We start from the raw sequence: 57,671 nt of genomic DNA, 5'->3' as shown, positions 1-57,671 counted from the left end.
TATCTGGCGCAATATCCTCGTGCGCGTCATTTCGATATTGCCCGCATTGTTGTAGACCAGGCGGTGCGCCTGGGTGTCGCGCAAGCAGATTTCACCGGACTGCCGCCGAAATGGCAGCCGATTAACGATTACGGAGCCAAGGTACAGGCGCATGTCATTGACAAATATTGAACAAGTGATGCCACTTAAGCTGGCACAGGCGCTGGCGAATCCGTTATTTCCGGCGCTGGACAGCCAGCTGCGTGCCGGTCGTCACATTGGTCTTGACGAGCTGGATAATCACGCCTTTTTGATGGACTTCCAGGAGTACCTGGAAGAGTTTTACGCGCGCTATAACGTTGAACTTATCCGCGCACCGGAAGGGTTTTTCTACCTGCGCCCACGCTCCACGACGCTCATCCCGCGTTCCGTGCTCTCCGAGCTGGATATGATGGTCGGTAAAATTCTCTGCTACCTCTATCTCAGCCCTGAACGTCTGGCGAATGAAGGTATCTTCACCCAGCAGGAGCTTTACGATGAGCTGTTAGCGCTGGCGGATGAAGGCAAGCTGCTCAAGCTGGTGAATAACCGTTCTACGGGGTCGGATCTCGATCGTCAGAAACTCCAGGAAAAAGTTCGCTCTTCCCTGAACCGTCTGCGTCGTCTGGGTATGGTCTGGTTTATGGGCCACGACAGCAGCAAATTCCGCATTACGGAATCGGTCTTCCGCTTTGGTGCAGACGTGCGCGCAGGCGACGATGCGCGTGAAGCACAGCTGCGTATGATTCGCGACGGTGAAGCGATGCCGGTGGAAAACCATTTGCTGCTCAATGACGAGCATGAAGAGAATCAGCCGGATAGCGGGGAGGAAGAATAATGATTGAACGCGGTAAATTTCGCTCACTGACGCTGATTAACTGGAACGGCTTCTTTGCCCGAACCTTCGATCTGGATGAGCTGGTCACGACGCTCTCTGGCGGAAACGGTGCGGGTAAATCCACCACCATGGCGGCCTTTGTTACAGCGCTTATTCCCGATCTGACACTGCTGCACTTCCGTAACACCACCGAAGCGGGGGCGACAAGCGGCTCTCGTGATAAAGGTCTGCACGGCAAGTTAAAAGCCGGCGTCTGTTATTCGGTACTGGACGTTATCAACTCCCGTCACCAGCGTGTGGTGGTGGGCGTGCGCCTGCAGCAGATTGCGGGCCGTGACCGTAAAGTGGATATCAAACCTTTTGCGATCCAGGGCTTGCCAACCTCCATGCAGCCAACGGCATTGCTGACAGAAACGCTGAACGAGCGTCAGGCGCGTGTGCTAACGCTGCAGGAGCTGAAAGACAAGCTCGAAACCATCGAAGGCGTACAGTTCAAGCAGTTCAACTCGATTACCGATTACCACTCCCTGATGTTCGATCTGGGCGTGGTTGCCCGCCGTCTGCGTACCGCGTCCGACCGTAGCAAATACTACCGTCTGATTGAAGCGTCTCTGTACGGTGGTATCTCAAGCGCCATTACCCGCTCTCTGCGCGACTACCTGTTGCCGGAAAACAGCGGCGTGCGTAAGGCTTTCCAGGATATGGAAGCCGCGCTGCGTGAAAACCGCATGACGCTCGAAGCCATTCGCGTTACCCAGTCCGACCGTGACCTGTTTAAACATCTGATTAGCGAAGCCACCAACTATGTGGCGGCAGATTACATGCGTCACGCCAACGAGCGCCGCATTCACCTCGACCAGGCGTTAGAGTATCGTCGAGAGCTCTTTACCTCACGTAAACAGCTGGTGGCTGAGCAGTATAAGCACGTTGAAATGGCGCGCGAGCTGGGCGAACAGAACGGTGCCGAAGGTGACCTGGAAGCCGATTATCAGGCCGCCAGCGATCATCTGAACCTGGTGCAAACCGCGCTGCGTCAGCAGGAGAAAATCGAGCGCTACGAAGCGGATCTCGATGAGCTGCAAATTCGTCTTGAAGAACAAAACGAAGTGGTGGCAGAAGCCGCTGACAAGCAGGAAGAGAACGAAGCTCGTGCCGAAGCCGCCGAGCTGGAAGTGGATGAGCTGAAAAGCCAGCTAGCCGATTACCAGCAGGCGCTGGATGTGCAGCAGACGCGCGCGATTCAGTACAATCAGGCTTTGCAGGCATTACAGCGTGCAAAAGAACTGTGCCATCTCCCTGACTTAACAGCAGAAAGCGCTGAAGAATGGCTGGATACGTTCCAGGCCAAAGAGCAGGAAGCAACGGAGAAATTGCTGTCGCTTGAACAGAAAATGAGCGTGGCGCAAACCGCGCACAGTCAGTTTGAGCAAGCATACCAGCTGGTCGCGGCCATCAACGGCCCGCTTGCGCGTAACGAAGCCTGGGACGTTGCCCGCGAGCTGCTGCGCGACGGCGTGAACCAACGCCATCTGGCCGAACAGGTTCAGCCGCTGCGTATGCGCCTGAACGAGCTGGAACAGCGCCTGCGCGAGCAGCAGGAAGCCGAGCGTCTGCTGACCGAATTCTGCAAGCGCCAGGGCAAAAATTACGATTTCGACGAGCTCGAGGCCCTGCATCAGGAACTCGAAGCCCGTATTGCCGCACTTTCTGACTCCGTATCGAACGCAAGCGAACAGCGTATGACGCTGCGACAGGAAATGGAGCAGCTCCAGTCTCGTTCACAGACGCTGTTGCAGCGTGCGCCGATATGGCTTGCGGCGCAAACCAGTTTAAGCCAGCTCAGCGAACAGTGCGGTGAAGAGTTTACGTCCAGTCAGGACGTCACCGAATACCTGCAGCAGCTGCTGGAGCGCGAGCGTGAAGCGATTGTAGAGCGTGACGAAGTGGGCGCACGTAAGCGTGACGTCGACGAAGAAATTGAGCGCTTAAGCCAGCCGGGTGGTTCGGAAGATGCGCGCCTCAACACCTTGGCGGAGCGTTTCGGCGGCGTACTGCTGTCAGAAATCTATGACGATGTAGGTCTCGATGACGCGCCGTACTTCTCCGCGCTGTATGGCCCATCGCGTAACGCGATTGTGGTGCCGGATCTGTCGCTGATTTCCGAACAGCTTGCTGGCCTGGAAGATTGTCCGGAAGATCTCTACCTGATCGAAGGTGATCCGCAGTCATTCGATGACAGCGTGTTCAGCGTAGATGAGCTGGAAAAAGCGGTTGTGGTGAAAATCGCTGACCGTCAGTGGCGTTATTCACGCTTCCCGGAACTGCCTCTCTTTGGCCGCGCCGCGCGTGAAAATCGTATTGAAACCCTGCATGCCGAGCGTGAAACGCTCTCTGAACGTTTTGCGACGCTGTCGTTTGACGTGCAGAAAACCCAGCGTCTGCACCAGGCCTTTAGCCGCTTTATTGGCAGCCATCTGGCCGTAGCCTTTGACGCTGACCCGGAAGCCGAAATTCGTAAGCTCAACACCCGTCGTGGTGAACTTGAGCGTGCGCTGGCCAATCATGAAAATGACAACCAGCAGAGTCGCCTTCAGTTCGAGCAGGCGAAAGAGGGTGTTGCGGCGCTTAACCGCATTCTGCCGCGCCTGAATCTGCTGGCAGACGACACGCTGGCTGACCGTGTGGATGAGATCCAGGAACGTCTGGATGAAGCTCAGGAAGCCGCACGCTTCGTGCAGCAGCACGGCAATCAGTTAGCGAAGCTGGAGCCGGTTGTTTCGGTTCTGCAGAGCGATCCGGAGCAGTACGAGCAGTTAAAAGAAGATTATGCCTGGTCGCAGCAGGTTCAGCGTGAAGCGCGTCAGCAGGCGTTTGCCCTGACGGAAGTGGTACAGCGTCGGGCCCACTTCGGCTACTCCGATTCGGCTGAAATGCTAAGCGGGAATAGCGACCTTAACGAGAAGCTGCGCCAGCGTCTTGAGCAAGCTGAAGCAGAACGTACCCGCGCCCGTGAAGCGATGCGCAGTCATGCGGCTCAGCTGAGCCAGTACAGCCAGGTAATGGCCTCGCTGAAAAGCTCCTACGACACCAAAAAAGAGCTGCTAAACGATCTACATAAAGAACTGCAGGATATTGGCGTGCGTGCCGACAGCGGTGCCGAAGAGCGCGCGCGAATTCGTCGTGATGAGCTGCATAGCCAGCTTAGCAACAACCGCGCACGTCGCAATCAGTTAGAAAAAGCGCTGACCTTCTGTGAAGCGGAGATGGACAACCTGACCCGTCGCCTGCGTAAGCTGGAGCGTGACTATCACGAGATGCGTGAGCAGGTTGTCACCGCGAAGGCGGGCTGGTGTGCGGTCATGCGCATGGTGAAAGACAACAACGTTGAACGTCGTCTACACCGTCGTGAGCTGGCCTATCTCTCCGGCGACGAGCTGCGCTCCATGTCGGATAAGGCATTGGGTGCGTTGCGTCTGGCGGTGGCCGATAACGAACATCTGCGCGACGTGCTGCGTATGTCAGAGGATCCAAAACGTCCTGAACGTAAAATCCAGTTCTTCGTTGCCGTGTATCAACACCTGCGTGAGCGAATTCGTCAGGACATCATCCGCACCGACGATCCGGTTGAAGCTATAGAACAGATGGAAATCGAGCTGGGTCGTCTGACGGAAGAGCTGACCTCTCGCGAGCAGAAGCTGGCGATTAGCTCTCGCAGCGTGTCGAACATTATCCGCAAAACCATTCAGCGCGAGCAGAACCGTATTCGCCAACTGAACCAGGGGCTGCAGAATGTTTCGTTTGGTCAGGTAAACAGCGTACGACTGAACGTGAACGTGCGTGAAGCCCACTCCACGCTGCTGGATGTGTTGTCTGAACAACATGAACAGCATCAGGATCTGTTCAACAGCAATCGCCTGACCTTCTCGGAAGCGCTGGCGAAGCTGTACCAGCGCCTGAACCCACAGATTGATATGGGGCAGCGTACGCCGCAAACCATCGGTGAAGAGCTGCTGGATTACCGCAACTACCTGGAAATGGAAGTTGAAGTAAACCGTGGGTCCGACGGCTGGCTGCGTGCGGAGTCAGGCGCGCTGTCTACCGGTGAAGCTATCGGTACTGGTATGTCGATTCTGGTGATGGTGGTTCAAAGCTGGGAAGATGAAGCGCGTCGCCTGCGCGGCAAAGACATCTCTCCATGTCGCCTGCTGTTCCTGGATGAAGCGGCGCGTCTTGATGCCCGCTCCATCGCTACGCTGTTTGAGCTGTGCGATCGTCTTGATATGCAGCTCATCATTGCGGCGCCGGAAAACATCAGCCCGGAAAAAGGCACAACCTATAAGCTGGTGCGTAAAGTGTTCCAGAACAGCGAACACGTACACGTCGTCGGGCTGCGTGGCTTTGCCCCGCAGCCACCGGAGTCATTGCCTGGCGCTGAAGCTGACGCCTCCTGAGGCGTCTTGCCATAAAAAGCGGTGCTCATGCACCGCTTTTTTTTCACTTAACTTGTGCTTACGCCTGCGTTATCTTTAAACTTCTTTACATAAGGTAAGGCAGTAGTTTCTATGCCTTCCTATAATGAATATAAGCCCCAGCGTGATGGGCATGTCGTTAGAAAACAGGGGGCAAGGGATGTTGCTAAACAAAATACGTGGTCGTCAGCTGTCAGCGATGAGTTTGTGTCTGGCAGTGATGTTTGCTCCACTGTTTACCGCACAGGCCGATGAGCCCGAAGTCGTGCCATCGGACAGTTCCGCGACGACGGGCGCGCAGCCGACGTCGCTATCACAGCCGCTGGATCAATCTCCGGCGACGGCCATCATGGCGGGTATTAAGCCGCTGCCGGAAGGGATTGATATCGAGTCGCTCCGCCAGCAGCTGACGGCCGGGCTACCTGCCGGTTACACGCCTGCCTACATCAATCAGCTCACGCTGCTTTATGCCGCGCGCGACATGAAGCCGATGTGGGAGAACCGTGATGCAGTGCGCGCTTTCCAGCAACAGCTGGCAGAAGTCGCCATTGCAGGTTTCCAGCCGCAGTTCACAAAATGGGTTGAACTCTTGACCGATCCGTCGGTGACCGACCAGGCGCGCGATGTTGTCCTGTCGGATGCCATGATGGGCTACCTCCAGTTCGTGGCGGGGATCCCGGTGAACGGCAACCGCTGGCTGTATAGCGAAAAACCGTACAAGCTGGCGACGCCTGCGCTATCGGTCATTAACCAGTGGCAGCTGGCGCTGGATAATGGCAACCTGCCGCGCTTTATCGCGAGCCTTGCGCCTTCTCATCCGCAATATGCCACGATGCATCAGTCGCTGCTGGCGCTGGTAGGAGATTCCCGCCCATGGCCTCAGCTGCGAGCGACGGCAACGCTGCGCCCGGGGCAGTGGAGCAGCGATGTTCCGGCGCTTCGTGAAATCCTTACGCGCTCCGGTATTCTCGATGGCGGACCTAAAATTGCGCTTCCCGGCGATGACCCACAAAGCGTGGTCGTCAGCCCGTCTGCGCCGGTGAAAGAAAAGAAAGCGGTTGCTCTAAGTGATAAGCCTGCCGCTTACGATCGTGAACTGGTTGCGGGGGTTAAGCAGTTTCAGGCCCTTCAGGGGCTCGGTGCTGACGGCGTGATTGGTCAGTCGACGCGCGACTGGCTGAATGTATCGCCGGCGCAGCGGGCTGGGGTGTTGGCGTTGAATATCCAGCGTTTACGTCTGCTGCCCGGCACATTGTCTACGGGCATTATGGTCAATATTCCGGCTTATTCCCTGGTCTACTATCAGGACGGGAGCGAAGTGCTGGCATCCCGTGTGATTGTTGGCCGTCCTGACCGTAAAACGCCGATGATGAGCAGCGCGCTGAATAATGTGGTGGTTAACCCACCGTGGAACGTGCCGCCGACGCTGGCGCGTAAGGATATACTGCCTAAGCTGTGGAACGATCCGGGATATCTGGAACGGCATAACTACACGGTGATGCGCGGCTGGAACAGCAACGAGGCGATTGATCCCTGGATGGTTGACTGGTCGACGATCACGGCATCAAATCTGCCGTTCCGTTTCCAGCAGGCACCTGGCGCGCACAATTCGCTGGGACGCTACAAATTCAACATGCCGAGCTCAGACGCCATTTATCTGCACGATACGCCGAATCACAATCTGTTCCAGAAAGATACTCGCGCGCTCAGTTCCGGCTGTGTGCGCGTCAATAAAGCGTCTGAACTGGCCAATATGCTGTTGCAGGATGCTGGCTGGAACGATACGCGGATTTCTGATGCGCTGAAGCAGGGCGATACGCGTTACGTGAATATTCGCCACAATATCCCGGTCAATCTTTATTATCTGACGGCGTTTGTGGGGGAAGATGGACGTACCCAGTATCGTACAGATATTTACAATTATGATCTCACCGCGCGATCCGGCGCACAAATTTTGCCAAAAGCGGAACAATTAATCAGGTAAATGAAGTAGTTCTGGGAAAATGATTGTCGTAAGTTATGGTGAATGCGGGGCAATATGGCTGTAAGCCGCGTGTTTGCTGGGGTTGGGCGCCTTGACGTCGTCGGCTTTGCCAGTTAAGGTGCCCTTCGTGCGCTAAGCATATTACGATTTCTTTGACCTGTAGACCTGATTATCATGGACAAATTTGACGCTAATCGCCGCAAACTGCTGGCGTTAGGTGGTGTTGCGCTCGGCGCAGCGGCCATCTTGCCGACGCCAGCATTTGCCACCCTCTCGACACCACGTCCGCGCATTTTGACGCTCAACAACCTCCATACTGGTGAGTCGCTTAAAGCGGAATTCTTCGATGGCAGAGGCTATATTCAGGATGAATTAGCAAGACTTAACCATTTTTTCCGTGATTTCCGCGCGAATAAAATAAAAGCCATCGACCCAGGATTATTTGATCAGTTATTCCGCCTTCAGGGCATGCTGGGTACCAGCAAGCCGGTGCAGCTCATTTCGGGGTATCGCTCTCTGGATACCAATAACGAGCTGCGTGCCCACAGCCGTGGGGTAGCGAAAAAAAGCTATCACACGAAAGGGCAGGCAATGGATTTCCATATTGAAGGCGTTTCGTTAGCCAATATTCGCAAAGCAGCGTTATCTATGCGCGCAGGTGGTGTAGGATATTACCCACGTAGCAACTTTGTGCATATTGATACCGGGCCGGTACGGCACTGGTAATAACGAAACACAGGAGCAGTATGAACTATCGTATTATTCCGGTTACCGCGTTCTCCCAGAATTGTTCATTAATCTGGTGCGAGCAAACTAAACTGGCCGCGCTTGTCGATCCCGGCGGTGACGCTGAGAAAATCAAGCAGGAGGTTGCAGCCAGCGGCGTAACGCTGATGCAGATTTTGCTGACCCATGGTCATCTTGATCATGTGGGGGCTGCCGCTGAACTGGCTGAACACTACGGTGTGCCGGTGATCGGCCCGGAAAAAGAAGATGAGTTCTGGCTGCAGGGGTTACCCGCGCAAAGCCGCATGTTTGGCCTCGATGAGTGTCTGCCGTTGACGCCCGATCGCTGGTTGAACGAAGGAGAGAGTGTTACCGTAGGGAATGTGACTTTACAGGTGTTGCATTGTCCTGGCCATACGCCAGGCCATATTGTCTTCTTTGATGACCAGTCCCGTCTGCTGATTTCCGGCGATGTGATTTTCAAAGGTGGCGTAGGACGCAGCGATTTCCCGCGTGGCGATCATGGGCAGTTGATTCAGTCGATTAAACAGAGGTTATTGCCGTTAGGCGATGATGTGACGTTTATCGCGGGACATGGGCCGATGTCGACGCTGGGCTATGAGCGAGTGCATAACCCGTTCCTTCAAGATGAAATGCCTGTCTGGTAAACCGAATTAAATAAAAAAAGCCTGCGCGATGCAGGCTTTTTTGTGGGCGCAGATTACAGGACGGCGACAATGGCTTCGCACAGCGGCGCCATGTTGTCCGGCGTCATGCCTGCAACGTTCACGCGGCCAGAAGCCACGGCGTAAACGCCAAACTCTTCACGCAGGCGCAGAACCTGCTCTTTGGTCAGTCCGCTGAACGAGAACATACCATTCTGCTTGATAATAAAGCTGAAGTCGCGGTCTGCCCCTTTTTCCGCCAGCGTGCTCACGAACAGCAGGCGCATGCGCTGAATGCGTTGGCGCATATCGTTCAGCTCTTGTTCCCAGATTGCACGCAGCGCATCGTTGCTCAGGATCGTTGCAACAACAGAAGCCCCGTGCGCCGGTGGGTTAGAGTAGTTGGCACGGATCACGGATTTCATCTGGCTAAATGCACGATCAACGGTTTGCTCGTCAGCTGCCACCAGCGTACAAGCGCCCACGCGCTCATTGTACAGGCCAAAGTTCTTCGAGTAGGAACTGGCAACGATCAACTCCTGATGCACGGCTGCGAATGCGCGCAGGCCTTCGGCATCCTCTTCCAGACCACGAGCAAAGCCCTGGTAAGCGAAGTCAAACAGTGGCAGCCAGCCTTTTTCGACGGACAGTTTCGCCAGTTGTTCCCACTGCTCCAGCGTCGGATCGATACCGGTAGGGTTATGGCAGCAGCCGTGAAATAGCACGACATCACCAGCCTGTGCTTCGTTCAGGCTCGCCAGCAGGCCATCGAAATCAAGGGCGTGGTTTGCCGCGTCATAGTAAGCATATTCGCGCACTTCAAGCCCCGCAGAGTTAAAGACGCTCTTATGGTTCGGCCAGCTTGGGTTGCTTACCCAGACACGCTTAACAGACGTATTTTTTGCAAGGAAATCCGCCGCCACGCGCAACGCGCCGGTACCGCCTGGGGTTTGTGCCGTGCGAGCGCGTTTGCTGCTCACAATCGCACTGCCTTTTCCGAACAGCAGTTCCTGAGTGCAACGACCAAATTCAGGGATACCATCAATACCGAGGTAATTCTTGGTGGTTTCGTTTTCCAGCAGATACTGCTCAGCTTTCTTAACGCTGGTCAGTACCGGTGTTTTGCCGGTTTCATCTTTATATACACCAATACCCAGGTTGATTTTGCCAGGGCGGTCGTCGGCACGAAACAGATCGGCCAGGCCCAGAATAGGGTCGGCAGGAGCGGCGGTAATGTTCTCAAACATGACGAAGTTCCATTGTGATTACAGAAGTGAAATCCGCTATCAGGTTAACGGTAGATTTACAAAATGCCAACCGTTTGCGACGAAAAGCGTGCGGCTTTTCAAAAGTCGCCATTATTTACTCTCAGACATAAAAAAACAGGGCCGAAGCCCTGTTCATTAAGCATATAACAACGAGGTGTACTGATTAGAACTGGTAAACCAGACCCACAGCAACAGTGTCGTCGCTGCTGACGCCCAGCTTGTTGTCGTCTTTCAGCTGGTTGATCTGGTAGTCAACATAGGTGGACATGTTTTTGTTGAAGTAGTAAGTCGCGCCAACGTCGATATAGTTGATGAAGTCTTCGTCACCAATACCTTCTACGTCTTTCGCTTTAGATTTGTAGTAAGCGATGGATGGACGCAGACCGAAGTCGAACTGGTACTGTGCTACAACAGAGAAGTCCTGAGATTTGTTAGCGAAGCCACGGCTGCCCAGACGCGCTGCGTTGCGCATTTCACCATACAGTGCTGCCAGGTAAATGTTGTTCGCGTCGTATTTCAGGCCAGTTGCCCACTGCTCAGCTTTGTCGCCTTTGCCCCATGCCAGAGTCTGCTGGTTGTCGGTACGGTCAGCAGCACCGTAAGCACCCACAACGCCGAAGCCTTCGTAATCATAGCTCAGAGAAGTTGCCCAGCCGTCGCCGTTAGAACGAGTTGCATCGGTACGCTCGTTTTTACCCAGGTACTGAACGCCGAAGTTCAGACCGTCAACCAGACCGAAGAAACCGCTGTTACGGTAAGTCGCCAGACCACCAGTACGGCCAGAGAAGAAGTTATCGCTCACACCGGTGTCGCCGCCGAACTCTGGCAGCATATCGGTGATGCCGATTGCATCATAAACCAGGCCATAGTTACGACCGTAGTCGAAGGAGCCTGCATCACCGTATTTCAGGCCAGCGAACGCCAGACGGGTTTTGTTACCGGACTGAGCATCAGCGCCTTCGGAGTTGTTACCCTGGAAGTTGTATTCCCACTGGCCGTAACCGGTCAGTTGGTCATTGATCTTGGTTTCGCCTTTGAAGCCGAGACGCGCATAAGTCTTGTCGCCGTCATTACCAGAATCATCAGAGAAGTAATGCAGGCCAACTGCTTTCCCGTACAGATCTAATTTGTTGCCGTCTTTGTTATAGATTTCTGCAGCGTTTGCTGCACCGGCTACCAGCAGGGCAGGGACTACCACTGCCAGAATATTGCGCTTCATCATTATTTATTACCCTCATTGGTTTTTTTATGACACTCGCCACTGCCGTCAATAAATTCTGTCAATAAATATTTCCGGAACTATTGATGAGAGTTAGGTGTCTTTATGTATCTGATAGGCATCTTTCCATTCATAGAACCGTTTCGCTAGCCTGAAAGTGCTACAAATCTCAAGATTGAGTAACAAAAAGCAATCATGTGTAACTAAATATGTATTTTGAGGAACTTTGTGAACCACCTCAAATTTCAGAGCGATCTGGTGATTTAAACAACACACTCATTTCTATATATATGAATTCCTTATGATTAATTTGGATAAAGGCATTTCATATACACAGATGTTAAACGACTCATTTTTTCTTATGAGTCAAGTGAGACTTCTGGATGGCTGTATATTCGGTCAAAATTTGTGCTAATGCTTGAGGATGTAATAATCGCAATAAGACTGTGGTTTATTTTTTGTGCGTAGATATTTCGTGGAAACAAAACGTAACAGGTAGTGGTTATGACGGGGTTGTAGTTTAAAGATGCTGACTTTGTACTGACGAAAATTGACAATACAGAATAAAATAATGGCCAGCATAAGCTGGCCATTTGCATGTATGGCGGTTAGAAGCTGGCGTTACGTGGTGTACGAGGGAAAGGAATAACGTCACGAACGTTCTGAACACCGGTAACATAGGCAATCAGACGTTCAAAGCCCAGACCAAAGCCGGAGTGCGGTACGGTGCCGTAACGGCGCAGATCGCGATACCAGCTGTAATCAGCAGGATTCAGACCCATCTCTTCCATACGCGCATCCAGTATGTCCAGACGCTCTTCACGCTGGGAACCACCGATGATCTCACCAATACCCGGAGCCAGAACATCCATCGCCGCAACAGTTTTACCGTCTTCGTTAAGGCGCATGTAGAAGGCCTTAATGTCTTTCGGGTAGTTTTTCACCACAACTGGTGCTTTGAAGTGTTTCTCTGCCAGATAGCGTTCATGCTCGGAGGAGAGATCTACGCCCCAGTACACCGGGTTCTCGAACTTCTCACCGCATTTTTCGAGGATCGCGACAGCATCGGTGTAGTCCACCTGAGCGAAGTCCGCTGATACAAAGCGCTCAAGACGGGCAACGGCGTCGCTATCAACGCGTTCTGCGAAGAACTTCATGTCGTCAGCGCGTTCTTCGAGAACTGCTTTGAACACGTATTTCAGCATCGCTTCTGCCAGACCGGCAACATCATTCAGGTCTGCGAAGGCCACTTCAGGCTCCAGCATCCAGAATTCTGCCAGGTGACGGCTGGTGTTGGAGTTTTCAGCACGGAAAGTTGGGCCAAAGGTGTAGATCTTCGACAGTGCACAGGCGTAAGTCTCACCGTTGAGCTGGCCAGAAACCGTCAGGAAAGCTTCTTTACCAAAGAAGTCTTTGTCATAGTCGACTTTGCCTTCCGGTGTGCGCGGCAGGTTTTCCATATCCAGCGTTGAGACGCGGAACATTTCGCCAGCACCTTCAGTATCTGAAGCCGTGATCAGCGGAGTCGATACCCAGAAATAACCCTGCTCATCGAAGAAGCGATGCAGCGCTTGTGCCAGCGTGTGGCGCACACGGGCAACCGCACCAATCAGGTTGGTACGCGGACGCAGGTGAGCCACTTCACGAAGGTACTCAATGCTGTGGCGTTTTGCTGCCATCGGGTAGGTATCAGGATCTTCAACCCAGCCGGTCACTTCAATCGCAGAGGCCTGGATTTCGAAACTCTGACCCTGGCCAGGTGAAGCCACTACAACACCGGTCACAATAACGGAGCAACCCGTCGTCAGGTGCAGAACGTCATCATTGTAATTGGGCAGAGAATTATTAATGACGGCCTGTACAGGATCAAAGCAGGAACCGTCATAGACGGCGAGGAAGGAGATGCCAGCTTTAGAATCTCGGCGGGTACGCACCCATCCGCGCACGGTGACTTCCTGGTCAACGGCGACGCGGCCCTGGAGTACGTCGGCTACAGGCACAACGCTCATAATATTCTCTCTGTTAATAGTCGGAAAAAATAAACACTTGTCCACCCAAATGGGGGGATATCTATGTTACCTACCATCCGCTATCAGACAAGTAAATTTCGCAGTCAAAAGAGAAGAATTAAGAAATAAATAAGGAGAGGGGAGCCATGAAGGCTCCCTCAAGCGCTTAGCTGGCTTTTTTGATCTGGGGGAGATCAAACGCTTTTCGCAACGCGCGGACAAATGCCTTGTCATGACAGATGGTTTTACCGGGGCTGTCGGAGAGTTTTGCCACCGGCTTACCGTTACATTCCACCAGCTTTATGACGATGTTCAGAGGTTTTACCTGAGGAATATCGCATGTCAAACGCGTACCGATACCAAAACTGAGATTCACTCGGGTCGAGAAATGGCGATAAAGATCGACCGCTTTTGCTAAATCAAGGTTATCAGAGAAAACCAGCACCTTGCTCATGGGATCAATGCCGAGCTTTTCATAATGCGCAATAGCCTTCTCACCCCATTCGACCGGATCGCCGGAATCATGGCGCAGTCCCTGATAGCGTTCAGCAAATTCAGGGCCGAAGTCGCGCAGGAACGCATCCATTGTAATACAGTCGGTGAGGGCGATTCCCAGCTTATCCGGATACTCTTCCAGCCACGCGGCCAGCGCAACGCGCTGGCTGTTAGCCAGATCGGGACTGATTTGCTGATGTGCCTGGAACCACTCATGCGCCTGTGTACCCATTGGTGTCAGGTCCAGACGACGGGCGAGATCGTAGTTGCTGGTGCCAACAAACCACGATTCCTGCTGCAGGCGTTTGACGATAGCCTGCTGAACCTCGCGAGAGAAGCGGCGACGCGTGCCAAAATCCATCAGGCGGAAGCGGGACATATCCAGTCCTGCGGTCAGCGCGGAGAACTCAACAAGTTTGTTTTCAAGCGAGGCAACGGCTTGTTCAACACCGACTTCCGGCGAACGGTAGCGGTGAGCCAGTTCGCTTATCACGGCAAGCAGCGGGACCTCCCACATGATCACTTCACGCCACGGGCCTTCAAGGCGAATATTCAGCTTGCCGTTATCGTTGGTGATAGTGACTTGTTCCGGCTTATAGCGGAAATCGCGCAGCCAGTCCAGATAGTCAGCTTTAAAGAAGGGGAGGCCGGAAAGCCACTGGTATTCGTCGTCCTGCAGCGTCAGATGCTTCATAGCATCGACCTGTTCACGAATGGCGTCTGCGTAGATACCGAGCAAGTCGTCGCCACGACAGCGGAATTCCGCCGCAACGTGGACATCATAGTAATGATGGAATACGGCTTGCTGCATATGCAGTTTATACGCGTCGGTATCCAGCAATGTATGCAGAACAGGAGAAGCGAATCGAGTCATAGGTGCGCAGTAGCATCCTCTCACAGGAGCGTTTAGTACAATAAACAACTCCGGAGTATACCTTGTTTAGTGATTTATTGAACCCCGATCACAACATAAGCGCTCTTTATGGTCGAGGGCATTTTGTGCCCCATGTTATACAAATGTAGCGAAAAAGAGGTTTGTATCTGAAAAGATGAACATTCTGCATAGCGCGTTTTACACAACAGGAATATATTGAAACGTTACTCGACAAACGATGCATAAGGTTTTCTATGACACAACAGCCACAAGCCAAATACCGCCACGACTACCGTGCGCCGGATTACCTGATTAGCGATATCGATCTGACTTTTGACCTGGATGCCACTAAAACCGTTGTGACGGCGATAAGCCAGGTTGCGCGCCAGAACGCAACAGCAGTTCCGCTGCGTCTTGATGGTGAAGACCTGACGCTGCTCTCCCTGCATATTAATGATGAAGCCTGGACTGACTATAAAGAAGAAGACGGCCAGCTGGTGATTAACAACCTGCCAGAACGCTTTACGCTGCGCATCGTGAATGAAATCAGCCCTGCGGCCAATACCGCGCTGGAAGGGCTTTACCAGTCTGGCGTGGCGCTGTGCACGCAGTGTGAAGCGGAAGGGTTCCGCCACATTACATGGTACCTGGATCGCCCGGACGTGCTGGCGCGCTTTACCACCAAAATTATTGCCGATAAAACCCTCTATCCGTTCCTGCTTTCTAACGGCAACCGTGTGGATGAAGGCGAGCTGGAAAATGGACGTCACTGGGTGCAGTGGCAGGATCCGTTCCCAAAACCGTGCTATCTATTTGCGCTGGTGGCGGGTGACTTCGACGTGTTGCGTGATACCTTCAAAACCCGTTCAGGCCGCGATGTGGCGCTGGAGCTGTTTGTAGACCGTGGCAACCTCGATCGCGCGCCGTGGGCGATGACCTCGCTGATTAACTCAATGAAGTGGGACGAAGAGCGCTTTGGCCTCGAATACGACCTCGACATCTATATGATTGTTGCCGTCGACTTCTTCAATATGGGCGCGATGGAGAACAAAGGCCTCAACGTCTTTAACTCCAAGTACGTCCTGGCGCGCACTGACACCGCAACGGACAAAGATTACCTCGATATCGAGCGCGTTATCGGCCACGAGTATTTCCACAACTGGACCGGTAACCGCGTGACCTGCCGCGACTGGTTCCAGCTGAGCCTGAAAGAGGGCCTGACCGTCTTCCGTGACCAGGAGTTCAGTTCCGATCTGGGTTCACGTGCGGTTAACCGCATTAACAACGTGCGCACCATGCGTGGACTTCAGTTTGCGGAAGATGCCAGCCCAATGGCGCACCCGATCCGTCCGGATAAAGTGATCGAGATGAACAACTTCTACACCCTGACGGTGTATGAGAAAGGCGCTGAAATTATCCGTATGATCCACACCCTGCTGGGAGAAGAAAACTTCCAGAAAGGGATGCAGCTTTACTTCGAACGTCACGACGGCAGTGCGGCCACCTGTGATGATTTTGTGCAGGCGATGGAAGACGCGTCCAACGTAGACCTCTCCCATTTCCGCCGCTGGTATAGCCAGGCCGGGACACCGATTGTGACCGTCAAAGATGATTACAATCCGGAAACGGAGCAGTACACCCTGACCATCAGTCAGCGCACGCCGCCAACGGCCGAGCAGGAAGAAAAACATCCGCTGCACATTCCGTTCAGCATCGAACTGTACGATAACGAAGGGAACGTGATCCCGCTGCAGAAGGGGGGTCATCCGGTGCATCAGGTACTGAATGTCACCCAGGCAGAGCAGACCTTTATCTTCGATAACGTCTACTTCCAGCCGGTGCCCGCGCTGCTGTGTGAATTCTCTGCCCCGGTGAAGCTGGAGTATAAATGGAGCGATCAGCAGCTAACGTTCCTGATGCGTCACGCTCGCAATGACTTCTCCCGCTGGGATGCGGCGCAAAGTTTGCTGGCAACGTACATCAAGCTGAACGTGAACCGTCAGCAGCAGGGTCAGCCGCTGTCGCTGCCTGTCCATGTGGCTGATGCGTTCCGCGCCATTCTGCTGGATGAGAAGATTGACCCGGCACTGGCAGCAGAAATTCTGACGCTGCCGTCGGCCACAGAAATCGCCGAGCTGTTCGATATCATCGATCCGATTGCCATCGTGGCGGTGCGTGAAGCACTGACCCGTACGCTGGCAACCGAACTGGCGGACGAGTTCCTGGCTATCTATAACGTCAACAAGCTGGATGAGTATCGCGTAGAACATGCGGATATTGGCAAGCGTTCCCTGCGTAATACCTGCCTGCGCTATCTGGCGTTTGGTGACGTCGAACTGGCCAATACCCTGGTGAGCAAGCAGTACCACGACGCTGACAACATGACCGATGCGCTGGCAGCCCTGGCCGCAAGCGTTGCCGCCGAGCTGCCGTGCCGCGATGCATTAATGCAGGAATACGATGATAAATGGCATCAGGACGGTCTGGTGATGGACAAGTGGTTTATCCTGCAATCCACCAGCCCGTCAGCCGATGTGCTGAATACCGTGCGCGGCCTGCTGAAACATCGCTCCTTCACCATGAGCAATCCGAACCGCGTGCGTTCTCTGATTGGTGCATTTGCCAGCAGCAACCCGGCAGCGTTCCACGCAGAAGACGGCAGCGGCTATCAATTTATGGTTGAAATGCTGACCGAGCTGAACAGCCGTAACCCGCAGGTGGCATCGCGTCTGATTGAGCCGCTGATCCGCCTGAAACGCTACGATGCGAAGCGCCAGGCGAAAATGCGCGCCGCGCTTGAGCAGCTAAAAGGGCTGGAAAATCTGTCTGGCGATCTGTACGAGAAGATCGCGAAGGCGCTGGCCTGACGTTAAGGTTTACCCTCCCTCTCCCACTGGGAGAGGGCCGGGGTGAGGGCATCAGGCATTTGCCTTAATCAACGTTCTTTCAGAAACCCCACGCTTCATCACCCGCTCCAATACCTCTGCTTCCAGCTCCGCCAGTCTTGCCAGCCCCACGCGGCGAGGACGAGGAATATCTACCGTCAAATCCAGACCAATTTTCCCTTCCTCTATTAACAGCACGCGATCGGCCATCGCCACCGCTTCACTCACGTCATGGGTGACCAACAGCACCGTAAAGCCATGCTTTTGCCAGAGGGATTCAATCAAATCTTGCATTTCAATGCGCGTCAGGGCATCCAGAGCGCCCAGCGGTTCATCGAGCAACAGCAGGCCTGGTCGGTGTATCAATGCGCGTGCTAACGCAACGCGCTGCTTTTGCCCGCCTGACAGTGCAGCAGGCCATTCACCCGCGCGATTGTCCAAGCCCACCGCGGCCAGAGCCTGCCTTGCCTCATCCCGCCAGTCGCCCTTGAGACCCAGTCCCACATTGTCGATCACCGTTTTCCAAGGCAACAAGCGCGCGTCCTGAAACATCATGCGGGTATCATCCTGGATGTTCGCCAGCGGCGTATTACCGGCCAGAATTTCGCCACCGTTCGGTGCTTCAAGCCCGGCTAACAAACGTAGCAAGGTGCTCTTGCCGCCGCCGCTTCGGCCGACAACGGCCACAAACTGGCCGGCAGGAATGTGCAGATCAAGTGCATTCAGGATAGTGTTTTCGCCGTAGCGTTTGGTCACGCCGTTGAGTAACAGCGGCGTCCCCTGATTCAGTCGGGCAGTATTCATGCTTTTGCCTCCTGAGTGGTGGAATAAGCCGGATTCCAGCGCAGCCAGCTGCGTTCCAGCCACTGGGCGCTAACGTCAGCGAGCTTGCCGAGCAGGGCGTAAAGAATAATCGCGACCACCACCACGTCTGTTTGCAGGAATTCGCGGGCGTTCATCGCCAGATAGCCAATGCCGGAGTTCGCGGAGATGGTTTCTGCAACGATCAGCGTTAGCCACATCAGACCGAGCGCGAAGCGTATGCCCACCATGATGGAGGGCAGGGCGCCGGGTAAGATGACATGTGCGAAGAGCGCAAATCCCGATAATCCATAGCTCCGCGCCATCTCCACCAGCCCGCGGTCGATATTGCGGATCCCGTGCCAGGTATTAATGTAAATCGGGAACAGGGTCCCCAACGCCACGAGGAAAATCTTGGCGCTTTCATCAATGCCAAACCACAAAATCACCAGCGGGATCAGCGCCAGATGCGGCACGTTACGCAGCATCTGAATGGAGGTATCCAGCAGCCGCTCCCCCCAGCGAGAAAGGCCGCTGATCAGCCCCAGCGCCAGACCGATGCTTCCGCCGATGGAAAAACCAATCGCCGCGCGCCAGGAGCTGATGGCCAAATGTTGCCATAGCTCGCCGCTGACGCTCAGCGACCAGAAGGCCTCTACTACGCCCTCCGGAGAGGGCAGAATGCGGCTCGACAGCCAGCCTGCGGATGAGGCAAGCTGCCAGACAGCAATAATGCCGATGGGCAAGAACCACGGGGCGGCACGCAGCAGCCATTTTTGCGAAGTGGCGGACATAGCTACTCCTTAACTTTGCGCGACTTTTCGCGGAATAAATTCGTTAGCCACGGCTTCACCCTGAAGCTGAAGCGGTCGCGGTTGTGGAATTTCTGGAATGGCAACGTCCAGATGTGGGAACAACAGTTCTCCCACTTTGTAAGCCTCTTCCAGATGCGGATAGCCCGAGAGGATAAAGCTGTCGATCCCGAGTTCAGCATATTCATTAATCCGCGCGGCGACGGTTGGGCCATCGCCGACCAGCGCAGTGCCTGCCCCGCCGCGCACCAGCCCGACGCCCGCCCACAAGTTCGGGCTAATTTCTAAATTCTCGCGTTTGCCGTTATGCAATGACGCCATCCGGTGCTGCCCAACGGAGTCGGTTTTTGCAAACGCCGCCTGCGCCTTGGCGATGGTGTCATCATCCAGATGAGAAATCAGACGGTCAGCGGCCTGCCAGGCTTCTTCGTTGGTCTCGCGCACAATCACGTGCAGACGAATACCGAAGCGCACGTGGCGACCTTGCGCTGCGGCTTTGGCGCGCACCTGAGTAATTTTCTCTTTCACCAGTTCAGGCGGCTCGCCCCACGTGAGGTAGAGGTCGACCTGCTCTGCCGCCAGATCCTGTGCCACATCCGACGATCCGCCAAAATAGAGGGGCGGTCGCGGCTGTTGAACCGGCGGGAAGTAGAGCTTCGCGTCGCGAACGTGGATATGTTTACCGTCAAAGGTCACGGTTTCACCCTCAAGCAGACGGCGCCAGACGCGGGTAAACTCGGCAGACGCCTCATAGCGCTCGGTGTGGTCGAGGAACACCCCGTCACCCGCCAGCTCCTGCGGATCGCTGCCGGTGACCAGGTTAAACAGCGCGCGACCGTTAGAAAGGCGATCTAGCGTTGCGGCCTGACGCGCCGCAACGGTAGGGGAGACCACGCTTGGGCGCAGTGCAACCAGGAATTTCAGGCGCTGAGTCACCGGGATCATGGAGGCCGCCACCAGCCACGCGTCCTCGCACGAGCGTCCGGTGGGGATCAGTACGCCGGTAAAGCCGATACGGTCTGCGGCCTGCGCAATCTGCTGCAGATAGCCGTGGTCAACCGGGCGGGAACCCTCTTCTGTGCCAAGATACTGTCCATCACCGTGGGTGGGTAGAAACCAGAAAAGATTCAGACTCATGATTTTGTTCCTTCTTTGCCTGCGGGTTGCCAGATGCGTTCGCGAATATCCACCTGTTTTGGAACCAGGTGATTTTGATAGAAGAGGTCAGCGGTTTGCTGCTGAAGCGCAGCGACGCGTGCGTCCACCGGGCTAATGGTGGTTGGCGGACGATGGTCGAGATAGCTGGCAATCACTGGCTCAGGTAAGCCCATGGTTTTTGCCAGCAGGGCAATGCTTTCCTGACGCTGGCTCTGCGTCAGGGCATCGGCCTGCGTAAAGGTATCAAGCACGCCCTGAATGAATGTGCCGTTTTTTTCCGCATACGGACGGGCCGCGAGATAGAACGAGCCGGTCTGTTTCAGAGAGGTACCGTCTTTCAGCACCCGCACGCCTCCCTGCAGTAATGCGGCGGAGTAGTACGGATCCCAGATTGCCCAGGCATCCACGTTGCCCTGCTGGAATGCCGCGCGTGCGTCAGCAGGCGTCAGATAGACGGGCTGAATATCGGTGAACGTCAGTCCGGCCTCCTGCAAGGCGCGCAGCAGCAGGTTGTGTGAGCTGGAACCTTTCTGGAACGCCACTTTGTGACCCTTCAGCTCCGCAACGTTCTTGATGGCGCTATTTTCAGGCACCAGGATCACCTCTGCTTTTGGCTTTGGAGGCTCCACACCTACGTACACCAGATCCGCCCCGGCAGCCTGTGCGAATATCGGCGGAATATCGCCGGTACTGCCCAGGTCGATACTGCCCACATTAAGCGCCTCCAGCATCTGTGGCCCCGCGGGGAATTCCACCCAAGAGAATTTGGTTTGCGGAAAGCGCTTTTCCAGAAGCTGGTGGCTTTTGGCCAGCACCATGCTGACGCTGCCTTTCTGATAGCCAATACGCAGGCTTTCCGGCGCCGCGTCAGCCGCGTGGGCCAGCGCTGAGACGGCCATCAGACCAGCCAGCCCAATGCGTGTCAGTGTTTTAAACATGTGCAACTCCTTGCGGTTGACCCAGTGCGGGTGCCTGAATATCCCTGCGGTGCAGGGCATGCCAGAAGGTTTCCAGCGCGTTGTCGAGGCGGGTTTGCAGATTCGGCGTAAAGTGCGGTTTGTGTTGATAATCGATGACCTGCGAGTCATCCGCGAAGACGCCGTGAAGGATCTCCTGCGCTTTTAAAGCGTTAAGCACCGGCTTGAGGGCATAATCCACCGCCAGCAGATGGGCAACCGTGCCTCCCGTTGCCAGGGGTAACACCACTTTCCCGTCCAACGCGCGTTCTGGCAGCAAATCGAGCAAGGTTTTCAGCGCGCCCGAAAAGGAGGCTTTATAAATAGGCGTTGCTACAATCAGCCCGTCAGCCTCTTTGAGTTGTTCAGTAAGGGCGGTGAGCGCCGGGCTATCAAAACGGGCGTAAAGCAAATCTTCTGGTTCGAAGTTATGCAGATTCCAGTGGCACACTTCCACATCCAGGGCATTGAGCTTTTCGCGGGCATATTCCAGCAGCGAACTGGAACGTGAAGGGAATCGTGGACTTCCGGCCAGGGTAATGACGCGCATAGGTACTCCTTATAACTAATTGTTTGCTTTTATCTAACATTCATAACAATTTTCAGGAGTGTGACATCGCCGGGTAATTCCACTAAATGATTTATCTGCAATTTAAATGCGAAAAAGTGCATAAGAAGAGAAGGTCAAAGTAAACGATTGCGTTTAACGCTGATTTTTTTGCCACAGGTCAATTCCCTTTCCGGGCAGGATCGCACATAATCCCCTCCCGGTTTGCACACCGGGAATCCAGGAGAGTTCATGTACTACCCCTTCGTTCGTAAAGCCCTTTTCCAGCTCGATCCTGAGCGCGCTCATGAATTTACATTTCAGCAGTTACGTCGTATTACAGGCACGCCTTTGGCCGCGCTGGTACGTCAAAACGTGCCGGAAAAACCTGTCCAATGCATGGGCCTGACGTTTAAAAATCCACTGGGTCTCGCGGCCGGTCTGGATAAAAACGGCGAGTGTATTGATGCTCTGGGCGCGATGGGGTTTGGCTCCATTGAGATCGGAACCGTTACGCCGCGTCCGCAAGCGGGTAACGACAAGCCGCGTCTGTTCCGCCTGGTCGAAGCAGAAGGTCTGATCAACCGCATGGGCTTTAACAATCTTGGTGTTGATCACCTGGTCGAGAACGTTAAAAAAGCTCATTTTGATGGCATATTAGGCATTAATATAGGTAAAAATAAAGACACGCCGGTTGAGCAGGGCAAAGATGACTATCTGATTTGTATGGAAAAAGTCTATGCCTATGCCGGTTATATTGCGGTGAATATTTCATCACCGAATACCCCGGGTCTGCGTTCACTGCAATATGGCGAAGCGCTGGACGATCTTCTGAGCGCCATTAAAAATAAACAAAACGAGCTCCAGGCGATCCACCATAAATATGTTCCCGTCGCGGTTAAGATCGCGCCGGATCTTTCTGTTGAAGAATTGATCCAGGTGGCCGACAGTTTAGTTCGTCATAATATTGATGGTGTGATTGCGACCAATACGACGCTCGATCGCTCTCTTGTTCAGGGAATGAAAAACTGTGACGAAGCGGGTGGGTTAAGCGGCCGTCCAGTACAATTAAAAAGCACAGAAATTATTCGAGCGCTATCCGCTGAATTAAAAGGTCAGTTACCAATTATCGGCGTCGGCGGTATCGACTCTGTGATTGCTGCCCGCGAGAAGATGGCGGCAGGAGCATCACTGGTGCAAATTTATTCCGGCTTTATTTTTAAAGGGCCGCAGTTGATTAAAGAAATCGTTACTCATATCTAATCTTTTTTCCTAATCAGACAACCAGGGCTTTATTTCCGGCCCTGCTTGTTTTATATTCCGTCATTGTTGCTTATTTAGACATTATGGTCTTTTATTAATGTTGTTATAAACGAGGCGGCAAACAGGACATTTTTAGAACAGGGTGTTTGGGGACGGGAGAGAGACATGCGTATTAAACCTGACGATAACTGGCGCTGGTATTTTTGCGACGAGCACGATCGTATGATGCTTGATTTAGCCAATGGCATGTTGTTCCGTTCTCGTTTTCCTCGTCGAATGTTAACTCCGGACGCCTTTGCGCCGTCAGGCTTTTGCGTTGACGATGCTGCACTTTATTTTTCTTTTGAAGAAAAATGCCGCGATTTAGTTCTCTCAAAAGAACAGCGTGCTGAACTGGTATTAAATGCGCTGGTTGCGATCCGTTTCCTGAAACCACAAATGCCGAAAAGCTGGCATTTTCTGGCGCATGGCATGAGCTGGACTCCGGCAACGGGGGATGCTGCCAGCGTCAATTTGAGCGATACTGCCGAAGAGGTTAGTCTGCTGGTGGTTGAGCCCGGTGAAAATGCCGCTCTCTGTCTGCTGGCCCAGCCCGGCGTAACCATTGCCGGGCGGATGATGCAGCTTGGTGACGCAATTAAAGTGATGAACGACAGGCTGAAGCCGCAGCTTCGCGTAGATTCGTTCAGCCTGGAACAGGCCGTTTAAGCCTCAAGCTGTACCGACGTTGTTGGAATACAGCTGCAACACAGAATTGTACCGTCATCTCCAATGGCTGATTTCTTCAGCGCACTGACTTCGCCTTCTACCAGCTTGATTCGACAACACCCGCAGATACCCGCCCGACAGGAATAAGGAACGCGAATACCCGCCTGCTCCAGTTGCTCAAGCAAAACCTGCTGGTTGTTGCCGCGGATAACTTTCCCTTGCCAATGAATATCCACTGCCGAATGGTCCTGGATATTAACGTCGACGACCTCTTCTTCCTGACCTGCACCATAAGCCCGTGCGGACCCACGGGCGAGAATTTCTATCTCGTCGCCCACGCGGATGACGCCGCTCGAGCGCGGAATCAGATTCTGACCAAAGTCGACGTCGCCATTATCCTTCGCGGTGCGGAATGACTGCAGGGTTTTCAGCGGCTCGCCGGAAGGGTGCTTTTGGCCTTTCTCCGGGCTCACGGTGGTAAAAATACAGCGGCTACAGGGCTTCACCACATCAAAAATAACGCTGCCAATGCGGATGACTTTCCAGGTATCTTCTTCCCAGGCGTCAGATCCCGTTATCACCAGATTTGGGCGAAACTGTTCCATTTGTACGCTGGCTTTACAGCGGCGCTGTAAATCTCGCAGCGAGGCCTCGTTAGTCAGCAGGAACGGGAAGCCGTCGGCAAAGGAGAGTGGGACCGCTTCGTGGCGCTTAACGCGACGCGTCGGCTCTGGCCCTACCCAGCGTAGCTGCACGTCGCGGGAGAAGAAGCCGCTCAGCCACTGGTTGATTTCTTCAGGCGCAATACGTGCGGTAAAATGATTCCCCCATACTTCCGTTGGCGCATCGACAGGCGCAAAATCGTTAAACCGAACCAGCGCGCTGGAACCATCGGGCGCGGTCAAGTGTAAACCGTCCTGCAGCGGTGAAGGGGTAAAGCGAACCATTTGTGGGAACTGGCGGGCCGTAATGAAGGTGCCGTCGGACTCGGTGACCATAAAGATACGGTCGAAGGCAAATCCGCTCATGTCTGCCAGCGCGTGTGAGACGCCAATACCGCGCATGGATTTCACCGGATGAATAAAAAGCCTGGATAAGGTCGCCACTGCACACTCCCACAAATGAAAATAAGCCTTCAACTTTATGACATAGACGCCATATTAGCTATAATGCGCGACAATTTTCTAAGAGTTAAAAGTGACGATATGAATTCTCTGTTTGCCAGTACGGCCCGTGGGCTGGAAGAGCTGTTAAAAACTGAACTGGAAACCCTGGGTGCGCAAGAGTGCCAGGTGGTTCAGGGTGGTGTCCATTTTGAGGGCGACACACGGCTTATTTACCAGAGCCTGATGTGGAGCCGTCTGGCGTCGCGCATCATGCTGCCGATGAAGGAGTGCAAGGTCTACAGCGATCTTGACCTCTACACCGGCGTTCAGATGATCGACTGGACAGAGATCTTCACCCCGGATGCGACCTTTGCCGTGCATTTCAACGGTGTGAATGACGAGATCCGCAACAGCCAGTACGGAGCATTGCGCGTTAAAGACGCCATTGTTGACTGTTTCACGCGTAGAAATAAGGAACGCCCAAACGTCGATCGCGAAAATCCCGATCTGCGTATCAACGTCTGGCTCAATGGTGATACCGCCAGTATTTCCCTGGATCTGAGTGGCGCGGGTCTGCATCTTCGTGGATACCGCGATCGCACCGGCATGGCTCCTATCAAAGAAACGCTGGCCGCCGCTATTGTGATGCGCTCTGGCTGGCAGCCGGGTACGCCGCTGCTCGATCCCATGTGCGGTTCTGGTACGCTGCTGATTGAAGCGGCTATGCTGGCAACCGATCGTGCGCCGGGCCTGCACCGCGGCAATTGGGGGTTCAGGGGCTGGGCACAGCACGATGAAGCCGTCTGGCAAGACGTTAAAGCCGACGCGCAAACCCGTGCCCGTAAAGGCCTGGCGGAGTACACCTCCCACTTCTACGGCTCTGATAGCGACTCGCGCGTGATTGAACGTGCGCGCAGTAACGCCCGTCGTGCGGGGATTGGTGAACTGGTTACCTTTGAGGTAAAAGACGTTGCCAACCTAACCAATCCACTGCCTAAAGGTCCATATGGTACCGTTATCAGCAACCCGCCATATGGCGAACGTCTGGATAGCGAACCGGCGCTGATTGCTCTGCACAGCCTGCTGGGCCGTAATATGAAAGATTACTTCGGCGGCTGGAATCTCTCACTCTTTAGCGCTTCTCCGGAGCTCTTGAGCTGCCTGCAACTGCGTGCCGATCGTCAGTTTAAGGCGAAAAACGGCCCGCTGGACTGCGTGCAGAAAAACTACCATCTGGCTGAGAAAACGACCGACAGCAAGCCATCAGGCGTGGCGGAAGATTACGCTAACCGTCTGCGTAAGAATTTGAAGAAATATGAAAAATGGGCAAAGCAGGAAGGGATTGAATGTTATCGCCTGTACGATGCCGATCTGCCGGAGTATAACGTGGCGGTTGACCGCTACGCAGATTGGGTGGTGATTCAGGAGTATGCGCCACCAAAAACCATTGATGCGCAAAAAGCACGTCAGCGTATGCTGGATGTTATCGCGGCGACCATTGCGGTACTGGGCATTTCCCCAAACAAACTGATACTCAAAACCCGTGAGCGCCAGAAGGGGAAAAACCAGTATCAGAAGATGGGCGAGAAGGGCGACTTTATTGAAGTGGGTGAATACAACGCCCGCCTGTGGGTTAACCTGACGGACTATCTGGATACCGGCCTGTTCCTCGATCACCGTATCGCGCGCCGCATGCTGGGCCAAATGAGCAAGGGCAAAGACTTCCTGAACCTGTTCTCATACACCGGCAGCGCCAGCGTGCATGCGGGGTTGGGCGGTGCGCGTAGCACGACCACGGTGGATATGTCCCGCACCTATCTGGAGTGGGCAGAGCGTAACCTGCGCCTCAACGGCCTGACCGGACGCCAGCATCGCCTGATGCAGGCTGACGTGCTGGGCTGGCTGCGTGATACCGATGAACAGTTCGACCTGATCTTCATCGATCCACCAACGTTCTCTAACTCCAAGCGTATGGAAGATAGCTTTGATGTTCAACGCGATCACCTGCGCCTGATGACCGATTTGAAACGCCTGCTGCGTAAAGGCGGCACCATTATGTTCTCGAATAACAAACGCGGATTCCGTATGGATCACGACGGCCTGGCCGCTCTGGGACTGAAAGCACAAGAAATCAGCCAAAAAACGCTGTCTCAGGACTTCGCCCGTAACCGTCAAATCCATAACTGCTGGTTAATTACCGCGGCCTGAAAGGAAAAATAAATGTCACTTATTAGCATGCACGGCGCCTGGCTCTCATTCAGCGATGCGCCGCTTCTCGATGATACTGAACTGCATATTGAAGATAACGAACGTGTTTGTCTGGTAGGACGCAATGGCGCGGGTAAATCCACGCTGATGAAAATCCTTAACCGCGAGCAAGGGCTGGATGATGGCCGTATCGTTTACGAACAGGATCTGATTGTTTCCCGTCTGCAGCAGGACCCACCGCGCAACGTGGCGGGGACGGTGTATGATTTCGTGGCGGAAGGCATTTCAGAGCAGGCTGAATACCTGAAAGGCTACCACGAGATTTCGCATCTGGTGATGACCGACCCGAGCGAAAAAAATCTCAATGAGATGGCGCGCCTGCAGGAGCTTCTGGATCATCATGGACTGTGGCAGCTTGAAAGCCGTATCACCGAAGTGCTGGATCAGTTAGGTCTGGATGCGGATATGGAACTGGCGTCACTTTCCGGCGGCTGGCTGCGAAAAGCAGCACTCGGCCGCGCGCTGGTTAGCGGCCCGAAAGTGCTGCTGCTGGATGAACCAACGAACCACCTGGATATTGAAGCCATTGACTGGCTGGAAGGGTTCCTGAAGACCTTTAACGGCACCATTATCTTCATTTCGCATGACCGCTCGTTTATTCGCAACATGGCGACCCGCATTGTCGACCTCGATCGCGGCAAACTGGTGACTTATCCGGGCGATTACGATACCTATCTGCTGGAAAAAGAAGAAAACCTGCGTGTGGAAGAGCTGCAAAACGCAGAATTCGACCGCAAGCTGGCGCAGGAAGAGGTGTGGATCCGTCAGGGCATCAAAGCCCGACGTACCCGTAACGAAGGCCGCGTGCGCGCGCTGAAAGCGATGCGTAACGAGCGAAATGCCCGCCGTGAAGTGATGGGCAGTGCGAAGATGCAGGTTGAAGAGGCATCCCGTTCAGGCAAAATCGTCTTTGAGATGGAAGACGTTAACTACCAGGTTGACGGCAAAGTTTTGGTGAAAGATTTTTCCGCCCAGGTTCAGCGTGGAGACAAAATTGCCCTTATCGGCCCGAACGGCTGCGGTAAAACCACGCTCCTCAAGCTGATGTTAGGCCAGCTCCAGGCTGACAGCGGTCGCGTTCACTGTGGGACGAAACTCGAAGTGGCCTACTTTGACCAGCACCGTGCGGAGCTGGATCCAGACAGAACGGTCATGGATAACCTCGCTGAAGGTAAGCAAGAGGTAATGGTTAACGGCAAGCCACGCCACGTTCTGGGGTATCTGCAGGACTTCTTGTTCCACCCTAAACGGGCAATGACGCCTGTACGTGCCCTGTCGGGCGGCGAGCGAAATCGTCTGCTGCTGGCGCGTCTGTTCCTCAAACCAAGTAACTTGTTGATTCTGGATGAACCGACGAACGATTTGGATGTCGAAACGCTGGAACTGCTTGAAGAGTTGATCGACGGCTACCAGGGAACCGTGATGCTGGTAAGCCACGATCGTCAGTTTGTGGATAACACCGTGACCGAATGCTGGATCTTCGAAGGTGAAGGCCGAATTGGTCAATATGTCGGCGGTTATCATGATGCTCGCGGACAGCAAACGCAGTCCCAGGCACAAAAGCAGGCGAAATTAAAAAATGTACCGGAAGCTGCTGTTGCAAAAGCAGAAACTGTCAAAAAAGCACCTGCTAAAATGAGTTATAACCTGCAGCGCGAACTTGAGGGTTTGCCACAGCGTCTCGAAGCGCTGGAAGCCTCGCTTGAAGCGCTACAAATTCAGGTTGCTGACGCCTCATTCTTTACGCAATCGCACGACTATACTCAGAAAGTATTGGCTGAACTGTCCGAGGCTGAGAAGGCCCTGGAAGAAGCATTTGAGCGCTGGGAGTACCTTGAGTCTCTGAAAAACGGCGCATAAACAGGGATTACATATGTGTGACCAGCACCACGCCGACAGGCATATATTATGCTCGCAATGCGATATGCTCGTGGCGCTGCCAGAGCTTGGTCACGGACATAAGGCCACATGCCCGCGGTGCGGCGCAACGCTAACAACCCAGTGGGATGCACCAAGGCAGCGTCCTACTGCGTATGCGTTGGCCGCATTGTTCATGTTGCTGCTGTCCAATCTCTTCCCCTTCATCTATATGAAGGTGGGAGGGATCACCAGCCAGGTGGATTTGCTTGAGATCCCGGGCGTCATGTTCTCGGAAGATTACGCCAGTCTAGGGACCTTTTTCCTTCTGTTTGTTCAGATAGTGCCGGCATTTTGCCTGGTGGTGATCCTGCTCCTGGTCAACCGTGTCCGCATGCCGTCTTCACTAAAAATTAAGCTCGCGCGTATTCTCTTCCAGCTAAAAAGCTGGGGGATGGCTGAGATTTTCCTGGCGGGTATCCTGGTCAGCTTCGTCAAGCTAATGGCCTACGGAGACGTGGGGATAGGCAGCAGCTTTATTCCCTGGTGCCTGTACTGTGTCCTGCAGCTTCGCGCATTTCAGTGCGTTGACCGTCGATGGGCGTGGGACGATATCGCTCCTGCTCCCACGCTCTCGCAGAGGGTGAAAGTTGGCGTGCCGGGCATCCGTCAGGGGCTCCGCTCGTGTTCATGCTGCACTGCCGTGCTGCCAGCCGATCTGGACGTTTGTCCGCGCTGTGAAACCAAAGGCCATGTACGACGTAAAAATAGCCTGCAGTGGACGATGGCGCTGCTGGTGACGTCGATCATGCTGTATCTCCCCGCCAATATCCTGCCGATTATGATCACCGATTTGTTCGGTGAAAAAATGCCCTCGACCATTCTCGCGGGCGTCGTTTTGCTGTGGGGGGAAGGCTCGTATCCGGTGGCTGGCGTCATTTTTATCGCCAGTATTATGGTACCGACGTTAAAAATGATCGCCATTGCCTGGCTCTGTTGGGATGCAAAAGGGCACGGGAAACGCGACAGTGAACGCATGCACTTGATTTATGAAGTCGTAGAGTTTGTTGGTCGCTGGTCAATGATCGATGTGTTTGTGATTGCGGTACTCTCTGCGCTGGTGCGCATGGGGGGGCTGATGAGTATTTATCCCGCAATGGGAGCGCTTATGTTTGCGTTGGTCGTCATTATGACCATGTTTGCGGCCATGACCTTCGACCCTCGTTTATCGTGGGATCGTGAGCCCGAGTCAAGCCATGAGGAAGAGTAAGAGCATGGAAAATAAGAGTGGAGAGGCTAAAGTGCAGAAGGTCAAGAACTGGTCGCCGGTGTGGATTTTCCCCATCGTGACTGCGCTGATCGGTGCATGGATCCTGTTTTATCATTACAGCCATCAGGGACCGGAAGTCACGCTAATCACCACCAATGCAGAAGGTATTGAGGGCGGCAAAACGACCATCAAAAGTCGTAGCGTGGATGTGGGCGTGGTGGAAAGTGCCATCCTGACGGACGATTTAACGCACGTTGAAATTAAAGCGCGCCTGAACGCCGGAATGGAGAAGCTGCTGCACGGTGACTCTGTTTTTTGGGTGGTTAAACCGCAGGTTGGGCGTGAAGGGATCAGCGGCTTAGGTACGCTGCTTTCCGGTGCGTATATTGAGCTGCAGCCGGGTAAGAAAGGTAGCCAGCCAGCTCAGTATCAGCTGCTGGATTCTCCGCCGCTGGCGCCGCCTGATGCGAAAGGTATCCGCGTAATTCTTGACAGCAAAAAGGCGGGCCAGCTCTCTCCCGGCGACCCGGTACTGTTCCGCGGCTATCGCGTAGGCTCGGTTGAAACGAGTACCTTTGATGCGCAAAAGCGTGCTATCAGCTACCAGCTCTTTATTAATGCACCAAACGACCGTCTGGTGACCAGCAATGTGCGCTTCTGGAAAGACAGCGGGATCGCCGTTGATCTCACGTCTGCCGGTATGCGTGTAGAAATGGGCTCGTTGACCACGCTGTTTGGCGGCGGCGTCAGTTTTGACGTACCAGAAGGCCAGGATTTGGGGCAGCCGGTTGCAGAGAAAACGGCGTTCAGACTCTTCGACGATCAGAAAAGCATTCAGGATGCGCTCTACACGGATCATATCGACTATCTGATGTTCTTTAAGGATTCCGTTCGTGGCTTGCAGCCTGGGGCGCCTGTAGAGTTCCGCGGTATTCGCCTCGGGACGGTGGGACAAGTGCCGTTCTTCGTTCCAGGCCTTCAGCAGATGCTGGATGACGATTACCGTATTCCAGTGCTCATTCGTATCGAGCCTGAGCGACTGATCAATCAGATTGGTGAAAATCAGGACATCGGAACCCATATTACCGAGCTGATGAATCGCGGCCTGCGCGGTTCGCTGAAAACCGGTAACCTGGTGACCGGTGCGCTGTATGTTGATATGGACTTTTATCCAAAAGCACCTGCGATTACCGGGGTTCGTGAATTTGGCGGGTATACGATCATTCCAACCGTCAGCAGCGGTCTGGCACAGATCCAGCAGCGTCTGATGGATACTCTGGATAAGATCAATAATCTGCCGCTGAATCCAATGCTTGAAGCCGCGACAGGCTCGTTGCATCAAAGTCAGGCGACAATGCAGCGTCTGCAAACCACGCTGGATAACATCAATAAGATCACCGCAAGTCAGTCCATGCAGCAACTGCCGCAGGACATGCAGAAAACGCTGCGTGAACTCAACCGCAGTATGCAGGGCTTCCAGCCTGGATCGGCGGCATACAATAAGATGGTGGCAGATATGCAGCGTCTTGATCAGGTCTTGCGCGAGCTGCAGCCGGTACTGAAAACGCTTAACGAGAAGAGCAACGCGCTGGTATTCGAAGCGAAAGATAAAAAGGATCCTGAGCCGAAGAGGGCGAAACAATGAAAAAATGGCTAGCGATTGTGGGCGCAATGGTATTAACCGCCTGTAGCTCAGGGAGTGATAACAAGAGCTACTACCAGCTGCCGCTGACTGCACAGGCGGGTGCGCAGAGCACTGCCTCGCAAGGTAACCGCCTGTTATGGGTCGAGCAGGTTGCTGTGCCGGATTATCTCGCAGGAAACGGCGTGGTATATCAGACCAGTGATGTTCAGTATGTCATCGCCAGTAATAACCTGTGGGCCAGCCCGCTGGATCAGCAGTTGCGCAACACGCTGGTGGCGAACCTCAGCAGTCAGCTTCCGGGCTGGGTTGTCGCTTCCCAGCCGCTGGGAAGCGACCAGGACACGCTGAACGTTACCGTGACGGGCTTCCACGGTCGCTATGATGGCATGGTGGTAGTGAGCGGTGAGTGGTTGCTAAATCATCAAGGACAGCTGATTAAGCGTCCTTTCCATCTTGAAATGAAGCAGCAAAAAGATGGTTACGATGAGATGGTGAAAGTTCTGGCTCAGGGTTGGTCGCAAGAATCGGCCAGCATTGCCAGAGAGATTTCTCGCTTGCCATAAGTAAAATTCATCGACAAAAGCCGCATTCAGTGACTCACTGATTGCGGCTTTTTTTTCGTTTGGACTTCAGCTTGTTACTTGTGCCGCGTCACATTTTTTGTACAAATGAACTTCCGCATAGCTCACAAATATGACACCCGTATGAATTTCGAACGTTGACGTTGAGGCTGATTCGGGTTATTCGTTAACTGTGCTTGCACACTTTGCAACCACTGTTTTCTTTCCACCAGACAAAAGAATGAGGGAAACGAGGCATGAAGAGACAGAAACGAGATCGCCTGGAAAGGGCTCATCAACGTGGTTATCAGGCTGGCATCGCCGGACGTTCTAAAGAAATGTGTCCCTATCAGACTTTGAACCAAAGGTCTCAATGGTTGGGGGGCTGGCGAGAAGCCATCGGAGACAGGGCAGTACTTGCTTGATAGCGTCTCTTTAAAAAAGAAACCTCCGCACTGCGGAGGTTTCGCCTTTCTGACGCTGCGATAAGCAGGGATTAGAAAGCAGAGGTGTCCTGGAACAGACCCACTTTCAGGTCGTTCGCGGTATAAATCAGACGACCATCAACCAGCACTTCACCATCCGCCAGGCCCATAATCAGACGACGATTCACGATGCGCTTGAAGTGAATACGGTAGGTGACTTTCTTCGCAGAAGGCAGAACCTGACCGGTGAATTTCACTTCGCCAACGCCCAGCGCGCGGCCTTTGCCTTCGCCACCGAGCCAGCCCAGATAGAAGCCGACCAGCTGCCACATAGCATCAAGGCCCAGGCAGCCAGGCATGACCGGATCGCCGATAAAGTGGCAACCAAAGAACCAGAGGTCCGGGTTGATATCGAGTTCCGCTTCTACGTAACCCTTATCGAAGTTGCCGCCGGCTTCGGTCATTTTCACGACACGGTCCATCATCAGCATGCTAGGGGCCGGTAACTGTGGGCCATTAGCGCCAAACAGTTCACCGCGACCAGAGGCAAGAAGATCTTCTTTTGTATAGGATTCGCGTTTTTCTACCATGTTCTCAGTAAGCCTTATTTTAGTGAAGGACGCAGGATAGCTAACACGTGTACGCTGAACAAGTCCGATCAGTTCGGACCAAACCAACTCAGCCAGCGTAACGGCCAGGGATAACGATGACGAGCATCCTGCTGTGTCGCCTGAGCAATGCGCTCCTGGATGGTTTGCATCAGGGTAGTTTGCCCTTCGCCATCCCATACCAGGTTTGTCAGTAAGGGTAGTGCATCCTCAATACCTTCGATGGCCCAGATCGTGAATTGTTCCTGCTCTACCGCATCCAGCAGCGCCTGACTGAGACTTAAATGGCGTGCATTAGGTGCAGGGATAATCACACCCTGTTTACCGTTTAATCCACGTTGCTGGCAGATCGAGAAGAAGCCCTCAATTTTCTCATTCAGCCCACCCACAGGCTGGGCACGGCCAAACTGGTCGACAGAACCGGTTATCGCGATGTTCTGATTGATGGGAACTTCAGCCAGGGCGCTGATTAACGCGCACAGTTCAGCCATTGAGGCGCTATCGCCATCAACTTCGCTGTAGGACTGCTCAAAGGTCAGCGAGGCGGAGAAGGGGATTTGTTGATCAAGCTGCAGCTCGGACATCAGGTACGCTTGCATGATCATCATGCCTTTGGCGTGGATATTCCCGCCTAATTCAGCTTTGCGTTCAATATCAGTAAATTCGCCGTCACCGATATGCACCACACAGCTGATACGTGATGGCTCTCCGAATGCGCGTGGGTGGCCCGGGAACTCAATGACCGACAGCGCATTGATTTGCCCAATACGTTCGCCTTCCGTCTCTACCAGAATTTGTTCCAGCAGAATCTCATCCTGCATGCGGTCAGCAAGATAGCCTTCGCGCCACTCACGCTGGGCAAGCATTTGAGTCAGTTGCTCACCGGTAAACGCACCATCGCCGCTGATAACCCCGACTTCACGCAGTTGTCTGCTTATCCAAAGCGGGCAGAGCGGCAGCGTCTCCTGATCGCCAGTGTAGCGAACCGCTTCACGGATTAAACCCGACCATGCATCGGCTGAAGGCGTCGGCAGCGAAAAACGTTCTGCGACAGCCATCACCCAGCGACACCACTGCGCCATATCATCGGCGTCGGCAATCTGGATGTTGCTTTCATACTCGCTATAGACAGCCTGTTCAGCCAGCTCCGGCTCCATTTCCTGGAAATCGGCCAGGGAGTCGCGATCGCCGGTCAGTACCACGGTGAGCGTGAGCGGCATCGGTGGGATGGATACAGGTAAAGGGCGCGATTCATCAAAACCGACCCAGTCAAAACGCTGCTGGGCAACAATCGTTTTCAGACGCATCCACAGAAGCGGCTGAGAAAGCAGGGTGCGTAGGGAAATGATCAGTACACCGCCATTAGCGCGGTGGACGAGTCCCGGCTGCAACGTAAGCTCGCCGTTAAACTGGCGAAGGCAGCCGAAAAGTTGTTCAGCCTCGACCCAGTTTGCCGTAAGCACTTCACCTGCGGCAGCAAAACGGTCATCTGGCCGTTGTGCTGGCGCGAAAGAGACGTCATGCCCCGTTATACGATACTGGCCGCCAAATACGGAGTTCGTTTCCGGCTGCAACTGGCGCATGGCATCACCCAGAAGCGTCAAATACTCGGCTTCTTCCGGGGCTTTGAGCAGCATGAAGGGAGATGTCGCCCATGGGCTTAACACCTGCTCCAGCGCATATTGCAAACGCGGTTGTGTATCGCTAAGTATGAATTCGTGTTCTTGCGCGAGGTCGGGCTGTGAAAACAGTTCCTGATAGCTCTCGGTATCCGGAACCAGGTCACGCCATGCTAGTTTCGTAATGGTCAAAGTTGATGTTTTTTAGTCAGATGTAAAACCGTGGAGTATACCGTAAGCAGGGGGCTCTTCCCAAGTAGGATTGGGTATTTCGGGGAGTGAATCACCTGCAATGGTTCACAGGATATGATTTCTTTTCAGCAGATTGGTAAAAAACTGATATTCTGAACAGAGTTACGTGGTAACACTGAGATCGCAATGAAATATCAACAACTGGAAAATCTCGAAAGCGGCTGGAAATGGAAGTACCTGGTCAAAAAGCACCGTGAAGGGGAGCTGATCACCTGCTACATCGAAGCCAGCGCAGCACAAGACGCTGTGGATATTTTGCTGACCCTCGAAAATGAACCGGTTCAGGTCAACAGTTGGATAGAGAAACACATCAATCCAGCGCTCATGAACCGGATGAAGCAAACTATCCGCGCACGACGCAAACGGCATTTTAATGCTGAGCATCAGCATACCCGCAAAAAATCTATCGACCTGGAGTTTATGGTCTGGCAGCGTCTGGCAGGGCTTGCACAGAGGCGGGGTAAAACACTGTCGGAGACGGTAGTGCAACTTATTGAAGATGCCGAGCATAAAGAAAAGTATGCCAGCCAGATGTCGACGCTGAAGAGCGATCTCCAGGCTATGCTTGGGAAAAAGTGATTTTTTGATTTCATTCAGATAATAAAAAACCCCGCAATGCGGGGTTTTTTTATAAGACGATAACTTATGCCGCTGGCTGAGTTACAACGTCTTTGATGCCTTTAACTTCGATCTCTACGCGACGATCTGGAGCCAGGCAGTCGATCAGTGCAGCGCGAGCTTTCACGTTGTCACAGGTGTTGCCAGTAACTGGGTTAGATTCGCCCATACCGCGTGGGGAGATCTTGTTAGCTGGGATACCTTTAGATACCAGGTAATCAACAACAGACTGAGCACGTTTCTCAGACAGTTTCTGGTTGTAAGCGTCAGAACCGATACGGTCGGTGAAGCCCAGAACCACTACAGAACCATCTTTAGGATCCAGGTTGCTCAGCTGGGTGTACAGCTGATCCAGTGCCTGCTGACCTTCTGGTTTCAGGGTAGCTTTGTTGAAGTTGAACAGAACGTCAGACTTCAGAGTGAAGTGCTTGGTCTGTACTTCTGGAGCTGGAGCCGGCGCTGGAGCAACGATTGGCGCTGCATCTTCCTGCTGGCCGAAGCGGTAGGAAACACCTACGCTCAGCATGCCGTTGTCTGGACGAACACCAACGGTGTTGCCGTCGCCGATGTTGTTAACCCACTGGTATTCCAGACGGGTAGCGATGTCACGGGTCATAGCCCACTCAACGCCACCAGCGAATACTGGGGAAACACCGGTGTCATGGTTGTCACCAGACTGGTTGTTGCTGGAGTCTGCGCGCCATACCATGCCGCCCAGACGGGTGTACACGTCCAGATCGTCAGTGATTGGGTAACCCAGTTTAGCGGTCAGCTGAACGCCCTGAGCTTTGAATGCGCCGTTTACGGTGTCGCCTTTGTATGGCATACGACCTAACCAGTCGTAACCCATTTCAAAACCAACATACGGGTTAACCTGATAACCACCGAACGCACCTGCACCGAGCTGGCTTTCGTGAGTTGGGCCATCGTTGTTCAGGGTGCTGTTGTACCAGCCGGTGTCATGGAACTGAGACCAGCCCAGTTTACCACCTGCATACCAGGTGTTATCTTTCGGAGCGGCCTGCGCTACGGTAGCGAAGCCAGCCAGTGCCACTGCAATCGCGATAGCTGTCTTTTTCATTTTTTGCGCCTCGTTATCATCCAAAATTTGCCATGAAAATCTCTGGAGAGAAATCACGGTTAAATCCTTCACCGGGGGGCGTGGTCAAATATAAATCTACCGATATCTTCGGCTTAGGCCGAGCACCCCTGGCGATGTAAAGTCTACAACGTAGCTAGAAACTTACAAGTGTGAAGTCCGTCAGGCATATGAAAAAAAAATTTCCGTATACCTATTATTTAACATTTTTTGAACGGATTTTGTGCAGTAAAATTAAGAGGAACCGCACCAGACAAGCCTTTCCGAAGATTTTGTTCGTTGAACTAATTCCACATCTCGCGGTCAAAAAAAATTCCAGGAAAACTCTTAAATTTACTCAATGATACAAATTCGAGTGAATTTTTAGCCCGGAATGTTGTCCTTTGCGATAAGAATCCTGGTTCACTGGACGCATGATGAACCCGATCGCGCTCCCTTCTTCAGCCGCTTCAGTCAGGCGGAAATGTTCTTCTTCCGTTAAGTCGTCTGATAACCATCCAATGACAACGCTGTAATTCCCGGTACGCAACGCCCGAATCATGGACTCCACGGTATCGCACGGAGGGAGTTGATTAATTTGCATAACCTTCGTCAGCGGCAGGCCCGCGGACTGAACCCATTCCCGGCTCAATTTCTGTTGTGGCGTCAGCCAGAGCTGCCAGCGTGATTGCTGACCAAGCTGCTGTAATAACGGCAGTAAAAGAAGTTGGGTCAACAGAGGCTGGTCTTCACGATAAACCACTTCACTGATAAGCCCTGACGACACGCCTTCGACAGAATTCTGCGAAACATTACCCGCAGTAGATGAAAGAGATGTTGAGCGATTTGCATAGCTTGAAGTGTACATATTCATCCCAGCCCTGTAGTTACTGTATGGATATACAGTAACCCCTGTATGCATAAAGATCAACCTCATTTTCGGAAAGCGACTCGCAAAATTCATTCATTGTTGGCGCGTCTGAAAAAATCATCTTGCTCAACGGCAATAAGTTGCCTATGTTCCTGCTAACGGATCCGCTAGTAAGAAATTCTGTTGTTATTGTATGATTTTTAAAGGGAATATCATGAAAAAGATATCTTATGAACGGATTTATAAATCGCAAGAATACCTTTCACCACTAGGTGAAATTCACCATCGCGCACTTTTTGGCGGATATACCCTTGCGGTAGATGATGCTGTCTTCGCAATGGTTTCTGAGGGTGAACTTTACCTGCGAGCCTGTGAGGAAAGTGCGAAATACTGTGTCAAAAATGCCTCGTCGTTTTTGACGCTTATGAAAAGAGGGCGTCCGGTGTTGCTTAACTACTACCGCGTAGATGATGTCCTCTGGCAGGACAGGGAAAGATTGCTTCAACTTTCTTCTTTTGCGCTCAATGCTGCAAGGAAGGAGCGTTATCAGCGCCATCAGCGAAATCGGCTTAAGGATCTGCCAAATCTTACGTTTCAACTAGAGGTCCTGCTGTATGAAGCGGGTATTACCAATGAGGAAACCCTGAGGGAGCTGGGGGCCAGAGTAAGCTGGCTGAAGATGCGGGCGAAAAATAAAGAACTCAGCATCAAAGTCCTGTTCGCGCTTGAGGGAGCAATAGAAGGTTTACATGAAGCGGCGCTCCCGGCTGACATTCGCCGGGAGCTAACCGAGTGGTTTAATGCGCTACCTGAGCCACTGGAGTATCACCCCTCCAGGTAGCAATTTGCTGTTGCAGGCGACAAATTTCGGGCAGCAGAGCGATGAGTAGGCCAATCTGCTGCAGTACCAGCGGTGCTTTGCTGTCGGTACCCGGGTCAAGGTGGGCAATACGTTGTGCCAGTTCATCCAGGGCCTGCTCCACGCGTGGCTCATCGGCCGGCAGATGATGAAGGGCGTCATCTACGTAGCAGACGGCGTCATCCAGCAGGGTCAGGATCCCTGGGTTTGTCAGTTTCTCGCGGTGAGCGCCCAGCGTCGAAATATAGCTTGTGAAGGTATGATTCAGGCAAAGCAGGCGGAAGGCTGTTTCACGAATGTCTGGCGTGGCGCGGGGTTCCGTCGACATGTTTGAGACAACCGAGGCCAGCTCTGCATCCCTGTTATGCGCATCACGACGGGCAATACGGTAGGCGAGGCGGTTGTCGCGACCCTGGTGGTACTGCTCAAGGATGGCATCCAGGTATCGACAGTTTGCATTCATTGCCCTGTCCACCACGCACGGTAGGTTACGAAAACGCCAGTCAGGCCAGATAAAGCTCACCGCCGCCCAGGCAATCGCGCAGCCAATCAGCGTATCGATCACGCGGGGAAGGGCGACTTCAAACCCTTCGCCCAACAGGTTAAAGCACAGCAGAACCAGCAGCGTAATGAACATAGTAGCGTGAGCATACTGAACATTACGGAAGGCAAAGAACAGCACGCCGGTGATGACGATCAGGATAAGCTGTCCTTCAATCGACGGGACAAACCAGAGCACCGGTAAGCCGATGGCGACGCCCACCAGAGTACCAATAATACGCAGCGCGAGGCGGTGTCGGGTCGCGTTATAGTTTGGCTGGCAGACGAACAGGCTGGTCAGCAGAATCCAGTAGCCGTGCTGTAGGCCGGTAACCTGGATAAAGGCGTAGCCCACGCACAGGACCAGCGACATTCTCACCGCATGGCGAAACAGGGCCGATTCCGGGCTGAAATTACGGCTAAGCCGTAGCCACATATCGCTAAAACTGTGCACGCTGTCATCTGCAAGCTGGTTATCCGCATCGTTACCAGGTAGCGCGAGCGCCTGCTCGGATTCAATGGTGGCCAGCTGAGCATCAATTGCCCTCAGGTTATTGAGCAAAAACCCCAGGGCTTTGATATGTTCCGGCGATGTCCCACTGGCCTGTACGCGATCGAGAGCCGCATCAAGGTGGCTAAAAACACGTTCAAAACGGGGATCGTGCTGATAGGGCGTGCGCAGCAGTATAGAGCGAGACAGTTGCTGACACGCCTGAGACTGCATGGACAATAGCCGCTGGAAGCGGAACATGACGTCGCTGTAGCGGAACTTATCGCGAAGCGTCGCATACTGTACGTGCGACGAGCTGGCGCGCTCGTGAATATCCTGCGCGGCAAAATAGTAGTGCAGTGTTCTGCGCGTGCCTCGCTGACCGCGATCGCCACGCAGGCGGGTAAGCAGAGAGGCTTTCGTCTGGTTGAGCGTGGCGACAAGTTGGCCGTTCGCCAGCGCCAGGTCGTAAAGGGGGGCCTGGCTCTCTTCTTCTATGTCCGGATCAAAAAGTCGGGATTTGAGTTCAAGGTAGTGAGCCAGCTGCTCATAGCTGCGGGCGAGATTATCCTGCAGAGGGCGCACCGGAAAGATCAGGTGACCGGTTAACGTCAGCAGGTTATACCAGATGGCGCCGAGCAACAGCAGCATGGGCTGCTGATACCACTGTTCGTAAAGTGAAACGCCCAGCATCGTGTAAATGGCAATCAACAAGGCACCAAACGCGATGGTGGCATAGCGCTGACCAAGACCGCCCAGCAGAATAAATCCACTGGTGGAAAGCGTCAGGCCTAAAGCAAACAGCCAGGGCCACGGAAACAGCAGTTCAACGGATGCGGAAGCGATAAAGAAGCAGATGAGGGTGATAACAAGATTGCGCAGACGACCCGCAAGACGATCGTCCAGATCCGCAAGCGCCCCCGCAACCACGCCCAGCGTGAGTGGAATCGTGAGCTTAACGTCATTCAACCACCAGGGCAGGGCCGTCGTTCCGCAAAGGGCGATAAAAATCCTGACGTTATAAAGCCAGGAGCTGTTCCAGGTGTAACGGCGAAGCAGTGGGCTTAACATAAACGCGGCCAGTCCTTATTTACTGAAAACGACGGCGGGCATTTGCTTCACGTGCGGCTTGCGCCACTTCTACCGACACCACTCGGCGTCCAACTGGCCACAGCGCAATGGCGGCAATTTTAAAGTTTGCGAGCCCTACCGGGATGCCAATAATGGTGATGCACTGGGCGATTCCGGCAAAAATGTGCATCAGGCACAGCCACCAGCCGAAGAAGATCAACCACAGGATGTTAAGCAGGGTTCCGCCTGTGTTCATCAGGGCGTTTTTACTTCCCGGGTTCAGTTCGTCAACGTGAACAGCTTCATTCCCGTAAGGAACGAGGGAGAGTTTGGTGATCTCCCAGCAGGACCGCGTGAGCGGAAGCGTAAAAATGAGCACGATGCTCACCAGCGTGGCAAAAAGCCAGGAAAGGGTGGTGGCAAAACCGCCAAGGACAAAATTCAAAATATTCAGAACAGTACGCATAAACCCTCAGTTCCTTTCGATATAATTAACGCCCACTGATTGTAACGTTTTTTTGGGCTGGAGCACCTTAAAACTGGCAGTTAAACTATCAGACAAATTATCTCTTCGTGGATCCGGCTGGATATGGAACTGAAAGCAACTTCAATGGGCAAACGCCTGGCGCAGCACCCTTATGACAAGGTTGTCCTTCTTAATGCGGGGGTGAAAGTCTCCGGGGAACGCCACGAATACCTTATTCCTTTTAATCAGCTTCTGGCTATCCACTGTAAGCGCGGGCTGGTGTGGGGCGAGCTGGAGTTTGTTTTGCCCGCCGGTAAAGTCGTACGCCTGCATGGGACGGAGTGGGCAGAAACCCAGCGATTTCATCATCATCTGAACACGCTCTGGCAGCAGTGGAGCCATGAGATGAGCGTCATTGCCGCCCAGGTTCTCCAGCAGGTTTTAGACGAGATCGCCCAGAGTAATGAACAACAAAAATGGCTGACCCGTCAGCAGACAGCGGCGTTGCAGCAGAAGATTGGGAAAGCACTTACCGCATTGCCGTTACCGGTGACGCGACTTGATGAATTTGAAAACTGCCGTGAAGCTTGGGGCAAATGTCAGGCCTGGTTGAGCGATATAGACAAAAGTCGTCTGGCGCATAACCAGGCGTGGACGGATGCCATGCTTACCCGATACGCCGATTTTTTCAGCACGGTAGAATCGTCACCGCTCAATCCCGCCCAGGCGCGCGCGGTGGTTAATGGTGAACAGTCGCTGCTGGTGCTGGCGGGGGCAGGAAGCGGTAAAACGTCTGTGCTGGTTGCGCGCGCGGGCTGGCTTATGACCACGGGCGAGGCCGCTGCCGAACAGATTTTGCTTCTGGCGTTTGGGCGCAAGGCTGCGCAGGAGATGGATGAGCGTATCCAGGAACGCCTGCATACCCGGGATATTTCAGCCAGAACGTTCCATGCGCTTGCGCTGCATATTATTCAGCAGGGCAGCAAAAAAGTGCCGTCTATCAGCAAGCTGGAAAACGACGTTCAGGCGCGTCAGGCGTTGTTCATAAAAACATGGCGTCAGCAGTGCGGCGAGAAAAAGGCCCAGGCGAAAGGATGGCGTCAGTGGCTTGAAGAGGAGCTGAACTGGGACGTCCCTGAAGGCAGCTTCTGGCAGGATGAAACGTTGTCCCGCCGTCTGGGATCGCGCCTTGACCGCTGGGTGAGCCTGATGCGGATGCACGGTGGCTCTCAGGCGGAGATGATTGAAAGCGCACCGGAGGAGATTCGCGCGGTGTTCTCGAAGCGGGTCAAATTATTGGCGCCGATGCTGAAAGCCTGGAAAACGGCGCTGAAAGATGAAAATGCTGTCGATTTCTCGGGGCTGATCCATCAGGCGATTATCATTCTTGATAAAGGGCGTTTTGTCAGCCCCTGGAAACACATTCTGGTGGATGAGTTTCAGGATATCTCTCCGCAGCGAGCCGCGCTGCTTTCCGCGTTACGGGCGCAAAATAAACACACCTCGCTGTTTGCCGTGGGCGATGACTGGCAGGCCATCTATCGCTTTAGCGGAGCGCAACTCACTCTTACCACGGCGTTTCATCACTATTTTGGCGAAGGCGATCGCAGCGATCTGGACACCACTTACCGCTTCAATTCCCGTATAGGCGAAATTGCCAACCGCTTTATCCAGCAAAACCCGCATCAATTGGCTAAACCGCTCAATAGCCTGACGCCGGGGGATAAAAAAGCCGTCACCCTGTTGGCTGAGGATCAGCTGGAGCCGCTGCTGGACAAACTCAGCGGCTATGCGAAGCCGGATGAACGTATTTTGGTGCTGGCACGTTATCACCATCTTAAACCGGCCGCGCTGGAAAAAGCCGCAACCCGCTGGCCGAAGCTGCAGCTGGATTTTATGACCATCCACGCCAGTAAAGGCCAGCAGGCTGATTATGCGATCGTGGTGGGGCTAAAAGAGGGGAGCGACGGTTTCCCGGCTCCGGCCCGCGAGTCGGTAATGGAGCAGGCCTTGCTGCCGGTTCCGGAAGATTTCCCGGATGCCGAAGAGCGACGTCTGTTATACGTGGCGATAACCCGTGCACGCCACCGCGTGTGGCTATTGTTCAATAAGGATGAACCGTCCACGTTTGTTGATATTTTGAAGAGTATCGATGTGCCGGTGGCGAGGAAGCCGTAGCGGATTACCGGGAGGCGATGACGCCACCCGGGCCTAAACTTACTTCAATCTTTCCGCGAGGTACCGCGGATAATCCGGGATCAGGATCTCAACCGGGGAGCTGAACTGTGGTGATTCAATAATAAAATCCGCTGTCGACAGGTTGGTCGCCACAGGAATATTCCACACCGTGGCAAGGCGCAGCAGCGCTTTTACATCCGGGTCATGCGGAACTGCATTTAGCGGGTCCCAGAAGAAAATCAGTACATCAATCTTCCCTTCTGAAATCTGTGCGCCCACCTGCTGATCGCCCCCCATAGGGCCGCTCAGCATCGCATTCACTTCCAGGCCGGTTTCGCGGTGGATCAGGTTACCGGTGGTCCCCGTTGCGGAGAGGGCATGGTGTGCCAGCAAGGGCTGATGGCGTCTTACCCAGTTAAGTAGCATTTGCTTGCAGTGATCGTGCGCGACCAACGCAATGTGTTTGCGTGCTGGCAGCGTGCGTGTTGTCAGTTCCATAAGCTTGTCCTTCAGGTTAATGGGTTACACGATGACGGGAAGCGTCTGAGCCTGCAAGAGGTAGGAGAAAAAAATGTGGCTTACGACGAAGGTTGTTGCTTCGCCCACTGCAAAAAGCGGGCTCGCGTATCAGGATCGGCCTGCTGGAACCAGAATTTCAAGCGCTGCTCGGTAAGCGTTTGCGATTGTGGCGGAATAACATCCAGCTCTGAAACGCCTGAAAGTAACGTGCTGTCATCCGCCATCGGGGTGGCGAACTGCGGCAACGACGCGCGCTTACCAGCCTTGTTGTAGTTTTCCGTGTCCGCCTCGTAATCCGTGCCTTTGGGGCTTGTTGTGAGCGCCAGAATATCCAGCTTCACGGGAATAGGCATCGAATCACCATCGAGTAACTCAATGTGCGGGGACGCCTCAAAGACGAGCGACTCTTTTTCGTTTTCGAGACGGGGCAGATTAAAATTTACCTGGCTGACACGCTGAGTGTTAAAACTGAGAATCAGTGGGGGGGAGATGTACATTCGTTGTTCGTGATTGGCGAGACGAATGGTTTTTTCCACCCGAAAGACAACCTGATGCGGTCCGTTATCAAGCTCAATACTGTCGGCGCCGCGAAGGAGTGAACTGGATACCTTTTTGCCGTCCAGCACCAGAAGATCGATGTCGGTCGAGAGCCGCAGCGTGGTGGCAAAGACGCAAACCGGCATCACTAACGCAATCACAGCAGAGGCAATGCCGGCTTTCATAAGGTGCTCCTGTAAAAGGCCTTCGTCTAAATAATGTATCAAAATTTTTCGATAATCATGTTTACTAACATATAGACATATTCTGCCGTTTTGCCCTCATGCATCCGTATGGGATGAATGGTTGAGATGTCCGCTATGGCGTACACTTAAAAAAAGCCAGGAGGAAGACCATGAAAGAGAACGATATTGCCGAGATTTTAACGTCCACGCGCACCATTGCGCTGGTGGGGGCGAGTGATAAACCGGATCGTCCAAGCTACCGGGTGATGAAGTACCTTCTTGATCAGGGTTACCACGTTATCCCGGTGTCACCAAAGGTGGCCGGCAAAACGCTGCTCGGGCAGCAAGGCTATGCCACGCTTGCTGATGTCCCTGAGAAAGTCGATATGGTGGATGTATTCCGTAATTCAGAGGCGGCGTGGGGTGTCGCGCAAGAGGCAATCGCAATCGGGGCAAAAACGCTGTGGATGCAGCTTGGCGTGATTAACGAACAGGCGGCGGTACTGGCTCAGGATGCAGGATTAAAGGTGGTGATGGACCGTTGCCCGGCGATAGATATTCCTCGGCTTGGATTGGCGAAATAAAAAAAGCCCGTTATCGGGCTTTTTTACACGCTTAGTTGCGCAGGCGAGGGGCCTGTAGCTGTTTGCGGATTGTCTGAGCAAGTTCATCCATCGTGGGTTGCTCCGGATGCTCTTCCTGCAGTTCGCTACTCAACTGCGCTTCGGCAAGATAGGTGTGAACGGGCAGCCCGTCATCACCTTCCATAACAACATGGTACCAGGGCGCGGCGCGAAGCTCTGCGTCAACCGCCAGCTCGTCCGCTGACGGTTCATCAAGGGAATACTCCGGGTCGATATCCACGATCACACCCAAATACCCAAGCAAGGTGTGACGGACCTGCTGGCCGATACCGAATTTGCTGGCAATCATTGTCACCTCCCGGGAAACATTACTTACACTCTATGTGCGGGCAATATTTCTCTTTTCAAGTTACATGATGCGACAGGCAAACCCTTTCAGATACAGTCCTTCCGGGTAGGTAGCGATCACAGGATGGTCGGCTGCCTGACGGAACTGCTCTATAAATTGTACATCACGACCAGCATCTATTGCGGCATCTGCGATGATTTTCTGAAATAAATCTGTGGTCATCAGGCCAGAACAGGAGAACGTCAGCAGCACACCGCCTGGGTTAAGCAGCTGGATAGCCAGCATGTTGATGTCTTTATACCCACGGCAGGCACCCATCAACTGGCTTTTGTTCTCCACAAACTTGGGTGGATCCATCACGATGACGTCGAATTTCTCACCCTGATCGCGGTATTTACGCAGCAGTTTGAATACATCATCGCGCACGAATTCTGCTTTGCTCAGATCCAGCTTGTTCAGCTCAACGTTCTGTTTCGCCACATCCAGCGCTTCCTGAGACGTGTCCACGCTGACGACCTGCGCGCAACCGCCCATCAGTGCGGATACGGCAAAACCGCCGGTATAAGAGAAACAGTTCAGGACGCGTTTATCGGCAACGTACTGGCGAGTCGCCAGACGGCTGTCTCGCTGATCCAGGTAGTAACCCGTTTTGTGACCACCCTGAATATCCACCAGCAGCTTCATGCCGTGTTCCTGAATTGGCATAAGAGCGGGTGGCAGTTCGCCGGTCACAGGACCTTGGGTCAGCTCCATGCCCTCTTTTTTGCGCACGGCCACATCGCTGCGGTCGTAGATTGCGCAGTCCGGGAACAGCATTTGCAGGGCGCTAATCAGCGCCGCACGCTGATATTCTGCTCCGGCGCTCAATAACTGCAGTACCAGGAAATTGCCGAAGCGGTCGATTGTCACGCCCGGCAGGCCATCGGATTCACCTGCAATAAGGCGATAGCTGTCCAGCCCGTCACGTTTAGCCAGCCACTCGCGCCACTGCTGTGCCTGTTTCAGCCGACGTACAAAGAAATCGATGTCGATGGTTTCATCTTTATCGAACGTCCAGACGCGCGCGCGGATCTGGGACGCAGGCGAATAGGCGCCGCGGGCTAACCATTTCCCCTGATGGTCAACGATATCAATGGTTTCACCGAGGCTGGCTTTGCCTTCCATGCGGGCAACGGCACCGGAGAAAACCCAGGGATGGCGGCGCAACAATGACTTGTCGCGCCCTTTGGCTAACACTAAACGTACACTCATAATTTGCTATTCTGTCGATTCCAATGAAATGGCCGCCATTTTCCCGAGTTCGGTGGGGAATTGCAACGCGCCATACTAATGAGGAGAAGAAAGATGTCAAAAGTCTGCACTATCGCCTGGGTTCACGGCATCGTTCAGGGCGTTGGGTTTCGTTACAGCACCCAGCGCGAAGCGATTGAGCTTGGGCTAACGGGATACGCGCGAAACATGGATGACGGCAGCGTCGAGGTGGTGGCCTGTGGCGAAGCGGAGCAGGTTGAAAAGCTGATGGCGTGGCTGAAGGCGGGCGGGCCACGTAGCGCGCGGGTTGATAAGGTCCTGACGGAGCCGCATCAACCCGGCCGTGAATACGTTAACTTCGGTATTCGGTATTAAATACACTTCACCGGTTTTGGCAGGCCGGCGATCTTGGTCGCCTGTTTTGCCGGGCCTTTCGGGAAGAGGCGATAAAGATAGCGGCTATTGCCTTTCTCCTCGCCAAATTTATTCGCCATTGCTTTGACCAGCATGCGGATAGCCGGGGAGGTGTTGAATTCGAGATAGAATTCGCGCACAAATCGCACCACTTCCCAGTGCTCTGGGGAAAGGGTTATAGCCTCCTTCTCCGCAATCACTTCCGCGAGCGCTTCGCTCCACTGGCTGCTCTCTTTCAGATAACCGTCGTTATCCGTTTCGATCTCTTTACCTTCAAAACTCAACATAGTCATTCACGCGTCAGTCAAAAACCGCAGCAGTGTACCAAAAAACAAAGCCCCGCATAAGCGGGGCTCGGTTCACAGCACGTTGAGTTAATCGCGGCTTGCGAAGCCCAGAATGCTCAGGAGGCTGACAAAGATATTGTACAGCGACACATACAGGCTCACGGTGGCGCGGATGTAGTTCGTCTCGCCGCCGCGAATAATGTTGCTGGTTTCAAACAAGATTGCGCCAGACGAAATCAGGATGAACACCGCGCTAATTGCCAGGTGCAGGGCAGGCAACTGCAGGAAGATGTTCGCCACCATACCGACCAGCACCACCACGATACCTGCCATCAGCATCCCGCCCAGGAACGACATGTCCTTACGGGTAGTCAGCACGTAGGCCGAGCAGCAGAAGAACACCAGCGCGGTACCGCCAAGCGCCATGCCGATAAGGTCGCCCATTCCGGCAGACAGGTAGGCATTCAGCATTGGCCCCAGGATGTAGCCCAGGAAGCCGGTAAAGGCGAATGCAGACAGAATGCCTACAGGTTTGTCTGCGGTTTTGTAGGTCAGGAACATCAGACCATACATACCCACCAGCGTCAGGATCAGCCCCGGAGACGGCAGCATCAGCACGGTGCTGGCGGTTGCGGTGATGGCAGAAAACGCCAGCGTGAGGCTGAGCATGAAATAGGTATTGCGCAGCACCTTGTGAGTGCTGAGTAGCGATGTGCGGTCGCGTGAAGAAGTAATTATACGATCCATGAGTCACTCTCTTATGACAGATGTAATTAACGGCAAGAATAGGAAACGGCGCGCCAGTCTCAAAGTGGTTTTACCCATCTTTACTCAGCACATTAGCGCTCTCGCTGGTGCTTTCTTCTAAAGAAATCCATTTCATCAGTATGAACAGCGGTTTGGAAATATTATTCAGATCAACCTCTTATAGGTTACTGAAAAATATTGCTTTATTACACTGTGGGCGCTAAGAGTTATTCCCGGATCGTCGAAAAACAAACAATAAGGCGAAGGACATGAAATCACAATCACGCACCAACTTTACGCTCTCTTTGTTAACCGCAGCTATTCTGTGTACCAGCACAGCGAGCTGGGCGGCTAACGTGCCAGCAGGAACGCCGCTGGCGGATAAACAGGAGCTGGTCAGGAACAACGGTAATGAACCCGCGTCGCTCGACCCGCACAAAGTCGAAAGCGATGTCGAATTCAATATTATCAGCGATTTATTCGAAGGGCTGGTCAGCGTCTCACCGGCAGGTGAAATCCAGCCGCGCCTGGCAGAGAAATGGGACAACAAAGACAACACCGTCTGGACGTTCCATCTGCGTCCCGGCATCACCTGGAGTGACGGGACCACCATCACCGCTCAGGATGTGGTCTGGAGCTGGCAGCGCCTGGTCGACCCTAAAACGGCGTCTCCGTATGCCAGCTATCCGGGCAATATGCACATCGTCAACGGCACGGACATCGCACAGGGGAAAAAAGCGCCCGACACGCTGGGCGTCAAAGCGATTAACGACACCACGCTGGAAGTGACCCTTACTCAACCGAACGCGGCTTTCCTGGCAATGCTGGCGCACCCTTCGCTGGTGCCGGTGGACAAGGTGCTGATTAGCCGCTTTGGCGAGAAATGGACAAAGCCGGAACACATTGTCACCAGCGGGGCGTATAAGCTTTCGCAGTGGGTGGTCAACGAGCGTATTGTGGCCGAGCGTAACCCGCGCTACTGGGATAACGAACATACCGTGATTAACAAGGTGACCTATCTGCCTATCACCTCTGAAGCCTCGGACGTAAACCGCTACAAAGCGGGCGAAATCGACATCGTCTATACCGTGCCGATCAACCAGTTCGCACAGCTTAAAAAAACGCTGGGCAGCGAGCTGGATGTTTCCCCGCAGCTTGCCACCTACTACTACGAGTTCAACACCACCCGTCCTCCGTTCAATGATGTTCGCGTGCGAAAGGCGCTAAACATGGCGCTGGATAAGGACATCATTGCCGAGAAAGTGTTAGGACAGGGGCAGCGTCCGGCGTGGCTTATCAGCCAGCCTGATATTGGCGGCGTAACGCTGCAGAACCCGGAATACGCCAGCTGGCCGATGGATAAACGCATCGCCGAGGCGAAAAAACTGCTGGCCGAGGCCGGATTTAACGCCGACCATCCGCTGCGTTTTAACCTGCTGTATAACACCTCTGAATCACATCAGCGTATCGCCATTGCCGCCAGCTCAATGTGGAAGAAAAACCTCGGCGTAGAGGCGAAGCTGCAAAACCAAGAGTGGAAAACCATGCTGGACACCATGCATACCCACAACTTTGACGCCGTGCGCTACGCCTGGATTGCGGACTACGACGATGCCGCGACCTTCCTGAACAATTTCCGTACCGGCGACAGCGAAAACACCAGCCAGTACAGCAATCCGGAATATGATCGGGCGCTGGTTGATGCGGCGAAAGCGAAAACGCCGGAAGCGCGTGGGACGTTTTACCAGCAGGCCGAGGACCTGTTAGGTCGCGATGTGCCCGCCATCCCGGTCTATCACTACGTACGAACGCATCTGGTGAAACCGTGGGTGGGGGGATTCACGCCGGATAAGCTGGGGTACTACTTCACGAAAGACATGTACATTAAAAAACACTGAGCGTAAGAGTCGGTATTTATGCTGATAAAATGGCCAATACGTTGTCTATTCAACCGATTAAACAGGTTTTGGCTATTTTTAAAGCGAACGAATGCAATCACACTTTACAGCGCCCGACGAGGTGTTTATAGTTCGCCTCACTTAGGAAGCGTGGCCGAGCGGTTGAAGGCACCGGTCTTGAAAACCGGCGACCCGAAAGGGTTCTAGAGTTCGAATCTCTACGCTTCCGCCAAATTCGAAAGCCCTGCGATAGCAATATCGCGGGGCTTTTTGCTTTTTTGCAGCCAGCAAACGGCTGAGTATTAAATTAGAAAAATTCCTGCTTTACAAGGCGCTAATAGATGTTTATAGTGCGCCTCACTTTGGAAGCGTGGCCGAGCGGTTGAAGGCACCGGTCTTGAAAACCGGCGACCCGAAAGGGTTCTAGAGTTCGAATCTCTACGCTTCCGCCAAATTCGAAAACCCTGCGATAGCAATATCGCAGGGTTTTTTCGTTTTACAGCCCGATCACCAGTTCCCTCGAATGACTCCTGGAGCAGCACAGCGCCACCTGCTGATTTACCCCGCATTTTTCCGCTTCTGACTGCACGGTATCCCGGTGATCGACCACCCCGTCGATAACCGGCGTCAGGCAGGCGCCGCAAATTCCCATTTCGCAGGACAGCGGCACGGCCACGCCGTTTTCCTGCAGAACCTGCGCGATGGTTTTATCGGCAGGTACCGGCCAGCGTTCTCCTGTCGATGCCACCGCGATTGTAAACACATCGGCCGCGTTGCTGCCTGCGGCGAGGGCAACAGGCTGGAAGGCCTCGGCGTGAATGTTGCCCTCCATCCAGCGTTTCGCCGTTGCCACTTCACGCACTTTCTCCATAAACCCCGCAGGACCGCAAACGTAAAGATGCAGGCCCGCTTCAGGCTCGGGAATATGTTCGGCCAGCCCTGCGCGCGGGCTGGCGGCATGAATGACGCATTCACCCTGGGTAAATTGCGACAATTCCCGCCTAAAAGCCGCGCTCTCATGGCTTTTGACGGAGTAGTGCAGGGTAAAGGGTGTCCCCGCCGCCTCAAGCTCGAGCGCCATTGCATACAGCGGGGTAATGCCGATCCCCGCCGCCATCAGCAGCACGCGTTCCGCCTGCTGCAGCGCAAACAGATTGCGCGGCACGGAGACAAGCAGCCGTTGTCCAGGGCGCAGCGTCTCGTGGATATAGCGTGAACCGCCGCGCGACGCTGTTTCTCGCCCCACGCAGATAAGATAGCTCTCGCCCGTTCGCGGCCCGGTCAATGAATACTGGCGAATGAGGCCGCAGGGCAGATGGACGTCGATATGCGCCCCCGGCAGCCAGTCCGGCAGCGTTTCGCCGCCCTCAGCCACCAGTCGAACGGCGAGGCTCTTGTTCCCCTGACGCCAGAGCCCATCCACAACAACGTTCAGCATGTCGCTCATCTCACTCCTCCTTTAGACCAGGAAAAACGAGCCGAAGCCCATCTTTTTCAATCCGCGACGGTAGGCAATGGAGCTTTTATCCGCCGGGATGTGGGCTTCAAGCGTCAGGTCCAGCGGCAAACTTTCCGGCCGCTGGGTTTCCACCATCAGGCGATCCTCTTCGAAGACGCGAAGATTAAAGGCATGGACATCTTCTACGGGGATGTGCAGGTCAAAATTACGCGCGATAGGGGCGAACATCCGCGTCACGCGTGATGACAGCGGGGAGGCCGCGTTCATGATAACCAGCCGGGATTCACCCGGAAAATGGATAGTCAGCGTGGCGGTAAACGGCAGGTGCATTTCAAAGTGGCGTAACCACTGGAAACCGTCCGGCGCCTGCACGTCCGAATCGGGAGGATAGTTGCTCACTGAGCTCCAGTAATCGGCCTCGAATCCGTACGCTGTCTCCTGCGGCTGATAGGTTGGCACGATCTGATTATCCGGGTCAGCAAAGGTCTCGGTGTGGATCCACGCGAAATGCGCTACGTCGAGAAACCCCTCCACCTGACGACCCGCGAAGCCATTCACCTCAAATGCCGGGCAGTTGATCTGCTGATACCCGTCGTCGTCCCAGTGCGGCATGGTCGGCAGCGGCACGGGGTTTTCCGGGTCAAATGCCAGACAGGTCCAGATCAGCCCAAAGCGCTCCTCTACGGCGTAATTTGTCAGATTAAGCTTCGCCGGAACCGGCTGGTCGGGGTTGGAGGGGATACGGTTGCAGCGGCCATCCTCCCCGAAGCGCAGACCGTGATAGGGGCAGATAATTCCTTGCTCATCGTGAAAGCCCAGCGTCAGCGGCACGCCGCGGTGAGGACATACGTCACGGGCGACCACGACCCGATCGTTAATCCGGTAGATAACCAGCGGCTCATCGAGCAGGGTCGCCTTGACGGGAGCCGCGCCGATGTCGCCTGCGCGTGCAACCGGGTGCCAGCATTTCGCCAGGCGCAGCCAGTCCTCGGGTTCAAACGTGCAGTGGGCGGGCGGAGTCGGTTGTGTTTTCATCATGATCCCTCTTGCGTTCAGCCCAGCGGCCCGCCCTGTATGGTGTCGCACAGACCGGCGATAATGCGCTCCCCGGTCTCCTCTCTCAGTTCCTGATACCACGCCTGCGTCAGCGCCATATCCTTGCCGTGCGTAATATCACAGCGTTTACGGGCTTTGAGGACCAGGTCGCGTACCCTATCACAGCGCAGCGCTTCGTACTGCCGCAGCGCCAGCGCGATGTCAGGGTTTTCTCGCAGGCAGTCTCCCAGCACCACCGCATCTTCCATGGCCGCGCAGCCGCCCTGGCCGATGTCCGGAGTGGTGCTGTGCGCCGCATCACCTAGCAGCGCGACCTTGCCGCGTACCAGGCTGTCGAAGGGTTCAATATCGTGGATCTCAATCCGATTGGTCGTGTCTGGGTCAAGCGCCGCGATGAGCTTTTGTACCGGCGGTGCCCAGCCGCGGAAATAGCCGCTGAGGTCGGCGCGCAGGGTGCTGCGATCCTCCGCCAGCCCGAGCGGGAGCGGCACATCAAAAAAGAAATAGAAGCGACCGCCGGAAACGGGCATCAGCGAGACGCGCTTGCCTTCGCCAACAAACGTGGTCCACTGATGAGCGGGCGCAATCTCTTCATCAATCTTTACCAGCCCGTTCCAGTTAACGTAACCGGCGTAACGACGCTCGGGCGTATAGCCCAGCACGTAGGGACGAACCGCAGAGTGGCTACCGTCAGCGGCAATCAGAAAATCTCCTGTTGCGGTAGCCCCGTCGGTAAAGATGACGGTAACGCCCGCGTCATCTTCGCATACGCGTTCGACGCGCTTGCCAAACTGTACGGCCTCCTTCCCCCAGAAGGTCAGCATTTCGCGCTGCAGTTCCGTGCGTGAGACGGGGCAGGGGCGGCCTCCGGTGCGCTCGATCAGCGGAGCAAGGCTAAAGCGGGTCAGGGTGTCGCCGCGCCGATAGTCCTTATAGGCCATAAAGCGCATAGGCCCGCCGTAGGTCTCCACGATCTCCCCCATGCCGAGGTGTTGCATGCATTTCACGCCGTTGGGCCAGATGGAGATGGCCGCCCCAACCGGTTTGATCTCTTTCACGGCCTCAAAAACGGTACAGTCGATTCCAGCCTTTTTTAGCGCGACGGCGGCACTCAGACCGCCAATGCCCGCGCCGATGACGATTGCTTTCATGCTTCTCTCCTTTTGCAGGGTGTAAAGAACATGAGCAATTTGCGTACCAGGCTGCAAACGAGGTAAAACGGAATGGCGAGAGGGGGAGCTGCACTGCTAAGGTGCGTTATCGCGGTGAGAGTGCCTTTTTTTGAATCAATAATTTCCAGTTTAACGATTTGGAATCGACAGTTTCACGGCCTGAACAAGAATGGCGTGTTTTGTGCAACGGTGCAGGACAATCGTTTTGAGGAGTATCCATGATAACACTGCACAATTTTAATCAGCTCTCACCCGACGCGGCCCTCGTGGCGCTACAGCCCTGCGTGGCGATCCCCAACTGGGCCGAGGAGGTCATTCGGGGGCGTCCTTACCCCAGTCGGGAGGCTCTGCTTAGCACGGCCGAAAGGCTTGCTCAACGTTGGGACCGGGCGGCGCTCACGCAGGCTCTGAGCGCCCACCCGCGCATTGGTGAAAACCCCCCCGGCGCAGAGTCAGCGCTTTCCCGCCAGGAGCAAGGGGCAGTCAATAACAGCGATGCGCAGCTTGCAGCGGCGTTGCGTGACGGTAATGCGCGCTATGAGCGCCGTTTCGGGCAGGTATTTCTTATTCGCGCAAAAGGGCGCAGCGGGGACGATATTTTACAGGCGTTGAACGCGCGAATGAAAAACAGCGACGCGCAGGAAGTACAGGTTGCGCTGGAACAGCTGCGGGAAATCACCATGCTACGACTGGAAGGAGCGATCGGCGAATGAGCACCTTAAGCACCCATATTTTGGATATATCGACGGGAAAACCTGCCCAGGGCGTGACGGTACGCCTGGAGCAGGAAGGAGAAATAAAAGCCACTGGCGTCACCAACGCAAGTGGCCGCATCACTGCGTTCGTTCCCTTTTTGCCTGAAGGGCGCTACAGGCTGGTGGCGGACATTGGCGCATGGTTTGCCCAGACCGGGCGCGACACACTCTATCCCTGCGCACAAATTGATTTTGTGATGGCGGGAAAGACAGACGAACATTTCCATCTGCCGTTTGTGATTGCGCCGGGAGGATGGTCAACCTACCGCGGTAGCTGACCACGCGCGCTCACCGTTAATCCAGGTTTCACTGATGTTGCGCTCATCACCCAGCGTCATCAGCACGAACAATTGTTCGTAGATATCCTTGCAGTGCCCGCTGCGCAGGCGCTGTAAGGGGGTAACGGCCGGGTCAATAACGATAAAGTCCGCCTCTTTGCCTGGCGCAAAGTTGCCAATTTTATCGTCCAGCCGCAGCGCATGCGCGCCGCCCAGGGTAGCGTGATAAAAGGCTTCACTGGCGCGCAGACGGTAGCTCTGCAACTGGCCCACTTTGTATGCCTCGCCCAGGGTACGTAACATGCTGAAGGTGGTTCCTGCCCCCACGTCGGTACCGATACCCATGCGCACCTTGTGCTGCCAGCATGCGGGTAAACGAAACAGCCCGCTGCCGAGAAACAGGTTGGAGGTAGGGCAAAACGCCACAGCAGAACCGGTGTCATGCAGGCACTGCCATTCGCTGTGGTGCAGGTGGATCCCGTGGGCAAACACGCTGCGCTCGCCGGTCAGCCCGTAGTGATGATACACATCGAGATAACGTTCATGCTCCGGCCACAGATCGCTCACCCAGGCCACCTCGTTCGGGTTTTCGCTCAGATGGGTCTGCATCCAGGTGTCCGGGAACTCCTCTCGCAGCAAGCTCACCGCCGCCAGCAGTTCCGGCGATGACGTCGGGGCAAAGCGTGGCGTAATGGCATAGCCCAGCCGCCCGCGATGGTGCCAGCGCTGGATAAGCTCCCGGGTTTGCCGGTAGCTCTCTTTCGCGGTTTCGGTCAGATAGTCCGGCGTGTGCCTGTCCATCATCACCTTACCGGCGATGAGACGCATGTTCAGGCTCAGCGCCTCGGTAAAGAGCGCATCGACGGACTCAGGATGCAGCGTACAAAACACCAGCGCGGTGGTGGTGCCGTGGCTCACCAGCTGATTGACAAAAAACGCGGCTATCTCCTTCGCGTAGACCGGATCGGCGAACTGACTCTCCACCGGGAAGGTGTAGGTCGTCAGCCATTCCAGCAGCTGTTCGCCAAACGCGCCGATCATCTCGGTCTGCGGATAATGTACGTGGGTATCGATAAAGCCGGGCAGCAACAGCTTGCCGCGCAGGTCGGTGCACCCCTTCAGAGGATCAAGGTATTGCTCGCCCTCACGCCAGTCCATGCGTGCCACTATTTTCCCTTCCTGAATAAACAGCAGACCATCTTCAAGATAGCGGGTGTGCTGGGCGATGGCGTCTGCGCTGTCGCAGACCTGGGCGATATCAAAAAATGCACCGCGGATCGCTGTCTGGTAATCCATCATGGTTCCTGCCTTATTGTTTGCGTAGCGGAGTCATGTGAATGAGCAAAAACAGTGCCAGCTTGAGAATGGCCGCAGTGAATCTGCGGCCAGAGAGGAGATTATTCTTTTTGTGTCGCGACGCGAGCATTGAACTGTGGCGCGGCGACCCTCTTGCGATCATCGCGCGCCAGCCAGCGGTAGGTTACGCCGCCGAGGAAGACGCCGATAAACCAGCTAAAGTTCGCGACTTCATGCAGGCTCGGGATAAAGCTGATAATTAACCCCACAGCTACGGAGGGCACCAGCGCGCCGATGGCCTTCGGGTTAAAGCCGTTGCGATACCAGTATTTGCCTTTTGGCGTGTCGTCGAACAGGTCGTCCACGGAGACGGTTCCGCGCTTAATCAGGTAGAAGTCGGCAATCAGGATACCGAACAGCGGGCCGATAAACGCGCCAAGCACGTCCAGGGTGTAGTGAATCAGCTCCGGCGAGTTAAACAGGTTCCACGGGGTTAATAGAATAGACCCCACGGCGGCAATCATTCCCCCGGTGCGGAAGCTGATTTTTTGCGGCGAGCAGTTAGAGAAGTCAAACGCCGGGGAGACGAAGTTCGCCACGATGTTGATCCCGATGGTCGCGGTGATCATGGTCAGAAGGCCAATGGCCACGGCCAGATCGTTGCCTACGCGGCTGACGGTTTCTATCGGGTCGGTGATCATGCGGCCAAACAGCGACTGTGTGCCGGAAACAATCACCACGGTAACCATCGAGAACAGCAGGAAGTTAAACGGCAAGCCCCAGCGATTTCCGCGGCGGATCTCACCCATACTTTTACCGTAGCGGGAGAAGTCACCAAAGTTGAGTAGCGGGCCGGAGAAGTAGGAGACCACCAGCGCCGTGGCGGTAATCATCTGCCAGGTCTGCTCACCCGCGCTCAGAGATTTGCTGGCGAGGGTAAAGGAGATTCCGTCGAAGCCGGTCTTGTATACAATCCAGCCCGCCAGCGCCAGCATTACCACATAGACGGCGGGACCGGCGATATCAATAAATCGCTTGATGGCGCTCATGCCGTGCCAGAAGACCATGGCCTGCAATACCCACATGATGGCAAAGCAGATCCAGCCAAGGTGCGACAGGCCGAGGAACGAGGCGGCAGTCAGCGCTGAAAGCGAGGGCCAGAATTTCAACGCCACCAGCATCAGGGCATTGGCCGCCAGATAGGTCTGAATACCGTACCAGGCAAAGGCAATAAGCCCGCGTATCACCGCCGGAATGTTCGCCCCGAACACGCCAAATGCCTGGCGGCAAATTACCGCATAAGGCACGCCAGCCATCTGGCTCGGTTTTGCCACCAGGTTGGCGCACAGCTGCACAATGCAAATCCCCACCAGCAGGCAAAGCAACACCTGCCAGCTTGCCAGCCCGA

The 57,671-nt window shown here is 54.3% G+C and carries 51 protein-coding genes and 2 tRNA genes (2 of these 53 only partly in view); 25 read left to right on the top strand and 28 right to left on the bottom strand.

Annotated elements, in window-relative coordinates; all coding sequences use genetic code 11:
* From mukF to V5P19_RS09090, 6 genes are all read left to right on the top strand, one after another.
* Positions 1–171, top strand: the 3' end of a protein-coding gene (mukF, locus tag V5P19_RS09115) for a chromosome partition protein MukF (RefSeq protein ID WP_334402323.1). It extends 1,152 nt beyond the left edge of the window; only the last 171 of its 1,323 coding nucleotides appear in the window; the start codon falls outside the window, past its left edge; the stop codon is at positions 169–171.
* Complete coding sequence (mukE, locus tag V5P19_RS09110) at positions 152–856, top strand: chromosome partition protein MukE (protein WP_334402321.1); 705 nt, start codon at positions 152–154, stop codon at positions 854–856. The genes mukF and mukE overlap by 20 nt, the downstream gene beginning before the upstream one ends.
* Positions 856–5,307 carry a chromosome partition protein MukB gene (gene mukB, locus V5P19_RS09105; RefSeq protein WP_334402319.1) on the top strand — a complete coding sequence of 1,484 codons (4,452 nt, stop codon included), beginning with the start codon at positions 856–858 and terminating at the stop codon, positions 5,305–5,307. The genes mukE and mukB overlap by 1 nt, the downstream gene beginning before the upstream one ends.
* A gap of 178 nt (positions 5,308–5,485) precedes the next feature.
* Positions 5,486–7,309 carry a L,D-transpeptidase gene (gene ldtD / locus V5P19_RS09100; protein WP_334402317.1) on the top strand — a complete coding sequence of 608 codons (1,824 nt, stop codon included), beginning with the start codon at positions 5,486–5,488 and terminating at the stop codon, positions 7,307–7,309.
* A gap of 174 nt (positions 7,310–7,483) precedes the next feature.
* Entirely contained in the window at positions 7,484–8,035 is a 552-nt protein-coding gene (locus V5P19_RS09095) for a YcbK family protein (protein WP_334402315.1), read from the top strand.
* A gap of 20 nt (positions 8,036–8,055) precedes the next feature.
* The gene (locus V5P19_RS09090) at positions 8,056–8,703 is read left to right on the top strand and encodes an MBL fold metallo-hydrolase (RefSeq protein WP_334402312.1); all 648 of its coding nucleotides are present in this window, start codon (positions 8,056–8,058) and stop codon (positions 8,701–8,703) included.
* 53 nt (positions 8,704–8,756) lie between these two features.
* On the opposite strand, the gene V5P19_RS09085 is transcribed toward V5P19_RS09090, so the two are convergent.
* From V5P19_RS09085 to pncB, 4 genes are all read right to left on the bottom strand, one after another.
* Positions 8,757–9,947, bottom strand: coding sequence for an amino acid aminotransferase (locus tag V5P19_RS09085; protein WP_334402310.1), 1,191 nt, complete (start codon positions 9,945–9,947; stop codon positions 8,757–8,759).
* Positions 9,948–10,131: 184 nt separating this feature from the next.
* Positions 10,132–11,190, bottom strand: a complete 1,059-nt coding sequence (gene ompF / locus V5P19_RS09080; RefSeq protein ID WP_334402308.1) for a porin OmpF — start codon at positions 11,188–11,190, stop codon at positions 10,132–10,134.
* Between the two features lie 605 nt (positions 11,191–11,795).
* Entirely contained in the window at positions 11,796–13,196 is a 1,401-nt protein-coding gene (asnS, locus tag V5P19_RS09075; protein ID WP_334402306.1) for an asparagine--tRNA ligase, read from the bottom strand.
* Between the two features lie 166 nt (positions 13,197–13,362).
* Positions 13,363–14,565, bottom strand: a complete 1,203-nt coding sequence (gene pncB, locus V5P19_RS09070; RefSeq protein WP_334402303.1) for a nicotinate phosphoribosyltransferase — start codon at positions 14,563–14,565, stop codon at positions 13,363–13,365.
* Between the two features lie 254 nt (positions 14,566–14,819).
* Here pncB and pepN point away from each other — a divergent pair, with 254 nt between their 5' ends.
* Complete coding sequence (gene pepN, locus V5P19_RS09065) at positions 14,820–17,432, top strand: aminopeptidase N (protein WP_334402301.1); 2,613 nt, start codon at positions 14,820–14,822, stop codon at positions 17,430–17,432.
* A 51-nt stretch (positions 17,433–17,483) separates the two neighbouring features.
* Here pepN and ssuB read toward each other — a convergent pair whose 3' ends face one another.
* Genes ssuB through ssuE form a run of 5 tightly spaced genes read right to left on the bottom strand, consistent with a single transcriptional unit; the run spans position 17,484 to position 21,727 of the window.
* Positions 17,484–18,254: an aliphatic sulfonates ABC transporter ATP-binding protein gene (gene ssuB, locus V5P19_RS09060; protein WP_334402298.1), complete on the bottom strand. Its 771-nt coding sequence runs from the start codon at positions 18,252–18,254 to the stop codon at positions 17,484–17,486.
* Positions 18,251–19,045: an aliphatic sulfonate ABC transporter permease SsuC gene (gene ssuC / locus V5P19_RS09055; RefSeq protein WP_334402296.1), complete on the bottom strand. Its 795-nt coding sequence runs from the start codon at positions 19,043–19,045 to the stop codon at positions 18,251–18,253. Before ssuC ends, ssuB begins: the two co-directional genes overlap by 4 nt.
* A gap of 9 nt (positions 19,046–19,054) precedes the next feature.
* Positions 19,055–20,200, bottom strand: a complete 1,146-nt coding sequence (gene ssuD, locus V5P19_RS09050; protein ID WP_334402294.1) for an FMNH2-dependent alkanesulfonate monooxygenase — start codon at positions 20,198–20,200, stop codon at positions 19,055–19,057.
* Positions 20,197–21,159, bottom strand: a complete 963-nt coding sequence (locus tag V5P19_RS09045; protein ID WP_334402292.1) for a sulfonate ABC transporter substrate-binding protein — start codon at positions 21,157–21,159, stop codon at positions 20,197–20,199. Before V5P19_RS09045 ends, ssuD begins: the two co-directional genes overlap by 4 nt.
* Positions 21,152–21,727, bottom strand: coding sequence for an NADPH-dependent FMN reductase (gene ssuE / locus V5P19_RS09040; protein ID WP_334402290.1), 576 nt, complete (start codon positions 21,725–21,727; stop codon positions 21,152–21,154). The genes V5P19_RS09045 and ssuE overlap by 8 nt, the downstream gene beginning before the upstream one ends.
* 249 nt (positions 21,728–21,976) lie before the next feature.
* On the opposite strand from ssuE, the gene pyrD reads away from it, so the two are divergent.
* Together pyrD and zapC are read left to right on the top strand one after the other, a co-directional pair.
* On the top strand, positions 21,977–22,987 hold the full coding sequence (gene pyrD, locus V5P19_RS09035; RefSeq protein ID WP_334402752.1) for a quinone-dependent dihydroorotate dehydrogenase: 1,011 nt from the start codon (positions 21,977–21,979) through the stop codon (positions 22,985–22,987).
* 165 nt (positions 22,988–23,152) lie between these two features.
* The gene (gene zapC / locus V5P19_RS09030) at positions 23,153–23,695 is read left to right on the top strand and encodes a cell division protein ZapC (RefSeq protein ID WP_334402288.1); all 543 of its coding nucleotides are present in this window, start codon (positions 23,153–23,155) and stop codon (positions 23,693–23,695) included.
* On the opposite strand, the gene V5P19_RS09025 is transcribed toward zapC, so the two are convergent.
* On the bottom strand, positions 23,692–24,801 hold the full coding sequence (locus V5P19_RS09025) for a YcbX family protein (protein WP_334402286.1): 1,110 nt from the start codon (positions 24,799–24,801) through the stop codon (positions 23,692–23,694). The two genes, zapC and V5P19_RS09025, sit on opposite strands and share 4 nt — an antisense overlap.
* Before the next feature lie 99 nt (positions 24,802–24,900).
* Between V5P19_RS09025 and rlmKL the strand changes: the two genes are divergently transcribed.
* From rlmKL to rmf, 6 genes are all read left to right on the top strand, one after another.
* Positions 24,901–27,009 (top strand): bifunctional 23S rRNA (guanine(2069)-N(7))-methyltransferase RlmK/23S rRNA (guanine(2445)-N(2))-methyltransferase RlmL, encoded by a 2,109-nt coding sequence (rlmKL, locus tag V5P19_RS09020; protein WP_334402284.1) that lies wholly within the window; start codon positions 24,901–24,903, stop codon positions 27,007–27,009.
* Between the two features lie 12 nt (positions 27,010–27,021).
* Positions 27,022–28,929 (top strand): ABC transporter ATP-binding protein, encoded by a 1,908-nt coding sequence (locus tag V5P19_RS09015; RefSeq protein ID WP_334402282.1) that lies wholly within the window; start codon positions 27,022–27,024, stop codon positions 28,927–28,929.
* A gap of 13 nt (positions 28,930–28,942) precedes the next feature.
* Entirely contained in the window at positions 28,943–30,196 is a 1,254-nt protein-coding gene (gene pqiA, locus V5P19_RS09010) for a membrane integrity-associated transporter subunit PqiA (RefSeq protein WP_334402279.1), read from the top strand.
* Between the two features lie 4 nt (positions 30,197–30,200).
* Positions 30,201–31,841: an intermembrane transport protein PqiB gene (pqiB, locus tag V5P19_RS09005; RefSeq protein WP_334402277.1), complete on the top strand. Its 1,641-nt coding sequence runs from the start codon at positions 30,201–30,203 to the stop codon at positions 31,839–31,841.
* Positions 31,838–32,404, top strand: coding sequence for a membrane integrity-associated transporter subunit PqiC (gene pqiC / locus V5P19_RS09000; RefSeq protein ID WP_334402275.1), 567 nt, complete (start codon positions 31,838–31,840; stop codon positions 32,402–32,404). The genes pqiB and pqiC overlap by 4 nt, the downstream gene beginning before the upstream one ends.
* Positions 32,405–32,658: 254 nt before the next feature.
* Positions 32,659–32,826 carry a ribosome modulation factor gene (gene rmf, locus V5P19_RS08995; protein WP_010429337.1) on the top strand — a complete coding sequence of 56 codons (168 nt, stop codon included), beginning with the start codon at positions 32,659–32,661 and terminating at the stop codon, positions 32,824–32,826.
* Between the two features lie 71 nt (positions 32,827–32,897).
* On the opposite strand, the gene fabA is transcribed toward rmf, so the two are convergent.
* Positions 32,898–33,416, bottom strand: coding sequence for a bifunctional 3-hydroxydecanoyl-ACP dehydratase/trans-2-decenoyl-ACP isomerase (gene fabA, locus V5P19_RS08990; RefSeq protein WP_334402272.1), 519 nt, complete (start codon positions 33,414–33,416; stop codon positions 32,898–32,900).
* 68 nt (positions 33,417–33,484) lie between these two features.
* Positions 33,485–35,245, bottom strand: a complete 1,761-nt coding sequence (locus V5P19_RS08985) for a Lon protease family protein (RefSeq protein ID WP_334402270.1) — start codon at positions 35,243–35,245, stop codon at positions 33,485–33,487.
* Between the two features lie 186 nt (positions 35,246–35,431).
* Between V5P19_RS08985 and matP the strand changes: the two genes are divergently transcribed.
* Entirely contained in the window at positions 35,432–35,884 is a 453-nt protein-coding gene (matP, locus tag V5P19_RS08980; RefSeq protein WP_334402268.1) for a macrodomain Ter protein MatP, read from the top strand.
* A 64-nt stretch (positions 35,885–35,948) separates the two neighbouring features.
* Here the strand turns inward: matP and ompA are convergent, their stop codons facing one another.
* On the bottom strand, positions 35,949–37,004 hold the full coding sequence (gene ompA / locus V5P19_RS08975) for a porin OmpA (RefSeq protein WP_334402266.1): 1,056 nt from the start codon (positions 37,002–37,004) through the stop codon (positions 35,949–35,951).
* Between the two features lie 355 nt (positions 37,005–37,359).
* The gene (gene sulA, locus V5P19_RS08970) at positions 37,360–37,869 is read right to left on the bottom strand and encodes an SOS-induced cell division inhibitor SulA (protein ID WP_334402750.1); all 510 of its coding nucleotides are present in this window, start codon (positions 37,867–37,869) and stop codon (positions 37,360–37,362) included.
* A gap of 217 nt (positions 37,870–38,086) precedes the next feature.
* Here sulA and V5P19_RS08965 point away from each other — a divergent pair, with 217 nt between their 5' ends.
* Entirely contained in the window at positions 38,087–38,713 is a 627-nt protein-coding gene (locus V5P19_RS08965) for a TfoX/Sxy family DNA transformation protein (protein ID WP_334402264.1), read from the top strand.
* Here V5P19_RS08965 and yccS read toward each other — a convergent pair.
* Together yccS and V5P19_RS08955 are read right to left on the bottom strand one after the other, a co-directional pair.
* A complete protein-coding gene (gene yccS, locus V5P19_RS08960) occupies positions 38,670–40,832 on the bottom strand; it encodes a YccS family putative transporter (RefSeq protein WP_334402262.1) in 2,163 nt (720 codons plus the stop codon). The two genes, V5P19_RS08965 and yccS, sit on opposite strands and share 44 nt — an antisense overlap.
* 19 nt (positions 40,833–40,851) lie before the next feature.
* Positions 40,852–41,298, bottom strand: a complete 447-nt coding sequence (locus tag V5P19_RS08955) for a YccF domain-containing protein (RefSeq protein WP_334402260.1) — start codon at positions 41,296–41,298, stop codon at positions 40,852–40,854.
* Between the two features lie 123 nt (positions 41,299–41,421).
* On the opposite strand from V5P19_RS08955, the gene helD reads away from it, so the two are divergent.
* Complete coding sequence (gene helD / locus V5P19_RS08950) at positions 41,422–43,476, top strand: DNA helicase IV (RefSeq protein WP_334402258.1); 2,055 nt, start codon at positions 41,422–41,424, stop codon at positions 43,474–43,476.
* A gap of 39 nt (positions 43,477–43,515) precedes the next feature.
* Here the strand turns inward: helD and mgsA are convergent, their stop codons facing one another.
* Both mgsA and V5P19_RS08940 read right to left on the bottom strand, forming a co-directional pair.
* The gene (gene mgsA, locus V5P19_RS08945; RefSeq protein ID WP_334402255.1) at positions 43,516–43,974 is read right to left on the bottom strand and encodes a methylglyoxal synthase; all 459 of its coding nucleotides are present in this window, start codon (positions 43,972–43,974) and stop codon (positions 43,516–43,518) included.
* Between the two features lie 80 nt (positions 43,975–44,054).
* Positions 44,055–44,717: a DUF2057 family protein gene (locus V5P19_RS08940; RefSeq protein WP_334402254.1), complete on the bottom strand. Its 663-nt coding sequence runs from the start codon at positions 44,715–44,717 to the stop codon at positions 44,055–44,057.
* 170 nt (positions 44,718–44,887) lie between these two features.
* On the opposite strand from V5P19_RS08940, the gene V5P19_RS08935 reads away from it, so the two are divergent.
* Positions 44,888–45,301, top strand: coding sequence for a CoA-binding protein (locus tag V5P19_RS08935; RefSeq protein WP_334402253.1), 414 nt, complete (start codon positions 44,888–44,890; stop codon positions 45,299–45,301).
* A gap of 31 nt (positions 45,302–45,332) precedes the next feature.
* Here V5P19_RS08935 and hspQ read toward each other — a convergent pair whose 3' ends face one another.
* Both hspQ and rlmI read right to left on the bottom strand, forming a co-directional pair.
* Positions 45,333–45,650, bottom strand: coding sequence for a heat shock protein HspQ (hspQ, locus tag V5P19_RS08930; RefSeq protein WP_334402251.1), 318 nt, complete (start codon positions 45,648–45,650; stop codon positions 45,333–45,335).
* 60 nt (positions 45,651–45,710) lie between these two features.
* The gene (gene rlmI, locus V5P19_RS08925) at positions 45,711–46,901 is read right to left on the bottom strand and encodes a 23S rRNA (cytosine(1962)-C(5))-methyltransferase RlmI (protein ID WP_334402249.1); all 1,191 of its coding nucleotides are present in this window, start codon (positions 46,899–46,901) and stop codon (positions 45,711–45,713) included.
* A gap of 93 nt (positions 46,902–46,994) precedes the next feature.
* Here rlmI and yccX point away from each other — a divergent pair, with 93 nt between their 5' ends.
* Positions 46,995–47,276: an acylphosphatase gene (gene yccX / locus V5P19_RS08920; protein WP_334402247.1), complete on the top strand. Its 282-nt coding sequence runs from the start codon at positions 46,995–46,997 to the stop codon at positions 47,274–47,276.
* On the opposite strand, the gene tusE is transcribed toward yccX, so the two are convergent.
* Both tusE and yccA read right to left on the bottom strand, forming a co-directional pair.
* Entirely contained in the window at positions 47,273–47,602 is a 330-nt protein-coding gene (gene tusE / locus V5P19_RS08915; RefSeq protein ID WP_028019201.1) for a sulfurtransferase TusE, read from the bottom strand. The genes yccX and tusE overlap by 4 nt on opposite strands.
* Positions 47,603–47,689: 87 nt before the next feature.
* A complete protein-coding gene (gene yccA / locus V5P19_RS08910; protein WP_108416034.1) occupies positions 47,690–48,349 on the bottom strand; it encodes an FtsH protease modulator YccA in 660 nt (219 codons plus the stop codon).
* Positions 48,350–48,618: 269 nt separating this feature from the next.
* Here yccA and V5P19_RS08905 point away from each other — a divergent pair, with 269 nt between their 5' ends.
* From V5P19_RS08905 to V5P19_RS08895, 3 genes are all read left to right on the top strand, one after another.
* Positions 48,619–50,247, top strand: coding sequence for an ABC transporter substrate-binding protein (locus V5P19_RS08905; RefSeq protein ID WP_334402241.1), 1,629 nt, complete (start codon positions 48,619–48,621; stop codon positions 50,245–50,247).
* 144 nt (positions 50,248–50,391) lie between these two features.
* A tRNA-Ser gene (locus V5P19_RS08900) sits at positions 50,392–50,479 on the top strand.
* Between the two features lie 132 nt (positions 50,480–50,611).
* Positions 50,612–50,699 (top strand) — tRNA-Ser (locus tag V5P19_RS08895).
* Positions 50,700–50,743: 44 nt separating this feature from the next.
* Here V5P19_RS08895 and V5P19_RS08890 read toward each other — a convergent pair.
* The 4 genes from V5P19_RS08890 to V5P19_RS24720 form a co-directional block, all read right to left on the bottom strand.
* Positions 50,744–51,694 carry a PDR/VanB family oxidoreductase gene (locus V5P19_RS08890; RefSeq protein WP_334402239.1) on the bottom strand — a complete coding sequence of 317 codons (951 nt, stop codon included), beginning with the start codon at positions 51,692–51,694 and terminating at the stop codon, positions 50,744–50,746.
* A 12-nt stretch (positions 51,695–51,706) separates the two neighbouring features.
* A complete protein-coding gene (gene hpxD / locus V5P19_RS08885) occupies positions 51,707–52,741 on the bottom strand; it encodes a molybdenum cofactor-independent xanthine hydroxylase subunit HpxD (RefSeq protein ID WP_334402748.1) in 1,035 nt (344 codons plus the stop codon).
* Between the two features lie 17 nt (positions 52,742–52,758).
* Positions 52,759–53,913 (bottom strand): FAD-dependent urate hydroxylase HpxO, encoded by a 1,155-nt coding sequence (gene hpxO, locus V5P19_RS08880; RefSeq protein ID WP_334402237.1) that lies wholly within the window; start codon positions 53,911–53,913, stop codon positions 52,759–52,761.
* A 106-nt stretch (positions 53,914–54,019) separates the two neighbouring features.
* Complete coding sequence (locus V5P19_RS24720; protein ID WP_369077402.1) at positions 54,020–54,154, bottom strand: hypothetical protein; 135 nt, start codon at positions 54,152–54,154, stop codon at positions 54,020–54,022.
* Here V5P19_RS24720 and uraD point away from each other — a divergent pair.
* Complete coding sequence (uraD, locus tag V5P19_RS08875) at positions 54,153–54,647, top strand: 2-oxo-4-hydroxy-4-carboxy-5-ureidoimidazoline decarboxylase (RefSeq protein WP_334402235.1); 495 nt, start codon at positions 54,153–54,155, stop codon at positions 54,645–54,647. The genes V5P19_RS24720 and uraD overlap by 2 nt on opposite strands.
* Positions 54,644–54,967 (top strand): hydroxyisourate hydrolase, encoded by a 324-nt coding sequence (gene uraH, locus V5P19_RS08870; protein ID WP_334402233.1) that lies wholly within the window; start codon positions 54,644–54,646, stop codon positions 54,965–54,967. The genes uraD and uraH overlap by 4 nt, the downstream gene beginning before the upstream one ends.
* On the opposite strand, the gene guaD is transcribed toward uraH, so the two are convergent.
* Positions 54,947–56,266 carry a guanine deaminase gene (gene guaD, locus V5P19_RS08865; RefSeq protein WP_334402231.1) on the bottom strand — a complete coding sequence of 440 codons (1,320 nt, stop codon included), beginning with the start codon at positions 56,264–56,266 and terminating at the stop codon, positions 54,947–54,949. The genes uraH and guaD overlap by 21 nt on opposite strands.
* 98 nt (positions 56,267–56,364) lie before the next feature.
* Positions 56,365–57,671, bottom strand: partial view of an NCS1 family nucleobase:cation symporter-1 gene (locus tag V5P19_RS08860; protein WP_334402229.1) — the 3' portion only. The gene runs 187 nt beyond the window's last position; the window shows 1,307 of its 1,494 coding nt (coding positions 188–1,494); its start codon lies off the right edge, out of view — the gene reads right to left on this strand; it ends in the stop codon at positions 56,365–56,367.

Source organism: Enterobacter sp. UNJFSC 003 (genome assembly GCF_036903355.1).
Taxonomy (GTDB): domain Bacteria; phylum Pseudomonadota; class Gammaproteobacteria; order Enterobacterales; family Enterobacteriaceae; genus Enterobacter.
The sequence above is the reverse complement of the archived record's forward strand: the minus strand, read 5'-3'. Positions and strand labels throughout refer to the sequence as shown.

Excerpts from the sequence above, each read along its gene's own strand:
- mukE (WP_334402321.1), top strand. The coding sequence starts at position 152 with ATGTCATTGACAAATATTGAACAAGTGATGCCACTTAAGCTGGCACAG.
- mukB (WP_334402319.1), top strand. The coding sequence starts at position 856 with ATGATTGAACGCGGTAAATTTCGCTCACTGACGCTGATTAACTGGAAC.
- ldtD (WP_334402317.1), top strand. The coding sequence starts at position 5,486 with ATGTTGCTAAACAAAATACGTGGTCGTCAGCTGTCAGCGATGAGTTTG.
- V5P19_RS09095 (WP_334402315.1), top strand. The coding sequence starts at position 7,484 with ATGGACAAATTTGACGCTAATCGCCGCAAACTGCTGGCGTTAGGTGGT.
- V5P19_RS09090 (WP_334402312.1), top strand. The coding sequence starts at position 8,056 with ATGAACTATCGTATTATTCCGGTTACCGCGTTCTCCCAGAATTGTTCA.
- V5P19_RS09085 (WP_334402310.1), bottom strand. The coding sequence starts at position 9,947 with ATGTTTGAGAACATTACCGCCGCTCCTGCCGACCCTATTCTGGGCCTG.
- ompF (WP_334402308.1), bottom strand. The coding sequence starts at position 11,190 with ATGATGAAGCGCAATATTCTGGCAGTGGTAGTCCCTGCCCTGCTGGTA.
- asnS (WP_334402306.1), bottom strand. The coding sequence starts at position 13,196 with ATGAGCGTTGTGCCTGTAGCCGACGTACTCCAGGGCCGCGTCGCCGTT.
- pncB (WP_334402303.1), bottom strand. The coding sequence starts at position 14,565 with ATGACTCGATTCGCTTCTCCTGTTCTGCATACATTGCTGGATACCGAC.
- pepN (WP_334402301.1), top strand. The coding sequence starts at position 14,820 with ATGACACAACAGCCACAAGCCAAATACCGCCACGACTACCGTGCGCCG.
- ssuB (WP_334402298.1), bottom strand. The coding sequence starts at position 18,254 with ATGAATACTGCCCGACTGAATCAGGGGACGCCGCTGTTACTCAACGGC.
- ssuC (WP_334402296.1), bottom strand. The coding sequence starts at position 19,045 with ATGTCCGCCACTTCGCAAAAATGGCTGCTGCGTGCCGCCCCGTGGTTC.
- ssuD (WP_334402294.1), bottom strand. The coding sequence starts at position 20,200 with ATGAGTCTGAATCTTTTCTGGTTTCTACCCACCCACGGTGATGGACAG.
- V5P19_RS09045 (WP_334402292.1), bottom strand. The coding sequence starts at position 21,159 with ATGTTTAAAACACTGACACGCATTGGGCTGGCTGGTCTGATGGCCGTC.
- ssuE (WP_334402290.1), bottom strand. The coding sequence starts at position 21,727 with ATGCGCGTCATTACCCTGGCCGGAAGTCCACGATTCCCTTCACGTTCC.
- pyrD (WP_334402752.1), top strand. The coding sequence starts at position 21,977 with ATGTACTACCCCTTCGTTCGTAAAGCCCTTTTCCAGCTCGATCCTGAG.
- zapC (WP_334402288.1), top strand. The coding sequence starts at position 23,153 with ATGCGTATTAAACCTGACGATAACTGGCGCTGGTATTTTTGCGACGAG.
- rlmKL (WP_334402284.1), top strand. The coding sequence starts at position 24,901 with ATGAATTCTCTGTTTGCCAGTACGGCCCGTGGGCTGGAAGAGCTGTTA.
- V5P19_RS09015 (WP_334402282.1), top strand. The coding sequence starts at position 27,022 with ATGTCACTTATTAGCATGCACGGCGCCTGGCTCTCATTCAGCGATGCG.
- pqiA (WP_334402279.1), top strand. The coding sequence starts at position 28,943 with ATGTGTGACCAGCACCACGCCGACAGGCATATATTATGCTCGCAATGC.
- pqiB (WP_334402277.1), top strand. The coding sequence starts at position 30,201 with ATGGAAAATAAGAGTGGAGAGGCTAAAGTGCAGAAGGTCAAGAACTGG.
- pqiC (WP_334402275.1), top strand. The coding sequence starts at position 31,838 with ATGAAAAAATGGCTAGCGATTGTGGGCGCAATGGTATTAACCGCCTGT.
- rmf (WP_010429337.1), top strand. The coding sequence starts at position 32,659 with ATGAAGAGACAGAAACGAGATCGCCTGGAAAGGGCTCATCAACGTGGT.
- fabA (WP_334402272.1), bottom strand. The coding sequence starts at position 33,416 with ATGGTAGAAAAACGCGAATCCTATACAAAAGAAGATCTTCTTGCCTCT.
- matP (WP_334402268.1), top strand. The coding sequence starts at position 35,432 with ATGAAATATCAACAACTGGAAAATCTCGAAAGCGGCTGGAAATGGAAG.
- ompA (WP_334402266.1), bottom strand. The coding sequence starts at position 37,004 with ATGAAAAAGACAGCTATCGCGATTGCAGTGGCACTGGCTGGCTTCGCT.
- sulA (WP_334402750.1), bottom strand. The coding sequence starts at position 37,869 with ATGTACACTTCAAGCTATGCAAATCGCTCAACATCTCTTTCATCTACT.
- V5P19_RS08965 (WP_334402264.1), top strand. The coding sequence starts at position 38,087 with ATGAAAAAGATATCTTATGAACGGATTTATAAATCGCAAGAATACCTT.
- yccS (WP_334402262.1), bottom strand. The coding sequence starts at position 40,832 with ATGTTAAGCCCACTGCTTCGCCGTTACACCTGGAACAGCTCCTGGCTT.
- V5P19_RS08955 (WP_334402260.1), bottom strand. The coding sequence starts at position 41,298 with ATGCGTACTGTTCTGAATATTTTGAATTTTGTCCTTGGCGGTTTTGCC.
- helD (WP_334402258.1), top strand. The coding sequence starts at position 41,422 with ATGGAACTGAAAGCAACTTCAATGGGCAAACGCCTGGCGCAGCACCCT.
- mgsA (WP_334402255.1), bottom strand. The coding sequence starts at position 43,974 with ATGGAACTGACAACACGCACGCTGCCAGCACGCAAACACATTGCGTTG.
- V5P19_RS08940 (WP_334402254.1), bottom strand. The coding sequence starts at position 44,717 with ATGAAAGCCGGCATTGCCTCTGCTGTGATTGCGTTAGTGATGCCGGTT.
- V5P19_RS08935 (WP_334402253.1), top strand. The coding sequence starts at position 44,888 with ATGAAAGAGAACGATATTGCCGAGATTTTAACGTCCACGCGCACCATT.
- hspQ (WP_334402251.1), bottom strand. The coding sequence starts at position 45,650 with ATGATTGCCAGCAAATTCGGTATCGGCCAGCAGGTCCGTCACACCTTG.
- rlmI (WP_334402249.1), bottom strand. The coding sequence starts at position 46,901 with ATGAGTGTACGTTTAGTGTTAGCCAAAGGGCGCGACAAGTCATTGTTG.
- yccX (WP_334402247.1), top strand. The coding sequence starts at position 46,995 with ATGTCAAAAGTCTGCACTATCGCCTGGGTTCACGGCATCGTTCAGGGC.
- tusE (WP_028019201.1), bottom strand. The coding sequence starts at position 47,602 with ATGTTGAGTTTTGAAGGTAAAGAGATCGAAACGGATAACGACGGTTAT.
- yccA (WP_108416034.1), bottom strand. The coding sequence starts at position 48,349 with ATGGATCGTATAATTACTTCTTCACGCGACCGCACATCGCTACTCAGC.
- V5P19_RS08905 (WP_334402241.1), top strand. The coding sequence starts at position 48,619 with ATGAAATCACAATCACGCACCAACTTTACGCTCTCTTTGTTAACCGCA.
- V5P19_RS08890 (WP_334402239.1), bottom strand. The coding sequence starts at position 51,694 with ATGAGCGACATGCTGAACGTTGTTGTGGATGGGCTCTGGCGTCAGGGG.
- hpxD (WP_334402748.1), bottom strand. The coding sequence starts at position 52,741 with ATGAAAACACAACCGACTCCGCCCGCCCACTGCACGTTTGAACCCGAG.
- hpxO (WP_334402237.1), bottom strand. The coding sequence starts at position 53,913 with ATGAAAGCAATCGTCATCGGCGCGGGCATTGGCGGTCTGAGTGCCGCC.
- uraD (WP_334402235.1), top strand. The coding sequence starts at position 54,153 with ATGATAACACTGCACAATTTTAATCAGCTCTCACCCGACGCGGCCCTC.
- V5P19_RS24720 (WP_369077402.1), bottom strand. The coding sequence starts at position 54,154 with ATGGATACTCCTCAAAACGATTGTCCTGCACCGTTGCACAAAACACGC.
- uraH (WP_334402233.1), top strand. The coding sequence starts at position 54,644 with ATGAGCACCTTAAGCACCCATATTTTGGATATATCGACGGGAAAACCT.
- guaD (WP_334402231.1), bottom strand. The coding sequence starts at position 56,266 with ATGATGGATTACCAGACAGCGATCCGCGGTGCATTTTTTGATATCGCC.